Source organism: Rhizobium zaerense (genome assembly GCF_051810725.1).
Classification (GTDB): Bacteria; Pseudomonadota; Alphaproteobacteria; order Rhizobiales; family Rhizobiaceae; genus Rhizobium; species Rhizobium leguminosarum_I.
In genome coordinates this window covers 388,293-444,659 of the sequence record NZ_CM132690.1, presented here as the reverse complement: position 1 = coordinate 444,659, position 56,367 = coordinate 388,293, and the positions used below count along the sequence as shown (strand labels likewise).

The following is a 56,367-nucleotide window of genomic DNA, read 5'->3' as shown; positions in this document are numbered from 1 at the left end:
GCGGTTCGTCGCCTGGAGCAATGACAAGGGGAAGCCGTCCTTCGCCGAAGGCAGATGGGTGGTCGACGATCTCGGCCAGCTCTGCATGCGTGCCACCTGGACGAATGCCGAGGGTGCGGCCCGCGCCAGCACCTGTTTCGGTCACCGCAAGATCGGCAACACGATCTACCAGCGGCGCCAGCCAGACGGCAATTGGTACGTCTTCCGCCATGCATCGGTGCTCCCGGATGACGAGTTCCGCAAGCTCGTTCCCATGGATACGGTGAGCGCGAAGGCGCGTGAACTGAAGCAGGTCCTGCTGAGCCAGGAAATAGCCCGAAAAGGAGGGTGAAGCCATGAAGAAGCTAATGAAAAACAACCTCTCGACCACCGCGATCGCGTTGCTGTTGTTGTGTGTCGCGGAACTGCCGGGCCGAAGCGAAGTGCAATATGCGGGCATTGCGCCAAATCCGGCGGCGGCCGTGCAGACGATCATCGACAAGCGCCCCGTCGTTCATGCCGCCGGCATCAAGTTCGGGGCCTACGATCCGCACGGCGATTTCGGCGCGCAGGTGAATGTCGCGACCGAAGCCCTGTTCCTGCCGTGGGAGGACGTCGACCTGGAAACCTTGCGGGTCGCCGATGCCTATGCGCTGGCGAGAGGCCGCAACCTGCTGATCACTGTGGAGCCGTGGTCCTGGGACGTCGACTGGCGGCTAAGCTCCGCTCAGCTTCGCGCCAAGGTCCTGCGCGGTGATTACGATGTCAACATGCGTTCGATCGCGCATATGATATCCGAGCTGAAAAGCCCGGTGATCGTCCGCTGGGGACAGGAGATGGAGGACAAGTCAGGGCGGTTTTCCTGGTCCGGCTGGAGCCCGCAAGACTATATCGCGGCCTACAAGCGGATGATGGACATCGTTCGCAAGGAGGCGCCCGGCACAGAGCTCATGTGGTCGCCGAAGGGAGAGCCTGGCCTTCAGGCCTACTATCCCGGCGACGATTATGTCGATCTCGTCGGGCTCTCTGTCTTCGGCCTGCAGCGCTACGACGAGCTTGCCTACAAGGAGCACCGGACGTTCTCGGAAGCGCTGAAGCAGGGCTATGATCTCGTCGCCGGCTACGGAAAGCCGATCTGGGTGGCGGAGCTCGGCTATGAAGGCGGCGACGCCTATATCAGGCCGTGGATCGAAACTGCCACGTTGAAGCAGAGCGCCTTCCCGAATCTGCAGGAAGTCGTCTATTTCAACGACCGGGATGTGCAAGCATGGCCGTTCGATCTCGGCCGGCCGGATTGGCGCGTGGTCGAAAACCTGGGCAGCAACTGATAGTCTGGAAAACAGAGGCCTGAAAAACGGAGAGGCCCGCCGGGGTGTTGCGGGCCTCTCCTCATGTCGGGCGACCGATCATCCCTTGATCGTTGCCTTACCCTCTTCGATGAGCCGGGTCGCCGCATCGGCGGGCGAAATCCGTTCGAAGGCGAGTTCGTCGCAAATGGGGCGCAGCACGCGCTGGTCGAATTGGGTTGCTCCCATCGGTACCGGCGGCGGATACTCGCCGACCTGATCCTTGAGCAGGTTCACGTATTTGACCGTTTCCTGCTCCGTCGGGTTGAGTTGCGGCAGGATGGCTTCGCGCACGGTAGGCGACATTGGCACACCGCGTTCAACACCCAGAATCTTGCCGGCTTCGGGATCGTTGACAAAGTAGCTGATGAACTTCGCGGCAGCTTCGCCCTGCTTGGTCGTGGCGCCCACACTCCAGATCAGTGCCGGACGGTAATAATGGCCGGATGGACCGCCCTTCTTTTCACGCGGCAGCATGGTGATGCCGAGCTTGTTCTTGATGATCAGCTGATAGCCGATCATCTGGTTGGAATAGGCCATGCCGATCACCGATTTGCCGAGACCAAGGCAATTGGTGTCGATCGTGTTCTGATCGAGCGTCTGCACGTCGGCAGCAACGGTGCCGCCCGCCTTGCGCAGTTTCTCCCAGTAGTCGAACCATTCCCTGGCATCGTCGGCCGTGAAGCCCAGCCCAACGCTTTCCCTCGCAAAGAGGCTTTTGCCGCGCTGGCGCAGCCAGGCATCGAACACATAGGCGTAGCGCGCCGCATAGGGGCCGCCGCCCTTGCCGGAAGACTTGGCGAGTTCGACGGCGAGCTTGGCGTACTCATCCCAGGTGAGGTCGGGCGTCGGCAACGGGATGCCTGCCTTTTCGAATTCGACGGTGTCGAAGAACATCGAGAAGGAGTTGAGGCCGAGGCCAACACCATAGAGCTTGGCGTCGATGGTGGTCAGCTTCAGCATGTCGGCGCCAAAGGACTGAACGTCCAGTACGGAGGGGACGAATTCATCGAGCGGCAGGCAGGCGCCGCGCTTCGAATAGTCTGAGATCGTTCCCGGCTCGAGTTGGAAGATATCGGCGATCGAGCGGCCAGCCATCTGCGTTGCCAGCTTCGTCCAGTAGCCGTCGCCCGAAAGCGATTCACCGACGATAGTGACGCCAGGCGTTTTCGACTGATAGAGCTTGGCAACCTCGAGCGTGCGCTTGGCGCGATCGTTGGATCCCCACCACATGGCGCGCAGTTGTGCCCCTTCGGCAAAGGCCGGAATGGCGCTTCCGGCGCCGAGAGCGAGGCCGGCGGCCGCACCGGCTGAACCCATCAGAAATGAACGGCGATTGACCTGCATGCTAATCCTCCTTGTCCCAATTGCCCGCTGCCATCCTCCAATGGCGTTATCGGGCACTTCGGCAAGCAGATTACGCAAAAAAAATTTTATTGCAAGAAGCAACCATTTTCTTGCAAATTTGCATTACTTGCATAATGTTTCCCTATGAACGACCAAAAGATCAGACGGCCGCGGCAGGCCGATATCGCTACATTGGCCGGCGTCTCCGTCTCCACGGTGTCGCGCGTGCTCGCCAACGAACCTGGCATCAGCGAAACCGTCCGCCGCCAGATATTGAAGGTGGCAGCCGAGCACGGCTATCCCGTCAAACCGGCTTCCGAAGCCGTTGCCGGCGGGCTGGCTTTGATTGCCAGCGACGGCGTCACCGGCACTCTCAGCGTCTTCTATGAAGCCATCGTCGACGGCCTGCGCGCCGGCGCTGCCGAAGCCGGCATGCCCTTCGACGTCCGGCTGGTCCGCGAGGATCGAACCACCCCGGATGCCGTGCGCGACTATATGCAGACGGCAGGCGCTGAAGGTCTCTTTCTCGTCGGCATCGATCCGAACGAGATGCTGCGTGGCTGGCTGCAAGCCAGCATGACACCGACCGTTCTTGTCAATGGCACTGATCCAACGATGCAGTTTGACGGTGTTTCGCCGGCTAATTTCTTTGGTGCGTACGAGGCCACCCGTCGGCTGACCGAAGCCGGGCATCGTCGCATCCTGCATCTCAGCGGCTCCCACCGCCACACGATCCGCGAGCGCGTGCGCGGTTTCGAGGCGGCGATCGCCGCCGTCCCCGGCGCCGAGGGCCGTCTGGTGTCCTTGACACTTCAAGGCAGCGCCATCCGCGAGGCACATGAACGCACGGCAGAAGCACTTGCCGAGAATGCCGGTTTTACCGCCGCCTTCTGCATGAATGATTTCATCGCCGTCGGCGTGCTCGAGGCTGTCACCGAGGCCGGCCTGCGCGTGCCGGAGGATTTCGCGATCGTCGGTTTCGACGATCTGCCCTGCGCGCTGATGACCAATCCGCGGCTGTCCACCATGCGCGTCGATCGTTCCGCCCTCGGGCGCGAGGCCGTGTCGCTGATGCTCTCCCGTTTCCGCAACAGGACGGCACCGGCGCGCCACATCTGCCAGGCGGTCATTCCCGTTCCGGGCGGAACTGTTCCGAATCCGAATGCCGAAAACCCGTGAGAGATGCGATGACCTATGATCCCGCCAGCGCCAACCCGCTTGCCGGCAATCCGCTGGAAACCCGCGCCGATATGAGCGGCGCCCTGCTTGCTCTCTTCAATCCGCTGCTTGCCTGTTTTTCGAAGGGCAATGCCCGCGTCACCCTCAATGGCGGCGGCGCCCATTTCGACCGGGCAGCGGCCGATCTCGAAGGGTTCGCCCGCCCGCTCTGGGGACTGGCGCCGTTTGGCGCCGGCGGTGGGAACTTTGCCCATTGGCATCGGTTTGCCGAGGGTCTCGCAAACGGCACCGATCCCGCCCATCCCGAATATTGGGGAACGGTCAATAGCCGCGATCAGCGCATGGTCGAGCTTGCCGCTCTCGGTTTTGCCCTGGCGCTGGTGCCGGAAAAAATCTGGGAGCCGCTCGATGCGCGCGCCCGCGGCAATGTCGTCGCCTACCTCAAGCATGTCAGACAGTTCGACTATGCCGACAACAACTGGAAATTCTTCCGGATCTTCGTCGATATCGCACTCGATCGTCTCGGCGCCGATTTCGACCGCAGCCTGACGCGGCAATATCTGCAAGAGCTCGAAGGCTTCTATATCGGTGACGGCTGGTATCGCGACGGAAACGTGCGCCGCATCGATCACTACATTCCCTTTGCCATGCATTTTTATGGCCTGATCTATTCGAAGCTCGTCGACGACGATTATGCAATGCGCTACCGCGAGCGCGCAGGCCTCTTCGCCCGGGATTTCCGCCACTGGTTTGCCGCTGACGGGGCGACGATCCCTTTCGGCCGCAGCCTGACCTATCGCTTTGCCTGCGCCGGCTTCTGGTCGGCGCTCGCCTTTGCCGATGTCGAGGCTCTTCCCTGGGGCGAGGTCAAGCATCTCTGCCTGCAACATCTGCGCTGGTGGAAGGATAAGCCGATCGCCGATCGCGACGGCGTGCTGTCGATCGGCTTCGGCTATCCGAACCTGCTGATGTCGGAGAGCTACAATTCCGCCGGCTCGCCCTACTGGGCCTTCAAGGCCTTTCTGCCGCTGGCGATCCCCGATGATCATCCGTTCTGGACCGCTGCGGAAAAGGAGCCGGAGCAGGCGCCTGTTATCGTCCCCCAGCGTCATCCCGGCATGGTGATCATGCGGGCGGGCGGCGATGTCGTGGCGCTGTCTTCCGGCCAGGAAAACCTGCAGATGCGATGCGGCACGGAAAAATATGCGAAGTTCGCTTATTCCGCTCGCTACGGCTTCAGTGTGGAGGCCGATGAGCGCGCCTTTGCGCTTGCCGCCTTCGATTCAGCACTTGCCTTCAGCGATGACGGCCTGCACTACCGCGTGCGCGAAACGAACGAGGAAGCCAAGCTCGCAGGCGACGCGCTGTATGCGAAATGGTCGCCTTTTGCCGATGTCGACGTCGAAACCTGGCTCGTGCCCGCCGCTCCCTGGCATATCCGCCTCCACCGGATCAGGACAAGCCGGCCGCTGCGGATTGCCGAAGGCGGGTTTGCCATCGGCCGCCGGGATTTCGAGCTGGATACGCTGTCCGCTTCGGATGGGGTTGCCTATGCGATCGGCGAAGCCGATTTCACCGGCATTCTCGATCTCGGCTCTTCGGTCAAGCGTTCGGGGCTCGTCCAGAAGGCAATGCCCAACACCAACGTGATTGTCGCGAAAACCCTCGTGCCGCAACTGCGCGGGCAGATTCCGGCCGGTGAAACAATCCTGGTGACGGCGGTGCTCGCGCTTGACGATCCCGCTGCTGTCTCGTCTGTCTGGACGATCCCGCCGAAAGCGCCTGACATCGCAGCGCTGGAGTCCCTGGTGAGGGAAAAGGGCGTGACGGTCAGCGCCATTGAGGCGCCGGGACACATGCCATGAGCCAGCCGGCCATTGTCCTTGCCATGCAACCGTCGCGCACCGAATATGTCCTGCCGGATGAGGTCCTGCGCCGGCTGAGCGGCATCGGTCGCCTGCTGGATTCCAAGCCGCTGCAGCGCTTCGACGACGAGCGCGCGAGGCGTCTGCTGGCCGAAGCCGAAATCCTGATCACCGGCTGGGGCGCCCCCTATGTCGGGCCTGAAATCCCCGCCGCGGCGCCGCATCTGAAGCTCATCGTCCATGCGGCGGGCACGGTAAAGGGCGTCATCGACGACGCCATCTTCGAAGCCGGTATCCCGGTCAGCCATTCGGCTGAGGCCAATGCAGTGCCAGTGGCCGAGTTCACGCTGGCGGCGATCATTTTCGCAGGAAAGCGCGTCTTCCGTTTTCGCGATCTCTACGTCGCCGATCGCAATCGCAATCGGACCCATCCGATGCAGCGCGAAGCGATCGGAAATTACCGCCGCACCGTCGGCATCGTCGGCGCGTCGCGCATTGGCCGGCGCGTCATCGAGCTCCTGAAACCCTTTGACTATAGACTGCTGCTCGCCGACCCGACGCTTGATGCCGCTGAGGTAGCCGGCCTCGGAACGGAAAAGGTCGATCTCGATGAATTGATGCGGCAGGCGGACATCATTTCCCTGCATGCGCCGTCGCTGCCGTCGACACAGCATATGATCGATGCGCGAAGGCTGTCGCTGATGAAGGACGGCGCCACGCTCATCAACACGGCGCGTGGCATTCTCATCGATGAGGCCGCCCTGCTTTCGGTGCTGAAGACCGGCCGCATCGACGCGGTCCTCGATGTCACCGATCCGGAGATCCCGGAGGCGGGCTCTGCTTTCTACGATCTGCCGAATGTCTTTCTGACACCGCATATCGCCGGCGCCATCGGCCTGGAACGGGCGCGCCTCGGCGAGATGGCGGTGGACGAGATAGAGCGCTTCGTGACCGGCCAGCCACTGCTCTACCAGATCCACCAGGCAAATCTCGAAAACATCGCCTGAGGCGCGTCGAGCGGCTCAGGCGAAGGTATCAGCGCGACGTCCTCAGCGAATTTGGCGAACCGTCATTGGCAAGTTCAGGCATGAGATCGGCAATGTTGACCACCTTGCCGGTGCGCGAGCTCTCCAGCGCGGCAATGCCGCAGAGCACCGACATGGCACCCGCCCGCGTGCCGGCGCGCTGGGCGAGCCTGTCTTCCGAATCGGGCTTGAAGATCATGTTGCGCATCCGATCGTCGCCGCCGTAATGGCCGCCGGTGAAATGCGGAACGACGATGCGCTCCACAGCCTCCTTACCATCAGGGAAATTGCGGATGAGGAGGATCGTGTCCTGCTTCGGCTCTTCCCAGGGCTGGGCCTCGTATTGGCGAAGCTCGATGCGCCCTTTGGTGCCGTTGAAGGCAAGGTGATGGCCTTCGATCGGCTGGAAGGTGTTCAGCGAATAGGAGACATGGACATTGTTGCGGTAACGCAGCGACACCACCATCGTGTCGGGAATGTCGATGTCCTCGCGGAAGACGCAGCCGTCTCGGAAGTAGCCGTCGATCTTCGAGGGATCCTCGTAGAGCGAATCGAGGAAAGGATCGGTCGCGAGATCGAGGTAGTAGTCGCATTCATGCGCGTGCGGACAGAGCTTGCAGCGCGGGCCGCGGAACGGGCCCTTGCGGCCGTAATTCTGCAGGTCGGCGAAGGAGGTGACGGCATCGGGATCGCTGTCGAGGTACCAGTTCAGCAGATCGAAATGATGCGTCGCCTTGTGGACGAACAGGCTGCCGGAATTCTCCGTATAGGCATGCCAGCGGCGAAAATAATCCGCGCCGTGCTTGGTGTTCAGATACCAATGAAAATCGACTGACGTGACTCGGCCGATCTCGCCGGCATTCAGCAATTCCTTGATCTTCGCCGCCGTCGGCGCATAGCGATAGTTGAAGGACACGTCGACCCGGCGACCAGTGCGCTTTTCGGCATCCAGAATCCGGCGAATCTTCTCGACCGAGGTCGTCATTGGCTTTTCGGTAATGACGTCGATACCGGACTCCAGCGCCCGCACGACGATATCGTCATGCGTATGATCGGGCGTACAGACGATGACCAGGTCCGGCTTCTGCTCAGCAAGCATCGAATCGATGTTTTCGTAGAGCGGCGCATTGCTGCCGATCATGTTGCGGGCGCGTTCGCCACGCAGCGAATTCTTCTCGACGATCGCGGTCAGATCGACATGCTCGCGCCAGCCGGCAAGCAGATCCTTGCCCCACATGGTGGTGCCGCGGTTTCCCGTACCGATCAGGGCAAAACGGCGTTTCTCCATCGAATGATCCTCCTGCATGCGTGATGAAACAAATACTGAAATCAGGCCTAAAGCGCGTCGGGATCTTTCAGATTGGCCTGGCCAGCGCTTTAGGTCTTTGGTTTTTCGCATGTCATGGTCGCAAAACCGCTGTACACTTTTGCGCGACATGCTTTAGCAGCAACTCCTGAAGCGCTCGAGGCAGGTGGCGATCACTTCGTCGGCCGGGCGTTTCCACCAGTTCTCGGCCGAAAAGATCTCCACCTCCTGCGCGCCGAAGAACCCGGCGGCCTCCACCATCCGCCTTATGCCTTTGAGGTCGATCACACCATCGCCCATCATGCCGCGGTCGAGCAGCATGTCCTTTGTCGGCACCAGCCAGTCGCAGATGTGATGGGCAAAGATGCGTTTCATGCGCCCGGCGCGGGCAATCTGATTGGCAAGATCGGGATCCCACCAAACATGGTAGACATCGACCGCAACGCCGACATCCTCTCCGAGCTGCTCGCACATGTCGAGCGCCTGACCGAGTGTGTTCACGCAGGCACGGTCGGCGGCATACATCGGATGCAGCGGCTCGATGGCGAGCTTTACGCCCGAGGCCTGTGCATGCGGCAAAACGGCGGCGATGCCGTCGAACACCATCTGGCGGGCTGCGACGATGTCCTTCGACGCGCCCGGCAGGCCGCCGACGACGAGCACGAGGCAATCGGCTGAAAATGCCGCCGCCTCGTCGATGGCACGCCTGTTATCGTCGAGGTTTTTCTGCCAGTCGGCATCGTTTGCCGCCGGGAAGAAGCCGCCGCGGCAAAGACCGGTCAGTTTGATACCGTTCGATTTGACGATACGCACCGCTTCATCGAGACCGGCCTTGGCAACTTGGTCGCGCCAGGGCGCGATCGCGGTGATGCCGTGTTTCAGACAGATATCAACGGCCTGCGCAAAACCGCATTGTTCGCGGATCGTCGCCAGATTGATCGAAAGTCCGTCGACCTGCATGTCATTCTCCTCCCATCACCTCGGCGCCTCAGTTGACGCCGTGGACGGCGAGCACGTGGCGCATGCGGCTTGCGGCAAGTTCGGGATCGGCTAGAACCCGGGCCTTGTCGGCCAGGCGGAAGAGTTCGGCCAGATGCGTCAGCGAGCGCGTGCTCTGCTGGCCGCCGACCATGACGAAATGGTCCTGCAGGCCGTTGAGATAGGCGAGGAAGACAACGCCGGTCTTGTAGAAGCGGGTGGGCGCCTTGAAGATGTGGCGCGACAGCGGCACCGTCGGCTCCAGCAGGTCGAAGAATTCAAGATTGCTCTTGCGGCCGAGCGCCTCGAGGGCTGCCGAGGCAGCCGGCGCGATGGCATCGAAAATGCCGAGCAGCGCGTTGGAATGGCCCTCTTCGTCGCCGGCGATCAGTTCGGCATAGTTGAAATCGTCGCCGGTATACATGCGCACGCCTTTCGGCAGCCGGCGGCGCATCGCCACCTCCTTCTCCTTGGAGAGCAGCGAGATCTTGATGCCATCGACCTTGTCGGCATGCGCCTCGATCACCTCGAGGCAGGTGGACATGGCTTCGATATGATCACCATTGCCCCAATAACCCTGAAGCGCCGGATCGAACATTTCGCCGAGCCAATGGATGATGACAGGTTCCTTGACCTGGCGGAGAATGCGGTCATAGACGCTTACATAGTCGTCCGGCCCTTTGGCGGCGGCGGCAAGCGCCCGGCTCGCCATCAGGATGATCCGGCCGCCGGCCGCCTCCACCGTTTCGATCTGCTCCTCATAGGCCCTGAGGATCGTGTCGATAGTGACATCAGGTCCCGGCGTCAGATGGTCGGTGCCGGCGCCGCAGGCGATCAGCGCGTCCTTGCGACCGGCCGCCTCACCGAGCGCCCGGCGGATGAGGTCGCGCGCTTCCGGCCAGCCGAGGCCCATGCCGCGCTGCGCCGTATCCATCGCTTCGGCAACGCCGAGGCCGAGATCCCAGAGCCGATGGCGAAAGGCAAGTGTCCGCTCCCAGTCGATCGCCGGCGTCAGCCACGGATCGTTGTCGGCGAGCGGATCGGCGACCACATGGGCGGCGGCAAAGGCGATGCGCGGAAAGGCCTTGGCGTCGCGCTTGGCGAGCGCGATCGGCGTGCCGGTCAGCGTGTAGGGAACGATCTTGCCGTCAAGAGGGAGATTGATCGTCGTCACGGCTCAGAACTCCAGTGCGGGAACATCGAGCCAGCGGCGGTCGGCCCAGGATTTCAAGCCGAGTTCGGCAAGCTGCACACCCTTGGCACCGGCCTCCAGGCCATAGGGCCACGGCGCGTCTTCGACGACATGGCGGATGAACATTTCCCACTGCGCCTTGAAGCCGTTGTCGAAGGCCTGTGTGTCGGGAACCTCGTCCCAGGTCTTGTAAAAGTCGATCGTTTGCGGCTGGTCCGGATTCCACACCGGCTTCGGCGTGTTGACGCGGTGCTGGCTCCAGCATTTCGTCAAGCCGGCGACGGCTGAACCATGCGTGCCGTCGACCTGGAATGTGACGAGGTCGTCGCGGCGGACGCGGACGGCCCAGGAGGAATTGATCTGCGCGATCGCGCCGCCTTCGAGCTCGAAGGTCGCATAGGCGGCATCGTCGGTGTCGCAGTCATAAGCCTTGCCCTGCTCGTCGATGCGGCGCGGAATATGCGTGGCACCGAGGCAGGATACGGCTTTGACTTCGCCGAACAGATTGTCGAGCACGTAGCGCCAGTGGCAGAGCATATCGAGGATGATGCCACCGCCGTCGCCCTTGCGATAATTCCAGGAGGGGCGCTGGGCGGGCACGCCCCAATCGCCTTCGAAAACCCAGTAGCCGAATTCGCCGCGCACCGAGAGGATCTTGCCGAAGAAGCCGGAATCCCTGAGCAGGGCCAGCTTGCGCAGGCCGGGCAGGAAGAGCTTGTCCTGCACGACGCCGTGCTTGAGGCCGGAGCGGCGCGCCTTGCGGGCAAGGTCGAGTGCCACCTGGAGATCGTCGGAAATCGGCTTTTCGCAATAGACATGTTTGCCGGCATCGAGCGCCTTGGACAGCAGCTCGGCCCGCATCAGCGTCGTGCCGGCGTCGAAGAAGATCGTGTCGTCGGGATTGGCGAGAGCGGCATCAAGATCGGTCGACCAGCGCTTGATGCCATGCTTCTTCGCCAGCTCTTCCATCTTGGCGCCGTTGCGGCCGATAATGATCGGGTCGATTTCAAGTCTCTCGCCCGATTTCAGCGTGATGCCGCCCTGGTCGCGGAACGCGAGGATAGAACGCACCAGATGTTGATTGTAACCCATGCGGCCGGTGACGCCGTGCAAGATGATCCCCAAGCGTGCCATGTTTTCCTCCCAGCAGATTTTTGCGGCGGGAGCGGGCGTCCTGGCCCGACCCTCCCAAGCCGGTAACTAAACAGTTACTTGATGGCAGAAGAGCGACGTGGCTGTCAATAGTCAAATCCGATTTTAGAAATTCAGCGCTTGATCGAGGCGAGCGTGACGTGGACGATATGTCTTTCCCAGGCGTTGAGATGGGTCGGCTCGATCAGGTCGCGGCCGAAGATCGTCGACAGCGTGTATTGGTTGGAGAGGTAGAAATAACCGAGCGAGGCGATCGTCAGGTAGACATGCAGGGGATCGGCGGTCTCGATGAAGACGCCCTGCTTCTTTCCTTGCTTGAGCACGTCCGAAAGCTCACCGATCAGATGCGAATGCAATTCCTTGAGCCGGACGGACTGGCGTAGCCAGCGGGCCCGATGCAGATTTTCCGTGCCGAGCAGGCTGAGGAATTCCGGATGCTGGAGAAAATAACGCCAGGTGAAGAGTGCCAATTCGCCGATGCCTTCCTCGGGGCTGCGGTCGCCGATATGCAGCGCGCGCTCTGCGGTGCGGATGCTGACATAGGCTTCCTCGAGCACTCTGAGGTAGAGCTGCTCCTTGTCGCCGAAATAATGATAGAGCATGCGCTTATTGGTGCCGGCGCGCTCGGCGATCGCATCGACGCGAGCTCCACCTATGCCGTTTTCGGCAAATTCCCGAGTTGCGGCATCAAGGATAGCAGCGCGTGTCCGTTCCGGATCGCGTTGGGTCGTCCGTTCTGCCGATGGGCGTCGAGACCTTTTCTTTCCCCCATTCTCCCCGCTGTCGTTCATCTCTCCACCTCCGTCTTCACATGTTGCGCTCATAAGCCTTCGGTGCGAAATTGTAAAAACCGAATTTGAAGGGCCTGCGAGCGACACCGCTTGACACGTGCGCCGCTTTGCCCGTAGCTTGTAACCAATTAGTTATTTATGCAAGGGTAACTAGGTTCGGAAGCGTGTGGAGGCGCTTCCCTTTAGAGGAGGAAAAGAAATGACATTCCGTGTAAGCAGACGCAATTTCGTCGCGGGAGGCGCCACGCTTCTCTCACTCTCAGCGCTGGGAACCAGCGCTTTGGCACAGGAAAAGCGCCTGCGTCTCCTGTGGTGGGGTTCGCAGCCGCGCGCCGACCGAACCAACAAGGTATCGCAGCTCTATCAGACGAAAAATCCGGGCACGTCGATCACCGGCGAATTCCTCGGCTGGGGCGACTACTGGCCGCGCCTTGCGACCCAGGTCGCTGGCCGCAACGCGCCCGATGTCATCCAGATGGACTATCGCTATATTGTCCAGTATGCGCGGCGCGGCGCGCTCGCCCCACTCGAATCCTATATGCCGGCCAAGCTGAACCTCGACGATTTCGACAAGGCGCAGATCGAAGGCGGCAGCGTCGACGGCCATCTCTACGGCGTCAGCCTTGGGGCGAATTCGGCCGCCACGGTCCTGAACACCACCGCCTTCAAGGAAGCCGGCGTCGATCTGCCGACCCAGGCGACCACTTGGGAAGAATTCGCTCGCATGGGGACGGAGATCACCAAGGCAGGCAAACGCAAGGGCATGTTCGGCATGGCCGACGGCAGCGGCGGCGAACCGCTGTTCGAAAACTGGCTGCGTCAGCGCGGCAAGGCGCTTTATACCGCCGACGGCAAGATCGCCTTCGACGTGGACGATGCCTCCGAATGGTACGACATGTGGGCCAAGTTCCGTGCGGCGGGCGCCTGCGTTCCTGCCGATGTCCAGGCCCTCGACAAGAACGATATCGACACCAACACGGTTTCGCTCGGCAAGTCGGCCGCCGGTTTTGCCCATTCCAACCAATTCGTCGCCTATCAGGCAATGAACAAGGACAAGCTGGCGCTGACCAACTACATGCGCGTCAAGGCGGATTCGAAGGGCGGCCATTATCGCAAGCCTTCGATGTTCTTCTCGGTCTCCGCCCAGTCGAAATCCGTGGACCTGGCCGTGGACTACGTCAATTTCTTCGTCAAGAACCCCGAGGCAGCGCTGCTTCTGGATGTCGAACGCGGAATTCCGGAATCGAAGGCCATGCGCGAAGTCGTGGCGGCGAAGCTTGATGAGAACGGCAAGGTTGCGCTGGCCTATGTCAGTGGCCTTGGCGATCTCGCCGGCAAATTGCCGCCGCCGCCGCCGGCCGGCGCCGGTGAAGGTGAGCTGATGTTACGCAACATCGCCGAACAGGTCGGCTTTGGACAGCTGTCTCCCTCAGACGGCGGCAAACAGCTTGTCGCTGAAATCACGCAGATTCTCGCACGAGGCTGATCCCGTATGAGCAATGCGATGCGCACGCCCGCAGGGGCCATAAATGTGGAAAGATATCAGGGGGCCGTGGCCGAAGGACGCTTCAGGCGTCTCTGGAATGCCAATGCTCCCGGTTATCTCTTCCTTCTTCCATGGCTCATCGGCTTTTTCGGGCTGACGCTCGGGCCGGCCCTGATTTCGCTCTACCTCTCCTTCACCGACTTCGACATGCTTCAGTCGCCGCGGTGGGTGGGAATGGCGAATTACGTGCGCATCGCCACGGCGGATCCGAAATTCTCGGCTGCCATGCATGTCACCCTGACCTATGTCGTCTTCTCGGTGCCGTTCAAGCTGACCTTCGCCTTGCTGGTCGCCATGGCGCTGAACCGCGGCCTGCGCGGGCTGTCGATCTATCGTGCCATCTTCTATCTGCCGTCACTGCTGGGCGGCAGCGTGGCGATCGCCGTGCTCTGGCGTCAGCTTTTCGCCAGCGATGGCCTGGTCAATGCCGCGCTCTCGCATTTCGGCATCGAAGGTCCGAGCTGGATCTCGCATCCGAACTATTCGATCTACACGCTGGTGGCTCTGTCCGTCTGGCAGTTCGGCTCGCCGATGATTATTTTCCTGGCCGGCCTGCGCCAGATCCCGCAGGATATGTATGAGGCGGCAAGCCTCGACGGCGCCTCGAAATTCCGGCAATTCTATAAGATCACCCTGCCACTTCTGACGCCGGTGATCTTTTTCAACGCCGTCGTCCAGACGATTGATGCTTTCAAAGCCTTCACGCCGGCCTTTATCATCTCAGGCGGCACCGGCGGTCCGATCAATTCGACCCTGTTCTACACGCTTTACCTCTATCAGGAAGCCTTCGGCAATTTCCGCATGGGCTATGCCTCGGCGCTCGCCTGGATCCTGGTGTTGATCATCGCGATCTTCACCGCCTTCTCCTTCCTGACCTCGCGTTATTGGGTGCACTACGATGACTGAGATGACCGCTTCCGTCACTGCGGCCAGGCCGCCATCCGACATCACCAAACGCAGCCTGCAGACGTCGCTCATCATCCACGCCCTGCTGATCGCCGCTTCACTTTTGATGCTCTATCCGCTGTTGTGGATGGTTTCGGCGTCGGTCAGGCCGGAAAACGAGATCTTCTCGTCGACCTCGCTCATCCCCTCGTCGATCGATTTCGCTTCCTATGCGCGCGGTTGGGTCGGCCTTGATGTCAGTTTCGGCCGGTTTTTCTGGAATTCGCTGGTCATCTCGCTGCTGGTGGTGACGGGCAATGTCATCGCCTGTTCGCTGACAGCCTTCGCCTTTGCGCGGCTGCGTTTTGTCGGCCGGAACTTCTGGTTCGCGATCATGCTCGGCACGCTGATGATCCCCTACCATGTGACGCTGATCCCGCAATATGTGCTTTTCCTCAACCTCGGCTGGGTGAACACCATCCTGCCGCTGGTTGTGCCGAAGTTCCTGGCTAGCGATGCCTTCTTCATCTTCCTCATGGTGCAGTTCTTCCGCGGTATCCCGCGCGAACTCGATGAGGCGGCGATGATGGATGGCTGCAGCGCTTGGCGCATCTACTGGAAGATCATGCTGCCGCTGTCGCTCCCGGTGCTGGCAACGGCCGCGATCTTCTCCTTTATCTGGACCTGGGACGATTTCTTCGGCCCGCTGATTTATCTGAACGACATGAACACCTATACGATCCAGCTCGGCCTGCGCACTTTCGTGGATTCCACCAGTGCATCGGATTGGGGCGGTTTGTTCGCCATGTCGACCCTGACGCTCGTGCCGGTGTTCTTCTTCTTCCTGTTCTTCCAGCGCCTGCTGATCGAGGGCATCGCCACGACGGGCATGAAGCGCTGATGGCGATAACGGGAAAGAGCGACATGAGCATCAGGACGGTTGCGATCGTCGGCTGCGGTATCGGCCGCTCCCACATCGTCGAGGGTTACCTGCCGCATTCCGACAAGTTCAAGGTCGTGGCGATCTGCGACCTGAACGAGCAGCGCATGGCGGCGGTTGGCGACGAGTTCGGCATCGAACGGCGCACCACTTCCTTTGCGGAGCTGTTGGCCGACGACACGATCGACATCATCGATATCTGCACCCCTCCCGGCATCCATTTGGAACAAGTGGTCGCAGCCCTTGCCGCCGGTAAACATGTCGTCTGCGAAAAGCCGCTGACCGGCTCGCTTGCCGCTGTCGATACCATCATGGAAGCGGAAAAGACCGCCAAAGGCGTGCTGATGCCGATCTTCCAATATCGTTACGGTGACGGTATCCAGAAGGCCAAACGGATCATCGACGCCGGTATTGCCGGCAAACCCTATACCGCTTCGGTCGAAACCTTCTGGCTGCGCAAGCCGGAATATTACGCCGTGCCCTGGCGCGGCAAATGGGCGACGGAGCTCGGCGGCGTGCTCGTCACCCATGCGCTGCATCTGCACGACATGCTGATGCATCTGATGGGTCCGGCGGCAAGGGTCTTCGGCCGCGTCGCCACCCGCGTCAACGATATCGAGGTAGAGGATTGTGCCTCCGCCAGCCTGCTGATGGAAAGCGGCGCCTTTGTCTCGCTGTCCTGCACGCTTGGTTCGCAGGAACAGATTAGCCGGCTCAGGCTGCACTTCGAGAATGTCACTTTCGAAAGCAGCCACGAGCCCTATACTCCCGGCAAGGACCCCTGGAAGATCATCGCTGCGAATGACGACGTGCAGAAGCAGATCGATAAGGTAGTTGGCGACTGGCAGCCGGTCGCGCCGCGTTTCACCACCCAGATGGGCCAGTTCCACGCTTTCCTCAGCGGCCATGCGTCGCTGCCTGTGTCGACAAAGGACGCCCGCCGCGCGCTGGAACTCGTCACCGCCATCTACCAGTCTTCCGATAGCGGCGCCGACGTGCCGCTGCCGGTCGGTCCCGACAGCCCGAAATACGCCGATTGGCGCGCAAGAACGAAGTAACCGACAAGATAAAAAGAGAGGGTTTTGAGAAGATGGCAACCAGTGTCGTTCTTCAGAAGGTCGAGAAGCGCTACGGCTCGCTGGATGTGATCCATGGCATCGACCTGACCATCGATCCCGGCGAATTCGTCGTTTTCGTCGGCCCCTCGGGCTGCGGAAAATCGACCCTGCTGCGCATGATCGCCGGTCTCGAGGAGATCACCGGCGGCGGGCTGCTGCTCGACAACGAGCGCATGAACGAGGTGGCGCCTGCCAAGCGCGGCATCGCCATGGTCTTCCAGTCCTATGCGCTCTATCCCCATATGTCGGTCTACAAGAACCTCGCCTTCGGCCTGGAGACGGCAGGTTACAAGAAGGCCGATATCCAGCCGAAGGTGAAGCGCGCCGCCGAGATATTGCAGATCGAGAAGCTCTTGGAGCGCAAGCCGAAGGCGCTCTCCGGCGGCCAGCGCCAGCGTGTCGCGATCGGCCGCGCCATCGTGCGCGAGCCGCGGATCTTCCTGTTCGACGAGCCGCTGTCGAACCTCGATGCCGAACTGCGCGTGCAGATGCGCGTCGAGATCTCCCGCCTGCACCGCAGCCTCGGCAATACGATGATCTATGTCACCCATGACCAGGTCGAAGCCATGACGATGGCGGACAAGATCGTGGTGTTGAATTCCGGCCGTATCGAGCAGGTCGGCGCGCCGCTTGATCTCTACAACAACCCGGCCAACCGCTTCGTCGCCGGTTTCATCGGCAGCCCGAAGATGAATTTTTTGAAGGCCCGCATCGAGCAGGTCGGCGAGGCCGAAACCAGCATCCATGTCTGCGGCAATTCCGTCCGCCTGCCGCGCCGCCTGAAAGGCGGGGCGGGAGATGACGTCACCTTCGGCATCCGTCCCGAGCATCTTTCCCTGGCCGAAGGCGCAATCGCGCTCTCGACCATCAACGTCGATCTCGTCGAAAATCTCGGCGGCGCCACCATGCTCTACACCACGACGCCGGATAACCAGCTCCTGACCGTTGCGCTTGACGGCCAGCAGAAGGTGGAGCGCGGCGCCAATGTGAAGGCGTCCTTCGACCCGGCCCGCTGCCACGTCTTCGACGCGGCCGGCAAGACGATCTAAGCGCGCCGCTGCTTGACATCAGATCCTCCTCTGGCCCATCATTTCCGGAGGGGCCGCTAGGACAGGATGATTTTAGGCCGGGTCGGCCTAAAATCTGAATCCTGTTCTACATTATATAGTTAGAGCATGATGTCGTCCGAAAACCGCTCACACTTTTCGGCATCATGCTCTGGGGGATCAAGCATGACGCCTGAAGATAGGATTCATGCGCTTGGCATCTGGCAAGGCCCGATCGAAATCTCGCCGATAGCAGGCGGCATCACCAACAGAAATTATCTGGTCAGCGATGCCGTCGCGCGCTGCGTGGTCAGGCTCGGCACCGATATTCCGATCCATCACATCAGCCGGCAGAACGAGCTTGCCGCAAGCCGTGCCGCCCATGCCGCCGGCATATCGCCCGCCGTCATCCACCATTCGCCGGGCGTGCTGGTGCTCGAATATATCGAGGCGCGGGCGCTTTCGCCGGAGGATATCAGGACGCCTGATATGCTCGCCCGGGTCTTGCCCCTGGTGCGCGCCTGCCATCGCGACATCGCCCGGCATTTCCGCGGCCAGGCGATGATCTTCTGGGTCTTTCACGTTATCCGGGATTACGCTGCCAATCTGAAGGCGTCGCAGAGCAGCTATCTTCCTCTGCTGCCGGGGCTCGTCGGCAGGGCTGAGACGCTGGAAGAAGCGGCAGGGCCTTTCGAGATCGCCTTCGGCCACAACGACCTGCTGGCCGCCAACTTTCTCGATGACGGCAAGCGGCTCTGGCTGATCGACTGGGACTATGCCGGTTTCAACACGCCGCTTTTCGATCTTGGCGGATTGGCCTCCAACAACGAACTCCCGGAAGCGGTCGAGCGCACGATGCTGGAGACCTATTTCGACCGGCCGCTGACCGATGATCTCAGCAGACGCTATGCCGCAATGAAATGCGCCTCGCTGCTGCGCGAGACGCTCTGGAGCATGATTTCGGAAATCCATTCCAGCATCGATTTCGATTACGCCGGCTACACAGCCGAAAATCTCGCGCGCTTCGAGCGCGCCTATCAAGCCTTTGAACAGGACCAATAAATGACGAAGGAATTACCGAAGACGGCGAAAGCCGTGGTCATCGGCGGCGGCATTATCGGCTGCTCGACGGCCTATCATCTCGGCAAACTTGGCTGGACCGATACCGTGCTGCTGGAGCGCAAGAAGCTTACCTCGGGCACCACCTTCCACGCCGCCGGCCTTGTAGGCCAGCTGCGCACCAGCGCCAATATCACCCAGCTTCTTGGCTATTCCGTCGATCTCTACAAGCGGCTGGAGGCGGAAACGGGACTCGGCACCGGCTGGAAGATGAATGGCGGCCTGCGTCTTGCCTGCAACGAAGAACGCTGGACCGAGGTCAGGCGCCAGGCGACCACCGCCCAGTCCTTCGGCCTCGAAATGCAGTTGCTGACACCGCAGGAAGCCTTCGATCTCTGGCCGCTGATGACTGTGGACGATCTCGTCGGCGCCGCCTTCCTTCCGACCGACGGTCAGGCTAATCCCTCCGACATCACCCAGGCGCTGGCAAAGGGCGCCCGCATGTCGGGCGTTTCGATCTTCGAGGATATCGAAGTCCTCGACCTCGAAATCGACAAGGGGAGGATTCGTGCCGTTATCACGGCGCAAGGGCGCATCGAATGCGAGCGCGTCGTCGTTTGTGCCGGCCAATGGACGCGCGCCTTCGCGGCCCGCTTCGGCGTCAACGTGCCGCTGGTCTCCGTCGAGCATCAATACATCATCACCGAATCCTTCGGCGTGCCATCCAACCTGCCGACCCTGCGCGATCCCGATCGCCTGACCTATTACAAGGAGGAGGTAGGCGGCATCGTCATGGGCGGCTACGAGCCGAACCCCATTCCCTGGGCGGCAAACGGCATCCCCGAAGGTTTCCATTACACGCTGCTCGACAGCAATTTCGACCATTTCGAGCAGATCATGGAACAGGCGCTCGGCCGCGTTCCGGCGCTGGAGAATGTCGGCGTCAAGCAGCTGCTGAACGGCCCGGAAAGCTTCACGCCGGATGGCAACTTCATTCTCGGCGAGGCGCCGGAGCTGAAGAATTTCTTCGTCGGCGCCGGTTTCAACGCTTTCGGCATCGCTTCGGCCGGCGGCGCCGGCATGGCGCTTGCCGAATGGGTGACGAAGGGCGAACCGCCCTATGATCTCTGGCCAGTCGATATTCGCCGTTTCGGCCGTCCGCATTTCGATACCGACTGGGTGCGGACACGCACGCTCGAAGCCTACGGCAAACATTACACCATGGCCTGGCCGTTCGAGGAACATTCGAGCGGCCGCCCCTGCCGCAAATCGCCGCTCTATGACCGGCTGAAGGCGCAGGGCGCCTGTTTTGGCGAAAAGCTCGGCTGGGAGCGGCCGAACTGGTTTGCCGATCTCTTCGCCAACGAGGAGCCGAAGGATATCTACAGCTATGCCAGGCAGAACTGGTTCGACGCCGTCGGCCGCGAACACAAGGCGGTGCGCGAAGCGGCCGTCATCTTCGACCAGACCTCCTTTGCCAAATTCGTGCTGAAGGGCAGGGATGCCGAGGCGGCCTTGTCCTGGATCGCCTCCAACGATGTCGCAAGGCCGGTGGGATCGCTTGTCTACACGCAGATGCTGAACGACAAGGGCGGCATCGAGTGCGACGTGACGGTCGCCCGCATCGCCGAGAATGAATATTACATCGTCACCGGTACCGGTTTCGCCACCCATGACTTCGACTGGATCGCACGCAATATCCCGGCGGACATGCATGCCGAGCTGGTCGACGTCACATCCGCCTATTCCGTGCTGTCGCTGATGGGACCGAATTCCCGCGCCGTGCTGGAAAAGGTGACGGGCAGCGACGTCTCGAATGCAGCCTTCCCCTTCGGCAAGGTCAGGACCATCGGTATTGCAGGCTGCCCCGTGCGGGCGCTGCGCATCACCTATGTCGGCGAGCTTGGCTACGAACTCCATATTCCTATTGAATATGCGACCACGGTCTATGACGTGCTGATGGCCGCTGGCGGTGAACTCGGTCTCATCAATGCCGGCTACCGCGCCATTGAGAGCTGCCGCCTGGAAAAGGGTTATCGCGCCTGGGGGTCGGATATCGGTCCCGACCATACGCCTGTCGAGGCCGGTCTCGGCTGGGCAGTGAAGATGCGGAGGAATATTCCCTTCCGCGGCCGTGAGGCGATCCAACGGCAGCTTGCGGGCGGCGTGAAGAAGCGCCTCGCCTGCTTCATTCCGGAGGATGCTAATGCCGTGCTGCTTGGCCGCGAAACGATCTATCGCGACGGCAACCGCGTCGGCTGGCTGTCGAGCGGCGGCTTCGGCTACACGCTGGGCAAACCGATCGGCTACGGCTACGTCCGCAATCCCGACGGCGTCACCGAGGATTTCGTCCTCTCCGGCACCTATGAGCTTGACGTCGCGCGGGAGCGCATCCCCTGCAAGGTATCGCTGTCGCCGCTCTACGATCCGGATATGGAGCGGGTGAAAGCCTGACGAACTCGAATACTTGATTCTTTGCCTTCGACCGAAGCTTTGAGGACAGAGATGACGAGGAGAGGGCACGCCGTGTGAGCCCCCCTCTGCCCTGCCGGGCATCTCCCCCACAGGTGGGGAGATCACAAGTGGCTTGAATCATCCTACCCATCTATCGTTTCGCCGTGCTGGACGCCGATTGTTTGGGGAAGCCGGTGCGCCCAGCCAATCTCCCCACCTGTGGGGGAGATGCCCGGCATGGCAGAGGGGGCGGCCACGGCACGCCCTCGCCTCATCATTCCCAGCCGAAGCGAGTCTATCTCGGAAAGACTCCAAGCCTCAGAACAGCGGCAGCCGGTCGTCCTGGATCAGGATCTCCAGCTTGTCTGACACATCCTGCGTCCACGCCCGATTTCTTGTCAAAGCTGCCGGGAAGAGTCCCGGAAGTGTGAAAAGAGCCGCCGAAATCGCCAGGCCGGTGCGCGGGACATCGGCGATGAGTGCGGCGATTTCGCCAGCACGGGGATCGCGCAGTTCGTAGCGCTCGCCGTTACCATGCTCGCCGATCGCATAACGCATCCATGCGGCAACAGCGATCGCATAGGTCTCCGCCTTGTCGCCATGCGCCAGTGCCTCGGTTGCCGGTTCCAGCAGCCGCTGCGGCAGTTTCTGCGTGCCGTCCATGGCGATCTGATAGGTGCGATGGGCGATCGCCTTGTTTGCAAAGCGCGCTATCAATTCGCTGGCATAGTCATCGAGGTCGATGCCGGGAACTGCATCGAGCGTTCTCGCCGCTGCATGCATGTGGCGGTAGGCAAGTGCTGCCAGGGCTGCATCGTCCATCACGTCGCGGATGAATTCATAGCCGCCGATATAACCGAGATAGGCGAGCAGCGAATGGGCGCCGTTCAGCATCCTCAGCTTCATCTTTTCGTAGGCCGAGACTTCCTCGACCATCAGCGCGCCGCGCACCTTTTCCCAGGCCGGCCGGCCATTGGCGAAATGATCTTCGATGACCCACTGCGTAAAAGGCTCTGTCTCGACCGCCGCCATGTCGGTGCGGCCCGTCAGCCGCTCGGCATCGGCATAGGTCGCGTCGGTGCTTGCCGGCGTGATGCGGTCGACCATCGTCGAAGGGAAGGGCACATTCGCTTCGATCCATCGATGCAGGTCGGGATCGATGCGCGAGGTGAATTCAAGCACGAGGCGTTTCAGAACCGCGCCGTTGCTCGGCAGGTTGTCGCAGCTGAGCGGCGTGAAGGGCGCGATCCCCTTCTGCCGGCGGCGCGCAAGGCCTTCCACGAGGTAGCCGATGACGCCGCGCGGTGCATGCGGGCTGGCGAGATCGGCGACGATATCGGGGTGCTTCAGGTCGAGGCCGCCGGTTGCCGGATCGAAACCATAGGCCTTTTCCGTCACCGTCATGCTGACGATGCGGATAGCGGGATCTTCGAGCCGCGCCAGCAGACCGGCCGGATCGCGCGGCGCCACATGCGCCTTCAGGATCGAACCGATCACCTCAGCCGTCGTGCCCGAGCTGTCGCGGATCAGCGTCGTATAAAGCCCGTTCTGAGCGCTCAGATTGTCGCAGACATCGGGCGTTCGCAGGCTTGCTACCTCAATGCCCCAGTCGCCGCCTGCGGCTGCGAGCGCACCATCCGTAAACGGCGCGAAATGCGCGCGGAAAAAGGCGCCCGGCCCGAGATGCAGGATGCCGCTTTTCAGCTGGTCGCGGTCATAGGCGGGAAGCTTCGCCGTCGGGGCGAGGCCGGAAAGGGTCTGCAGTCGTTCGGTCACAGCTTGTAGGCCTTCTTTGCATTGCCATAGGAGAGCTCGCCCGCGACGATCTCGGCTTCCCGCTTGGAAATCCGGTACTCGGCGGCAAGCTGGGCGAGGAAGCGACAGACTTCGCGGCGCCAGACGTCATGCCGGGCCGGGATCGAAAGCAGCGCACGCGTATCGTCGTTGAAACCTGCCATATTGGCAAAACCTGCCGTTTCCGCAACCTGGTCGAGATAGCGCCGGATGCCGTTCGGGCTGTCGTAGAACCACCAGGGCGGGCCGACCATCAGGCAGGGCCAGTGGCCAGCCATCGGCGCCAGCTCGCGTGCATAGGTCGTCTCGTCGAGCGTGAAGAGCAGCACACGCAAACCCGGTGCGTGGCCATATTTTGATAGCAGCGCATTCAGGCCGCCGACCCAGTCCGTGCGTGTCGGGATATCGGCGCCCATATTGGCGCCGCGCGTCGCAAAGAGCCCGCGGTCGGTATTGCGCCTGGAGCCGGCGTGGATCTGCATCACCATGCCGTCTTCGGCCGAAAGCCCGGCCATCTCGGTCATCATCTGGCCACGGAAGAGTTCGGCCTCCTCGGCCGAAAGCGGACCCTTCAGTGCCTTGTCGAGCAGCGCCTGCTTTTCCACGAGCGGCAGATCTGACGTAAAGGCTGTCGGCACGCCGTGATCGGTGGCGGTGGCGCCGAACTGGCGGAAATAGGCGCGCCGGCGCCGGTGCGCCTCGATCAGGCCCTCCCAGCGCGTTACCTCAGTGCCGGTGATCTCTCCGAACTTGACGAGATTGTCGCGGAAGCCGACGGCGTCGGGATCGGTGACACTGTCAGGCCTGTAGGTGGTGCGCACCTTGCCGATCCAGCCGTCGGCCGCCAACTTCTGGTGATGCGCCAGCGGGTCGAGCGCGCCATCCGTCGTCGCGATCGTTTCGATGCCGAATCGCTGATGCAGCGCCCGCGGGCGGAATTCGGGAAGGGCAAGCTGAGCATTGATATGGTCGTAGAGCGCGTCGGCATTGTCAGCCGTCAGCGGCTCGGTGCAGCCGAGCACGGCCGACATGGCGTGGTCGACCCAGAGGCTCGAAGGCGTTCCGCGGAAAAGGTGGTAGTGCGCGGCAAAGGTCCGCCATATCGCCCGCCCCTCAGCCACCGGTTTGCCGTCGAGCCGCGGCACGCCGAGCTCGTCCAAGGTGACGCCGACGCTGTGCAGCATCCGGAAGAGATAGTGATCGGGAATGACCAGCAGCGAAGCCGCGTCTTCGAAGGGCTTGTCGTCGGCAAACCAGGAGGGTTCGGTATGCCCGTGCGGGCTGACGATCGGAAGATTGCGCACCGTCTCGTAGAGGTCTTGCGCGATGGTCCGTGTTGCCGGATCAGCCGGAAAAAGCCGGTCCGGATGAAGAAAGCCGTTTCCTGCATCCATCAGTATTCCTCCCAGATGGATAACGGCCTACCCCACAACATCAGGCGCGGCAAGGTCTTTTAGTAACCAAACGGTACAGTTTTGCGCATGGCTACGCCGGGCATGGAAAGCATTGACGAGGCGGCCTATTTCCGCTTTGGGAAAACCATCTGTCGCAGGTTTCGGCAAAGGAGTATCGATGTCCGACGAGACGAACCGCATCACCCAACTGGAAGAAATGCTGGCCCACCAGGCAAAGACGATCGAAGAGCTTTCCGATCAGCTCGCCGAGCAATGGAAGATCGTGGAGCAGATGCGCACCAAGCTCGACCGGTTGACGGAACGCTTCCTGTCGCTGGAGGAGCAGTCGCTGGAGGCACCTGGCATCACCCGCCCGCCGCACTATTGACGGCACGCGGCGCAATGCCGCGTACCGTTGGGCTGTCTTGCGCCGTGAGACGGCGGATCAGACGCCGCCGATGCAGAGATATTTCATTTCCAGATAGTCGTCGGCGCCGTGGCGCGAGCCTTCGCGGCCGAGGCCGGATTGCTTGATGCCGCCGAAAGGCGCGGTCTCGGACGACATGATGCCGGTATTGATGCCGATCATCCCGTACTCCAGCGCTTCCGCCACCCGCCAGACCTTCTTCAGGTCGCCGGCGTAGAAATAGGCGGCGAGGCCGAATTCCGTATCATTGGCCTGGGCGATGACATCCTCGATGGTCTCGAAGCGAAAGAGCGGCGCCACCGGCCCGAAGGTCTCCTCGCGCGCCACTTTCATGCCGCGGGCAACGCCGGTCAGCACCGTCGGTGTGAAGAAGGTGCCGGCGCCGTCGATGCGCTTGCCGCCGATCAGTACCTTGGCGCCCTTGGCAAGCGCGTCGCTGACATGGTCCTCGACCTTGGCAAGGCCTTGCTCGTCGATCAGCGGCCCGATCACGACCCCCGGCTTGAAGCCGTCGCCGACCGACATCTCGGCGACCTTGGCGGCAAGCTTGGCGGCGAAGGCGTCGTAGACGTTCGATTGGACGTAGAGGCGGTTGGCACAGACGCAGGTCTGGCCGGCATTGCGGTATTTGGAGGCAATCGCGCCTTCGACGGCAGCGTCCAGATCGGCATCGTCGAAGACGATGAAGGGGGCGTTGCCGCCGAGCTCCAGGCTCACCTTCTTGATCTGGTCGGCGCATTGCCGCATCAGGATGCGGCCGACCTCGGTCGAGCCGGTGAAGCTGATCTTGCGCACCTTTTCGTTGCCGCAGAGCTCGCGGCCGATCGCCGGACCGTCGACCCCGACGATGACGTTGAAGACGCCGGCCGGAATGCCGGCCTTCTCGGCGAGCACGGCAAGCGCGATCGCCGTCAGCGGCGTCTGTTCGGCTGGCTTCGACACCACGGTGCAGCCGACGGCAAGCGCCGGGGCGATCTTGCGGGTGATCATCGCCGCCGGGAAATTCCACGGCGTGATCGTGCCGACGACGCCGACCGGCTGCCGGATGACGATCATCCGCTTGTCTTGGGAAGGCGCAGGGATCGTCTCGCCGTAAATGCGTTTGGCCTCTTCCGCATACCATTCGATATAGGCCGCGGCATAAAGGATCTCGCCGCGCGCTTCCGGGAACGGCTTGCCCATTTCGGCAGTCAGGATCGCGGCGAGTTCGTCGGCATTGGCAACCATCAGGTCGAACCATTTGCGCAGGATCGCGCTGCGCTCCTTGGCCGGACGGGCCGCCCAGGCCGGCTGGGCGGCATGGGCCGCATCGATTGCCGTCCGCGTCTCGGCAGCGCCCATATCGGGCAGCGAGGCGAGCAGCTCGCCGGTTGCCGGGTTCAGCACGTCAAAAGTCCGAGTGGCATCGCCTGATGTCCAGACCCCGTCGATATAGCCGGCATCGCGCAGCAGGGGCGAGGAAAAGGGAACGTGCTTAGTCAGTGCGGTGGTGAAAGCCATGTCATAACCTCCGTGGGAGTGCGGCTGCCGGTTGCCGGCAGCCATTGAAATCCAGTTCCGGTGCGATCACTTGGCCGCGCTCGCTTCCAGCATCGAGGCTTCGAGAATATCGAGCGCTTCACCGAGGATCTCGTCCTGGATGGTGATTGGCGCAAGAAAGCGGATGACGTTACCGTGGACACCGCAGGTGAGCAGGATCAGGCCCTTGTCGAGCGCGATCAGCCGCACCCGGTTGGCGAATTCCGCACTCGGCAGTCCCGTCGTCCGGTCGTTGAATTCGACGGCGTTCATGAAGCCCGGCCCGCGGATATCGACGATCTCGGGCACCGTCTCGCGCAACGATTCTAGCCGCTGCTTCAGCCGTCCGCCAAGCTGGTTGGCGCGGTTGCAGAGATCTTCCTCGACAATGACGTCGAGCACGGCATGGGCGGCCGCGATCCCGAGTGGATTGCCGCCATAGGTGCCGCCGAGCCCGCCCGGTCCTGGCGCATCCATGATTTCGGCGCGGCCGGTGACGGCGGCGAGCGGAAAGCCGCCGGCCAGGCTCTTTGCCATCGTCGTCAGGTCGGGCGCCACTTCGTGGTGGTCCATTGCGAACATCCTGCCGGTGCGGGCGAAACCGGTCTGCACCTCGTCGGCGATCAGCAGGATGCCGTGCTGGTCGCAGAGTTCGCGTAGCGCCTTCATGAAGGCGGCAGGTGCGGCGTAGAAGCCGCCTTCGCCCTGCACCGGCTCGATGATGATGGCGGCGACGCGCTGCGGATCGACATCGGCGGCGAAGAGCTTCTTCAGTGCCGCCAGCGACTGGTCGGCGGTAACGCCGTGCAGCTCGACCGGGAAGGGAACGTGGAACACGTCGCCCGGCATCGCGCCGAAGCCGACCTTATAGGGCACGACCTTGCCGGTCAGCGCCATGCCCATGAAGGTGCGGCCATGGAAGCCGCCGCCAAAGGCGATGACGGCCGAGCGGCCGGTTGCGGCACGGGCGATCTTGACGGCGTTCTCAACCGCTTCGGCGCCCGTGGTGACGAAGATCGTCTTCTTCTCAAAATCTCCAGGCAGCAGCGCGTTCAGCCGCTCGGCAAGGTGTACGTAGCTTTCGTAAGGCACCACCTGATGGCAGGTATGGGTGAAGCGGTCGAGCTGATCCTTGACCGCCGCGATGACCCGGGGATGGCGGTGGCCGGTATTGAGAACGGCGATGCCGGCGGCGAAATCGATGTAACGGCGGCCTTCCTTGTCCCAGATCTCGGCATTCTCTGCACGATCCGCATAGATCTGGGTCGTCATGCCGACGCCGCGTGAAATAGCGGCGTTCTTCCGGTCCGTAAGGCTTGTCGTGTTCATCGATGGCTCCTCCGCTGAAAAGTTTGAGAACTATCTTGCATATCTTCTGCAAGATGCATACAAAACACCTACATTTTTCCTGCAAGAAAACAAGCGGCATTTTTTGCTTCAAACATCACGTTTTTTGATGAAAGCTCTGGGGCGATTGGAATCAGGGATATTGGCGGATGAACGATAACGGGCCTGTGCGCTACAAGGTGGCGGAAGCCGCGCGGCTGGCGGGTGTTTCGGCCTCGACGCTACGCCTCTGGGAAAGCCAGGGTCTGGTGGTTCCCGGCCGTTCGCAAACCGGTCATCGGCAATACAGCGCCGACGATGTGGCGCGGTTGAAGCGCATCTCCTGGTATCGTGTCGAGCGCGGCCTCAATCCCGCGGCAATCCGCGAGGCGCTGGAGAGCGAGGAGCCTTCCGCCGATGGCGCCGAGGCAAGCCAGGATGGCGGCCTCGGCCGCAAGCTGCGCAGCCTGCGCCATGCGAGCGGCAAGACGCTCGATCAGGTGGCTGGCGACATCGGCGTCAGCTCTTCGACGCTCTCGACGCTGGAGCGCACCTCGCAGGGCGTCAGTTTCAAGACGCTGCACGATCTCGCCGAATATTACGGCACCACCGTCTCCCGCCTCTCCGGTGAAGAAAGCGGGGACGTGCCGGCGCTGGTGCGCGCCGGCGAATGGCGCAAGTGGCCCGAAACAACCCCGGGCGTCGCGGTGCAGCTCCTTGCCGAAGGCCGCAGGATGATGGACTGCCACCGTTTCGTGCTGGCGCCGGGGGCTGCCAGCGAAGGCGCCTATCGCCACGAGGGCGAGGAATTCATGCATGTTCTGTCCGGCCGGCTCGAACTGGTGCTCGACAGCGATCAGTTCTTCGATCTCGGGCCTGGCGATTCACTTTATTTCGAAAGCCGCCGCGACCATTCCTGGCGCAACCGCCACGATGGCGAAACCGTGCTTCTCTGGATCAACACCCCGCCGACATTCTGAACGGCTAACACGATGCGGAGACGAAATGAGGTAGAGCGTCCTTTGTGCGTCCAGGAGGACGCACGGCGCTCCAGCGGCTGGAAAGCGGTTTCGCACTCTGCGCCATTGCGCTATAGCGCTGCTGGATAAATTCTTAAATCGGAATCGATTTCAGGATAAAATTAAGCAGCCATTCAAAGTGCTACAGCGTCCTTTGCGCGTCATAAGAGACGCGCGGCGCTGTAGGGGATGCATTCGAACGAAAGACAATCTCATGGCAGCGACCATACGTTATCACGAAGGCGATATTTCCGCGGCCGATGCAGCCCGCTACACCGGCGCGATTGCGATCGACACCGAAACACTCGGCCTTGTGCCGCGCCGCGACCGGCTCTGTGTCGTCCAGCTTTCGCCGGGTGACGGCACCGCCGATATCATCCGCATCGCCGCCGGCCAGAAAGAGGCGCCCAATCTCGTCGCCCTGCTCGAAGACCCTACCCATCAGAAGATCTTTCATTACGGTCGCTTCGATATTGCCGTGCTCTTCCATACCTTCGGTGTCACGACGACCCGGGTTTTCTGCACCAAGATCGCCTCGCGCCTGATCCGGACCTATACGGATCGCCACGGCCTCAAGGACAATCTCAAGGAGATGCTCGACGTCGATGTCTCCAAGGCGCAGCAATCTTCCGATTGGGCGGCCGAGACTCTGTCCCCGGCCCAGCTCGAATATGCCGCCTCCGACGTGCTTTATCTGCATGCATTGCGCGACAAGCTGACGGAACGCCTGATCCGCGATGGCCGCTACGATCATGCGACGGCCTGCTTCGAATTCCTGCCGACCCGCGCCAAGCTCGACCTGCTCGGCTGGGAAGATGCCGATATCTTCGCCCATAGCTGAGCGAATTGCCTTCATTCTGCGTTTGCCAATAGGCGTACGGCAGGCTTGCCGGCGGCCGTTAGCGATTCGTTAACGCCTGTTCATTAATATTCCTGTTAATTTTTATGCATTTCGATGACGCCGGAACTGCGTCATGCGGACAGGAGGATCTGCTGGGATGCAAGGGGACCGGATGAGCGCGGTCCTTTTCTAGAGCCTGCTTTCATCGTCACTTTACGAAAGGAGCATGCCATGTTGACTCCCGTTCGTGCAGCGTCCAATGCAAGCTTTTCGTCCCAGAGTCAGACAGCGGCGATCGTCGCCAGTGGTCTCGGCCAATCGGTGATTGCCCCCGCGCCTGTCAACGCAGTCGAGGCCGCCGACCTCAATTCCGCCATTGCCGGCAAGCTCAATATTCTGCTCCTTGCGGCGCGCGAGCGCATGGTCGAAGCCCTTTTCGATGTCATCGACGCGGCAGGCCGCTCGATCTCGCTGGAGCGTGGCGAGGACGAGAGCAATCTTGCCTTCGCCTCTCGGCTCGCCGATGCCATCCGGCGACTGCCAACCGCCAGGATCGACGAGGTCGAGCGCCAGCTCACCGAGAATGGGCATAGCGTGCCGCTCCGGACGATCGCCGAGGCCCTGAAGAACCCGACAGGTCCTGAAGCCGCCCGCGTCGTCGCCTATCTGGAGATCGTCCGCTATAAGGATCGCGATCTCGCCGCCCGCGCCGTCGTCCGCTCCTATGGCCAGAACGATGCATCGCCGATGCGCACCGAAGCTCGCCCTGAGATCCGGCTGCCCGAGATAAGGCTGCATGAGGACAGCCTGCCTGCCGCCATGCACCAGCCGGCCGACGCGGCGCCCGCGTCAGCCGATTCGCTGATCGAGGCCGCAGCTTTGGCGACCGTCGAAGAAGCGGTCATCGCCGAAGCCGTGGAAGCTGCCGATCCGGAATCGCCGAAGGCTGAGAACCGGGCTCAATCCGCCCCTGTCACGGCAAGGGAGATCGCCCCGGAAAAATCTGCGCCGCGGGAGATCGAAGCCGGGCAACCGTTGCCGACGGAAGCCGCAGCGGCCGACGATACGCCGGCAACGCCGGAGCCGGCTGCCATCCAAACCAGTGCGATGGCGGAAAAGGTCGATCCTGTCATTCCCAGGAACTGGGCAGGAATTGTCGCCTCGATGACCGAAGAAGTCTCCGAGATGATCGTCACCATCATCCGCGAACAAGACGTCCAGACCGTGTTGGAGGATGTTCCCGTCGAGGCGGCGGTGGAGATCGATACGATCCTCGACGACGCCGTCATCAGCGATGCGACCGAAACCCTGACCAGGCAGCCGGCCGAATTCACCGCACCCGATCCTCGCCAATCCGCAGCACTCCGCCCATCGCAGATGGATATCGAGGCCGCGGCTGCTGCCGCCCGTCAGCCGAAAGAAATCTCCGCGCAACCGCAGATGAGGCCGGTTCCCGAGATGGCCGAGGCTTCCTATGTGCCGTTGGCGGCAAGGATGCCGGAGGGATTTGCCTATAGCCAGCTGCCCTACCAGTTCGCCAAGGATACGCCGTCGAACGAGAAGGCAGGCGAAACGCACCACCAGCATCAGCACCACCGTGACGACGCGTCCGAGGATCAGCAGCAGGCGCAGTCCGACGGCGGCGATGCCGAGCCCGACGCTGAAGAAACCGCCGCCGCACCCGAGCGGAGGACGCCAAGGATGATCGATGCCGAACCATCGGTCTATCAGCCAGGAGTGGCCGACGACCCGGTCTATGCGCTCTATCAGCGCATGGTCGGCTGGGAATAGAGCAATTCCAGGAAAAGTGCGAAGCGGTTTTCCGTCCGGGATTGCGTAAAAACAAGAGGATAGAGCGGTTCTGGGCTCCGTTAAAAGCTGAACCGCTCTAGCACTTTTCATCGCCTGAAAATGAAGAACCCGCCGGATCGCTCCGGCGGGTTCTTCAATTCAAAGGCGGATGCGAGGCTTATTCGCCGCCGCGGTTCTTCAGGGCTGCGCCCAAGATGTCGCCGAGCGAAGCGCCGCTGTCGGACGAACCGAACTGGGCAACGGCTTCCTTCTCTTCCGCAATCTCCAGAGCCTTGATGGACAGCATGATCTTGCGGTCCTTCTTGGAGAAGTTGGTGACGCGGGCGTCGAACACCTGGCCGACCGAGAAGCGCTCGGGGCGCTGCTCGTCGCGGTCGCGGGCGAGGTCGGCGCGACGGATGAAGGACGTGATGTCCTCGTGGTTGACGAGCTTCACTTCGACGCCTCCGTCGTTGACCGCGATGACTTCGCAGGAAACGACTGCATTCTTGCGCAGGTCGCCAGAAGCAGCGGCGTCGCCGACTGCATCCTTGCCGAGCTGCTTGATGCCGAGCGAGATGCGTTCCTTCTCGACATCGACGTCGAGAACGACGGCCTTGACGACGTCACCCTTGTTGAACTCCTCGATGACCTGTTCGCCTGGACGGTTCCAGTCGAGGTCGGAGAGGTGCACCATGCCGTCGACATCGCCGTCGAGGCCGATGAACAGGCCGAATTCGGTCTTGTTCTTGACTTCGCCTTCGACTTCAGTGCCAGCCGGATGGCTGCGGGCGAATGCTGCCCACGGATTTTCCAGCGTCTGCTTGAGGCCGAGCGAAATACGGCGCTTGGACGGATCGACTTCGAGAACGACGACTTCGACTTCCTGGCTCGTGGACAGGATCTTGCCGGGGTGAACGTTCTTCTTGGTCCAGGACATTTCCGAGATGTGGATCAGGCCTTCGATGCCCGGCTCCAGCTCGACGAATGCACCGTAGTCGGTGATATTCGTGACGGTACCGGAAATCTTCTTGCCTTCCGGATACTTGGCCTGGATGCCATCCCACGGATCGCTCTCGAGCTGCTTCATGCCGAGCGAGATACGGTGGGTTTCCTGGTTGATGCGGATGATCTGAACCTTGACCTGCTGGCCGATGTTCAGGATTTCCGACGGATGGTTCACACGGCGCCATGCCATGTCGGTGACGTGCAGCAGGCCGTCGATGCCGCCGAGGTCAACGAACGCACCATAATCGGTGATGTTCTTGACGACGCCGTCAACAACCTGGCCTTCTTCGAGGTTCTGAACGATTTCAGAACGCTGCTCGGCACGGGATTCTTCCAGAACCGTACGGCGCGAAACCACGATGTTGCCGCGGCGCTTGTCCATCTTGAGGATTTCGAAGGGCTGCGGATTGTGCATCAGCGGGGTTACGTCGCGGATCGGGCGAATATCGACCTGAGAACGCGGCAGGAAGGCGATCGCACCGTCGAGGTCGACCGTAAAGCCGCCCTTGACCTGGTTGAAGATCACGCCTTCGACGCGCTCGCCAGCTTCGAACTTGGCTTCGAGCTTGACCCAGCTTTCTTCGCGGCGAGCCTTCTCGCGCGACAGAACGGCTTCGCCAAGCGCGTTTTCGATGCGCTCGACATAGACTTCGACTTCGTCGCCGACCTTCAACAGGCCGTCCTTGGCGCGCGCGCCAAATTCCTTGAGCGCGATGCGGCCTTCAACCTTCAGGCCGACGTCGACAACGGCGACGTCCTTCTCGATGCCCGTGACGATGCCCTTGGTGACATAGCCTTCGGCCAGGTCGTTCTTGGCAAAGGACTCTTCGAGAAGAGCCGCGAAATCCTCGCGGGAGGGGGTAGCTACTGACATAAAATCTCCTGCGTGTCCTGAAACGGAAGCGGACACGTATGCGCCGGTTGGTTTGCGTTGAACGGGCCTGAACCCAGTCCGCCCTCTTACGAAGGCAATCCGGCGCTTGGACGGAATTTCAGGCTTGCTGTATGAGAAGCGATCCATGCTCAGAGCACGCAAAATCGCTTGAATTTAGGCATTTCGGCTCAAGACCGCATCGATGATCGATTGAGCAGCTTGAAACGCGGCTTCTATACTCATTTCCGACGTATCAAGCAAGTGCGCATCATCAGCTGGTTTCAAAGGGCTGTCGGCCCGTCCCATGTCACGTTCGTCGCGCCGCTTGACGTCCTCGAAGATCGCATCGAAATCCGCCGTCAGGCCTTTGCCGAGGATCTCGTCATAACGGCGTCTTGCACGGACTTCCGGCGACGCCGTTACATAGAATTTCACCGCCGCATCCGGGCAGACGACCGTGCCGATATCGCGCCCATCGAGCACCGTTCCCGGCGCTTTCGTCGAAAACCGCCGCTGCGCCTCGACCAGCGCCCGGCGCACCGCCGGCATGACGGCAATCTTCGATGCGGCTTCGCCGATCTCATGTGTGGAAAGTATATCACGATCCAACCCAGCGAGTTCAACCTCTCTTGCGATCTTTTCCGCTACCGCCTCGTCGTCGAGCGGCAGGCCGGCATCGATCAGCGCCTTGGCCGTGGCGCGATAGGTCAGGCCGGTATCGAGATGGTGATATCCGTAGCGCTCTGCGATGAGGCGCGAGAGCGTGCCCTTGCCGGCTGCCGCCGGGCCATCGATGGCGATGATGAAAGTCTCGTTTGTCATCAAATCAGTCCCTGCGGCAGTGCGTGGTAACGATTAATGAGTTCGTCTTTGCGGAAATGCGGCAGCCGGCACATCATTCCGCCACCAGCTCGATCTTCGCTCCAAGGCCGGTCATCAGCTGCATGAATTCCGGAAAGCTGGTCGCGATCATCGCCGCGTCGTCGATCGTCACAGCATGCTCCGAGGCAAGCCCCAGGACAAGGAAACTCATGGCAATGCGATGGTCGAGATGCGTCCGGACTTGGCCGCCGGCAGCGTTGCCGATGCCCCTGCCGTCTGGCCGGCCGCGCACGATGAGAAAATCCTTGCCCTCGTCGCAGTCGACGCCATTCAGCTTCAGCCCGTCGGCGACGGCGGAAAGGCGGTCGGACTCCTTGACGCGCAGTTCCTCCAGCCCCTTCATGACCGTCGCGCCCTCGGCGAAACAGGCAGCGATGGCCAGAATAGGATATTCGTCGATCATCGACGGCGCCCGACCTTCGGGAACGCTGACGCCCCTGAGCTCGGAATGGCGCACGCGCAGATCCGCCACGTCCTCGCCGCCGGCAAGACGTGCATTCACCACCTCGATATCGGCCCCCATTTCCTGCAGCGTCAGGATCAGCCCCGTGCGGGTCGGGTTCATCAGCACGTTGACAATGGTGATGTCGGAGCCGGGAACAATCAGCGCCGCAACCAGCGGGAAGGCGGTGGAGGAGGGGTCGCCGGGAATGTCGATCACCTGGCCCTTAAGCTTGCCGCGGCCTTCGAGCCGGATTGTGCGGACGCCATCCCCGTCCGTCTCGACGGAAAGGGCGGCACCAAAGCCCTGCAGCATCTTTTCGGTATGGTCGCGCGTCATCACCGGCTCGATGACCGTGGTGACTCCAGGCGTATTGAGGCCGGCAAGCAGCACGGCCGATTTCACCTGGGCGGAGGCCATCGGCACCCGATAGCGGATCGGGCTCGGCGTTCCCGAGCCCCTGAGCGTCACCGGCAGCCTGTCGCCGTGGGAGGCGCTGACCTGCACGCCCATTTCGCGCAGCGGAGCGAGCACACGGCCCATCGGCCGTTTCGAAAGCGAGGCGTCGCCTGTGAAGGTGGAGTGAAAGTCGTAGGTGCCGACGAGACCCATGGTCAGTCGCACGCCGGTGCCAGCATTGCCAAAATCGAGCGGCGCGTCAGGCGCAAGCAGCGGCCCATTGCCGGTGCCGTCGATCACCCACTGCGCGCCCTCCTTGCGGATCCTGGCGCCCATCGCCTGCATTGCCCGGCCGGTATTGATCACGTCCTCACCCTCGAGCAGGCCGGTGATCCGCGTTTCGCCGGAAGCGAGCCCGCCAAACATGAAGGAACGATGCGAGATCGACTTGTCGCCCGGAATGCGGACGCTGCCCTTGAGACCGGCGGATTTGCGGGCGGTGGCGGGCCTGGGCGCAGAGCCGTTCGGCATGGCTTAATCCTTTGCAAACGCAGTCTATTCTTGCCGCAAGGCAGGCTTGGCCGGTCGCAATTCCGGTCCGCTTCTGCAGCTGTTGCGGCTCGTTAACATAAACGCGCCGGGCGGTCATCCGTCGGCTTGCCAAAATCCCGGCGCTCGGATCGCAAAGTTTGGCTTTGACATGCGAAGCCACAGCGATTAAGGGGACCGGCTTATAAATTCCGATGGAACGCCGGCTTGAACGGCATCTGCCGAATCTCATATTCGGCTATTCACACGAGGCTTATAGTGGCGAAAGCGGAACTTGGAACCAAGCGTACCGATCCGGAAACCGGCAAGAAGTTTTATGATCTGAACCGGGATCCGATCGTTTCTCCTTATACCGGCAAGTCCTACCCTCTGTCCTTCTTCGAAGAAACCTCGGCGATCGCCGAGGTTGCCGAGGAAGACGAGGTCGCGGAAGTCGATACTGAAAACACCGAAGTCGAACTGGTTTCGCTGGAAGACGCCGATGACGCCGCCGCCGGCGACGACATCCCCGATATCGGCGATGACGATGTCGAAATCGAAGGCGATGACGACGACGATACCTTCCTCACCCCCGACGAAGATGACGATGATGACGACATGAGCGATATCATCGGCGTGACCGGCGACGAAGACGAAGTCTGAGACCGCATTTCGGCCCGGCGAGGAAAAAATTCTCCGGGCCGCATTTTTTTAGGCTTGCTATCTCCGGAAACCGGAAGTAATAAGCCGCCACTCCGCAGGGCACGTGCCTTACGAGTATCCCAGGACCGGCCATGAGCCGGACCACCTTGATGGGGCTATAGCTCAGCTGGGAGAGCGCTTGCATGGCATGCAAGAGGTCAGCGGTTCGATCCCGCTTAGCTCCACCAAACTCGTTAGCCAACCAGGTCTTCCATGTAAAGCTCGGCCTGTAGGGCTTCGTTCCATTCATCAGAGTGGACCGGACAATAAAAACCTTGGATCTAACAGTAGGCTGCGGCTGGCTGCCTTTGGCAGGATCGATGCTCCGGCCGATCGCGATCTTCACGCGACCTCGGGGCTAAAGTCTGAGAAGCCGAACATCGACAACTGGAGTCCGTCGGGAAACAATATGCCGTTGAGAAGAGAGACGGCTTTCTCGCTTCGATGGCTGGCGAGCGAATAATAGATTGTCTGAGCTTCGCGGCGCGCCTTGACGACCTGCTGACGTTTCAGCACGTTCAGATGGTGCGATAGCGCCGACTGGCTGAGCCCGACACTTGTGGCGAGTTCCGTGGCTGAGATCTCACCCTTGGCCAGCGTGCGCAGCACGGCTAAACGGCTGACGTTGGCGAGCGCGGAAAAATAGTCCGCCAGCTCACGGTCATTTACGATCATGGCGTGCCTCCTCTGAACACGAAATGTACATTAGCGGCGGGCGAGATTTGCTCATTGACCTAACGCAAATCGCATGGTGAGAAGGCCGCGTCACAAACGCGCTGAAGGTCAGCACGGCCCGTGGTGAAAACGGAACGCTGTTCGATCCGTAATCGTCCGGCGACGAAAGCAGGGCGTTGGCTTCAGCTTGACTATGCCAGTCATTTCGCCTGACGGCATCATGCGGTCGCGCCAGCGGACGGCTGATGCGGCTCAGGACGAGCGGTCTGCCGGCTGACAGGGGACGGGCTCGATGACTTTTGCCTTAGTGCGCAGCATGATCTCCTCGGCGAGCCTTTCGGCGGGCTGCGTGGCGTCGAGGCGCGGCCATGCGATGGCGCCCGTCTCATGCGCGAACTGCTGCGCCAGGATATCGACCGTCGCGTCGGAGGGGCTGCCAACCCGTGCCGCAACGCGCTGCCACAGCAGTGCCGGATCGGCTTCGAGCCAGAAGGCCGAAAAGGGATGGTGGCCTTCTTCCGCCGCTTCCTCGATCATCCGCCGGTGGACCGGCTTGTCGAAAACCGCATCGGCCACCGCCGAACTGCCTTCCGCAAGGATGAGACGGGCGCGCCAGGCCATCTCCTGATAGACCTTTGCCGAGACCTCTGGCCGGTACGCGGCCTTCGGCAGCCTCGTCTCTGCCGGAACGCCGTGCATTGCCTTGCGGATGCGGTCGCTTTCGATGATACGTGCTCCCGGCGCGAGGCCGATCCGCGGCGCCAGCACTTCTGCAAGCGTCGTCTTTCCCGATCCGCTGAGGCCGCCGAGCGCGACGAGTTGTCCCGGCACCTGATGCAGGAGAGACCGGGCGAGCTGGAAATAGGAGCGCGCCTCATCGGTCAACATCGCCGCACGATCACCTGCATCCTCCGCCTGAGTGGCGATCACATGAGCCCGCACGGCAGCGCGTACGGCAATGAAGAACGGCAGTGCTGCAAAACCGTCGTCCTCGTCCGTCTCGTCGAGATAACGGTTCATCACGAGGTTCGCGAACTCGGGATGCCCTCGATGCCAGAGATCCATCAGCAGGAAGGCTAGGTCGTAGAGAATGTCGGTGGTGGCAATCTGATCGTTGAACTCGATGCAATCGAACAGGCATGGTTCGCCATCAAGCAAGAATATATTGCGGAGATGCAAGTCGCCATGGCAACGCCGGACCTTGCCGGCCAGCCCCCGCCGGTCCAGGAGTTGGGCGAGCCGCGCGAGGTGCCTCTCGAAGGCCCCGGTCAGTTCCTCGATCTCCTTGGCGGAAAAGATATGGCTAGTCGCAAAGCCGGCCTTATTGACCTTCAGCACCGCAGCCATGCTCGCCGCCCCGCCGTTGGCACTCATGACCGGCGCGAGACGATGAAAGCCGACGATCGCCCTTGCAAGGGATGTCATCATCGACGACGTCAATCCGCCGGAGGTGGCGATATGATCGAGTAGCAGCGACTGATCGAAACGCCGCATTTCCACCAGAGCATCATGCAGGGTCCCTTGACCATCAAGCGCAAGGCCACCGTCCTTTTCCAGCGTGATCGTCCTGACTCCGAGATAGATGCCGGGCGCCGTGGGCGCGTTCAATTCCACCTCTTTCCGGCATGTCGCCAGCCTTTTCTCCGCCGAGGAGAAATCGGCATAGGGCAGCTTCACGGCGCGCTTCATCTTGTAGGCGCGGTCCCCGGCAAGAAAAATGCGCGAGATATGCGTCTCGAGCACTTCGACCGGCTGCCCATCCTGGGGCAATGCGTCGTTGAGAAAGGAAACGGTTGCCGACTGGTCTTCCGTGATCATCTGCAAACTTTCAGCTGACATGCCGCACTATCGAAAGCATCGCCCTGCCTCCGCGACAATACATTGACCCGTATCAATGCTCGGACCGCCGCCACATCTCAGAACGAAAGCGAGACCCGGGGTCGCGGGGGTGAAAATCAACCTGTCTTCGAGAAGGCAGCTTGTCGAAGCGCTGATCGCGGTGATCCGGAAAGCCGGCGATGCCGCGCTCGCGTTGCAGGACGACGACGTTGCGGTAAGAGCCAAACAGGACGGTTCACCCGTCACCGCCGCCGATCTTGCCAGCAATGACATCCTGCGCGCAGCATGCCTGGCGGTCTTTCCGGCAATGCCTGCCCTCGGCGAAGAAGACAGCCATGTCTTCGAGGCCCGCAAGGACTCAGATTCCGCTCTCGTAATCGATCCGCTCGACGGCACGAAGGAATTCATAAAAGGCCGAGACGAGTTTGCTGTCAATATCGCCCTATGCACCCGCCCGTGACCGGCTTTTCTTCTCCTACGGCGCCGGACTTGCATTCGAGCAAACAGCCGGCAGTCAGCGCCGCAGCCTGCCCCGCCCTTCCGCTCCACGGCGTCATCCGATCGCGCTTGTCAGCCGCTCTCATCTCGATCCCCGGACCGAAGCGCTCCTGGTCGCGCTGCAACGCCCCAGCAATAGGCCCGTGGCTCAAGGCTTCAAGACGGCCGCTCCACTCAATCGGCCGGCACGCAAGTCGTCAAGCGCCCTATTGGCTTCGGTAAGCGGATAGACAATCGTATGGGTTCTGATGCCTGCCTGGCGGGCGATGGGGAAGAATTCCTCCGCATCCTTGCGCGTGAGATTTGCGACCGAAACAACGCTTCTCTCCCCCCAAATCAGCGCATAGGGCATAGCCGGAAGGTCACTCATGTGGATGCCTCCGCAGACGACCCTGCCGCCCTTGCGCACCGCCTTCAGCGCTGCCGGCACGAGTTCGCCGACCGGAGCGAAGATGATTGCCGCGTCGAGCATGACGGGCGAAGGTTCATCCGAGCTTCCCGCCCACGAAGCGCCAAGGCTGAGCGCGAAGCGTTGCGCTGCCTGATCGCCGGTGCGTGAGAAAGCATAGACCTGACGGCCCTGCCAGCGGCATATTTGCGCGATGATATGGGCGGCTGCACCGAATCCGTAAAGCCCGATCCGGGCACCGTCACCAGCCTTTTTCAGCGAACGCCAGCCAATGAGACCCGCGCATAGCAGCGGCGCAAGAGCGACCGGATCGGCCTCGCCGTCAAGTGCAAATGCATAATCTGCGTCGGCAACCACATGGGTGGCAAAACCTCCGTCGCGCGTATATCCGGTAAATTGCGGCTGGTCGCAGAGATTTTCATCTCCGGTGCGGCAGAACGAGCAGCAGCCGCATGTGTGGCCGAGCCAGGGCACACCAACCCTTTGCCCTATGCGTGATGGCGCGACACCTTCCCCAACGGCCTCGACGATGCCGACGATCTCATGGCCGGGAACGAGTGGAAGCTTCGGGTTCGGAAGGTCGCCGTCACAGACGTGAAGATCCGTCCTGCAGACGGCGCAAGCTTCGATCCTCAACGTCAACTGGCCCGTTCCAGGCACGGGATTAGCGCGCTCTACCAGACGCAAGGGGGTCGCGATCCTTTCCAAAATCATTGCTTGCATCAGCTTCTCCTCACCTCGCAAACCGGCACCCTTTTGAAAACGCGTCAATCGGCATGAACGCGCGTCAAGGATACGTCCTGCCCATTCTCGTTTGCCGTTTTCGTTACGTGACGACGGCCCAGATTGATCCTTCTCAATGCATCGGCATTCCATGTCACATCGTGGTATAGTTCAAATGAAATAACGTGCGCGGAGGCCACTTCATGAATGACGCTGTGAACGAGGCATGGAGGCCGAGCATTTCGCCGGAGACCGTCCGCTTTCTCATCCTCAAGGGCAAGCAGTTCGACGTCAAGGATGTTGTCACTGAACCCGATCCGGGCTCGAATCCGAGTGACGACGGGATGATCGAAGTGCTGGAGGACCATGACGACGATCCCGTCGAGACGGAGCTCAGGAGTGCAATCTGGGCTCTCAACGAAGACGAACAGATCGACCTGGTCGCCTTGGCATGGCTCGGCCGAGGCGATGGGAATGTCGATGATTGGGATGAACTGCGCAGCCTGGCTGCCGATGCGCACAATACGCGCACGGCGGCTTATCTTCTCGGTCTGCCCCTTCTGCCGGATTATCTCGAAGAGGCGCTCGACCAGTTCGGAGAGGCGTCCACGGACGACGCGCTGGGCCGGCTCTGATATCGCCGGTGTCCAAAGCGGCAGCCAGGGAATTTCCTCAGCTGCAAGGAATGTCGATCCGACGCCATGAACTGAGCTGCATGACTGTGAATGGCTCTTGGAGAGCAAGGAGATCAGCAATGAACCGTCGCCGTTGGCAAGACCACATCGCCTTTATCGTGGGAATATGGCTCATCAGTTCTCCTTGGGTATTCGGAAGATTTAGTCCGGACTCCATGCCTATGGGGTCGGCCGCCTGGAATTTCCTTGTCTGCGGAACCGCTATCGCTATCCTAGGCTTGGCTGCTCTGGCATCGTACCGTTTTTGGGAAGAATGGGTCAATCTTCTGATCGGTGTCTGGCTTGTCGCCTCGCCATGGATCCTCCAGTACGTTCAAGAGCCGCTCCTCGTTTGGAATGCTTTCATCTCAGGCATTCTCCTCGTTGTTCTCGGCGTATGGGCACTTCGCGGAGCAAACCTATCTGAACGCCGCTGAACGACGGCTTGCGGATGACGAAATGACATATACGGCGCAGGTGCCTTCACGATTGGATGGGCCGGCAACGTCTGGACCCATCGGATGATCACGTCATTGGTAACGACCGAAGAAGCCTTCCAGCGCCTCAGTCTCGCGCTTGCGATTGGTATTCTGGTCGGCATCGAGCGCGGCTGGCAGGATCGTGAGGCCGCGTCGGGCAAAAGGGTAGCGGGGATCCGCACCTATGGCCTGTCCAGTTTCCTGGGCGGCTTCTGCGGCTTCCTGCAGCCCGTGACGGGGCCAATTCTGCCGACGGCCATCTTTGCTTCCTTTTGCGTCACAATTCTCCTTTTCAGCCGCATGCAGGCAACACATGACAAAGACTACAGCGCAACCGGTGCCATTGCGGCAATAACGGTCTTCGCGCTGGGCTTCGGCGCAGTCGTTACGGATATGACGGCAACGGCGGCAAGCGCTGTTGCAATAACAGCGCTCCTCGCCGCGCGCGAACCATTGCATGGATTTCTTCGTCAATTGACTTGGCTCGAGCTCAGGGCCGCCCTGATCCTCCTGACGATGACGGTGGTCATCCTCCCGATCCTTCCCAATCAGCCGGTTGACCCCTGGCAGGCGATCAACCCCTTCGAGCTTTGGATGCTGACGATCCTGGTGGGAACTGTTTCCTTTGCCGGTTATATCCTGATCAGGCTCAGCGGCGCCCGCGCCGGCATCCTGCTGACCGGGGCAAGCGGCGGCATTGTCTCGTCGACGGCCTTGACGCTTTCCTTTGCCCGCCAGTCGACACAGATGCCTGCCCTCTCACCATTGCTTTCAGCGGGAGCGATGCTGGCGGGCGCCGTTTCCCTCGCCCGGGTGCTTTTGATTTGCGGCGTCGTTGCACCGGCTGTTTTCAAGGAACTGGTTCCATCGCTCGCTCCAGCTGCTGTGATCTTCGCCATGGCAGGCGGCCTCGCCGCATTGTGGCGGCGCCCGGATGACAGCACTGATTTCTTGCCGCGAAACCCGCTTGAGGTGATGGTTGTGCTGCGTTTCGCGCTTGTTCTCGCCATCGTGATAGTCCTGACGCGCGTGACCCTGAACGTCTTCGGAAACCAGTCGCTGCTCGCCCTTGCGTTCATCACGGGACTGGGCGATCTCGATGCGATTACACTTGCCGTGGCTAAATTGTCATCCGTCCAGGTGCCGGCGGATGCGGCCGCTCGCGCCATAGCGGTCGCCGCGTTCGCCAATCTGCTTGCGAAAGCTGTTCTTGCAGCAAGCATGGGGAGCATCGCCTATGCAGTTCGTTTCGCGATCGCCGGCATTGTCGCGACTTTTGCCGGAATTGCCGGCTTGGTTCTGGCGTGACCACTGGCAGAACCAACAGCAGCACGGGAAAGCCGATCGCCCAGGAGAGCGCCCATGTGGAGGGCCACATGGCAAGTGCAGGCGCGGTCAGGCCCTGTGCCCTCACGATGCGGATCGCCGAGACGACGGATGTCATCAGCAGCGAGAGGATGAGTGACATGACGATCGTATTGTAACGTTTGGGGAGTTTGCCTTTGGGCCTTTTGATCTCCCTAAGGTGCCGATCAGACAATTGCGCAGCGCGTTGATTGACGTAAACGCTTACGGAGCTTCGATCTGAAGCAACGCTGCCTCTATGGCCGAAAATGTCTCTTGCCGTTCAAATCGCCCACCCCCTTCCGATCGCCTTTGCCAATTCCTCAATGCGAGGATGTATGCTTGTTGCTGGAATCTCAGCGATTCGGCTCCGGGACCTTCAGCCAATGACCAGATCAAGACGACGCCGCATCATCCGTACCCGCCGAACCCTGACCGGGCTCGCCCTCGTCGGCTCGATTTCGTTTCTGGCCGGCATGACCGATGCGACCGGTCTTCTGCTCACCGGCGATTTCGTTTCCTTCATGACAGGCAATACGACGCGTGCCGCACTCGCCTTGAGCGAGGGCAATCTTTATCACGCGGCTGTCCTGATCTCTGCCATCATCGTCTTCGTGCTTGGCAATGCGGCAGGTATCGTCATCTCCCATGTTTCGCAGCGCCGCATTTTTGTGGTGCTTGGCTGCGTCGCCCTGGTTCTGGCGCTCGCCTCGGTGATGACAGTGCAGAACATGCTGTTCGTGCGGTTCTACATGATCGTTTTTTCCATGGGCATGGTGAACGCCGCAATCGAGCACATCGAAGGCCTGCCGATCGGCCTGACCTATGTGACCGGCGCTCTGTCGCGCTTCGGCCGCGGCATCGGCCGCTGGATCATCGGCGATCGTCGTGTCGAATGGACGATCCAGATCGTGCCCTGGGGCGGCATGGTGCTTGGCGCGATCGTCGGCGCCGTCCTGACGCGACTGACCGGAGCGCATGCGCTGTGGCTGGTCTCCCTCTTCGCCATGATGCTTTCACTGGTCGCAATGCTCATCCCGCGGCCGCTTCAGCGGCGCTTCAATCAGAAGATCGCGCCGAGCGGATCGGCCATCACGCACGCGAAATAAAACCGTCGCATTCCTGTTACCGTCGAATCGGATAGGAAGGACCGCCGTTTATCCTCAAAGGAGTAGGTCTTGTTCCTGTTTTCGAAGCTTGTCTGGATTTTCGCTCAGCCGCTGTCGCTGGCATTCTTCCTCATCTTGCTTGCCCTGATTGCCGGCCTCCTGCGCTGGCGTACCCTAAGTATTCTCGGCGCAGCTGGTTCGGCCCTCATCCTTTTCGTGACGCTTTACACCACCACCGGAAACCTCTTGATGCAGGGCCTCGAGGAGCGCTTCGCCAAGCCCGCTGCCGATCCTGATAGCGTGCAATGCATGATCGTGCTCGGCGGCGGCTTCGAAAACGAGGTGAACACGGCGCGCCACGGCATAGAATTCAACGACGGAGCCGATCGCTTTGTCGAAGCCTTGCGGCTCGCGCAGAAATTTCCGCAGTCACGTATCCTGGTATCGGGCGGCGATGGCTCCATCTCAGGCATCTATGAAGGCGATGCGGCCGCCTCCGAGCGTTTCTTCCCGCTCTTCGGCGTTGGCAGGGATCGCCTGATCGAAGAGAGGCAATCGCGAACGACCTTCGAAAACGCCGTCAATACCAAGAAATTCCTGGCAAGCCAGGGCCTTTCCACTTGCCTGCTGATCACCTCGGGTTTTCACATGCCGCGATCCGTCGGCATCTTCCGCAAGCTCGGCATCGATATCGTGCCCTGGCCGACCGATTATCGCACCGACGGCCAGGTGAGGCCTGGGTTTGATTTCACCCAGCCGAGCCTCAATGCGCAGAACATGGCGACGGCGATCCGCGAATGGTACGGCCTGGTGGGATATTACCTCGCCGGCCGGACGTCCGAACTCTATCCGAGCTGAGAGCTATTTCTTCGAGATGGTGACGAATTTCGTGCCGCGGACGCGTGCCGTCACGGTGCAGGGATCACCTTCGGTGCGGTCGCAGAAGCGCGGATGCATCTTCATCGCCAGCACCATGTTGCCGAAGCGCTGGACGAAATCGTAGCCATAGATCTGTGCCGTTGCGATCATGAAATAACCGCCTTCGGCAACCTGCAGGTAGAAATTATAGGTACAGCCGTCGTCATTGCATTGCGGCCCCTTCTGCCCGTCGCAGGTCAACTGGCCCTCGTTGACCACCGCATCAATCAGGCCGTCATTGTTGATGTCCTGCCGGATGATGAAGCCGTCGGCAAATTCGGCCGTCTTGCACTGCTGCTGGAAATGTTTCTTCTCGTAGATCTCAGGGTCGGATATCAGCGATTGCTGACTGAGGGCGACGGCCGGCATGGCAAGCAGCAGGACGATATTCAGAACGGCGAGCACCAGCGTTTTCACGGCTTTCCTCTTTGGATAAAGGCTCCCAATGCATGTCGCCCAAAACTGTGCAGCGGTTTTGGGACAACGACATGCATTAAATCAAAGACATCAGCTTTATGGCCGCGCCGCCTTGCGCCGCCCTTGCCGCCGTGATTGATTCCCGAGAACAGGATGATTTTAGGCCTAGTTGGCCTAAAATCTGAATCCTGTTCTCAATTCAAGAGTAAGAGCATGATGTCGTCCGAAAACCGCTCACACTTTTCGGCATCATGCTCTGACTTTCCGCCGGTCCCGGGGCTCGCATGTCTCTGCTCGTCTATCTCGATTATGCCGGCATCGCGCTGTTTGCCGCGACAGGCGCGCTCGCCGCCTCGCGCAAGCAACTGGACCTGATCGGCTTTTTGTTTTTCGCCATGGTGACGGGAACGGGCGGCGGTACCGTGCGCGACATCGTGCTCGGCCGCGTGCCGGTCTTCTGGGTGCTGAACCCCGCCTATATCCTCGTCTGCTGTATCATGGGGATCATCGTTTTCTTCACCGCCCACCTGCTGGAATCGCGCTATCGACTGCTGATCTGGCTCGATGCGATCGGCCTGGCCGCCTATTGCGTGCTCGGCGCTGCCAAGGGCCTCGCCGCCACCGGTTCGCCCACAATTGCGATCGTCACCGGCACGCTGACGGCGACTTTCGGCGGCATCCTGCGCGATCTGATGGCAAACGAGCCCTCCGTGCTGTTGAGGCCGGAAATCTATGTCACCGCCGCACTCATTGGCGCCGGCGTGTTTACCGCCGCGAATGCGCTGGGAATGCAGCTCTATCTGGCGTCGGCCTGCGGCGTTGTCGCAGCCTTTGCCGTGCGCGGCGGAGCCCTGTGGTTCGGCTGGACCTTCCCGACCTACAAGCATCAGCCTGGCCGGCACCCCGACGATGTCATGTGAAGCGGGATCGTCAGCCCTGCTTTGCCCGCAGGCGGATCACCACGTCGACATGGGCGATCTCCATGCCTTCGGGTGGTTCCGGCAGATTGGCGATCGTCAGGTTGCTGACGGGAATGTCGAGAACCTCGTTCTCGCCTTCGACGAAGAAATGGTGATGGTCTGAAATATTGGTGTCGAAATAGGTCTTGGCGCTCTCGACGGCGAGAACGCGGATGAGACCGGCTTCCGTGAACTGGTGCAGCGTGTTGTAGACCGTTGCCAAGGACACCGGCACGCCGGCGGCAACCGCCTCTTCATGCAGTTCCTCGACGGTCAAATGCCGGTCGCCCTTGGCAAACAGGAGGTCGCCGAGGGCGACGCGCTGGCGGGTGGGGCGCAGGCCCGCACCGCGCAGCCTTACCTCTATTGCGATCGGGAGCGCACCCGTCATCAAAACCAACTCCGGTTATTCTGGCATAAAGCAATCATGTTTCTTTAAGCGGTATAACTTTTGCATCGGAGCCTTTCAATAGTTCAATGGCGACGGGAGCCTGATAAACGCGGCAAAAACGGGCTTTTGACGCAAATAGGTCTGGTCCCGGCTCTAGCCTTCCTGTATGCGACCACCAAATAATGGTGCAAGCCTGGTCCGGGGCGATGAATGAAGCTGCCTTGCTTGTGCTTCATTTTCTGAAGAACCTGGACTACACGTTCACATCCATCGGCTTGACGCGGGGGGAAAAAGAAACTTCATGACGACCAGACAGTCCAGCTTCTCGTATGACGAACTCATCGCTTGCGCGCACGGCGAGCTGTTCGGCCCCGGCAATGCGCAGCTGCCCCTGCCGCCCATGCTGATGGTTCACCGCATAACGGAGATTTCCGAAACGGGTGGCACCTTCGATAAGGGCTACCTCCGGGCGGAATATGACGTGCGCCCCGACGACTGGTATTTTCCCTGTCATTTCGAAGGCAATCCGATCATGCCGGGCTGCCTCGGTCTCGACGGCATGTGGCAGCTGACCGGTTTTTATCTGGGTTGGCTCGGCGAGCAAGGCCGCGGCATGGCGCTTTCAACAGGCGAAGTGAAATTCAAGGGCATGGTCCGGCCGCAGACGAAGCTGATCGAATATGGCATCGACTTCAAGCGTGTCATGCGCGGCCGTCTGGTCCTCGGCACGGCCGACGGCTGGCTAAAGGCGGACGGCGAGACCATATACCAGGCGGCCGACCTTCGCGTCGGTCTATCGAAAGACAAGACGGCCTGAAACCGCATTTCGAGCGGCTGACGAAAACAACAAAGGTTTGATCAGATGAGACGGGTAGTTGTCACGGGTCTGGGTGTCGTGTCCTCGATCGGAAACGACGCGGCCGAAGTCACCGAATCCTTGCGGCTGGCAAAGTCGGGTATCTCCTTTTCGAGCGATTTCGCCGAACACGGGTTCAAGTGCCAGGTCTGGGGCAGTCCGAAGCTCGGTTCGGCGGAACTTGCCGAACTGGTCGACCGCCGCGCCATGCGTTTCCTGTCGCAGGGCGGCGCCTGGAACCATGTGGCCATGAAACAGGCACTTGCCGATTCCGGCCTGGAAGAGAAAGACTACGCTCAGAACGAGCGTACCGGCATCATCATGGGCTCCGGCGGTCCGTCCACCCGCACCCTGATCGAAGCTGCCGAGATCACCGTGAAGAACAACAGCCCGAAGCGCATCGGCCCCTTCGCCGTGCCGAAGGCGATGTCCTCGACCGCATCGGCCACGCTCGCCACCTGGTTCAAGATCCACGGCGTCAATTATTCGATCTCGTCGGCCTGCTCGACCTCGGCGCATTGCATCGGCAACGCCGCCGAGATGATCCAGTGGGGCAAGCAGGACGTGATGTTCGCCGGCGGCCACGAGGATCTCGACTGGACGATGTCCAACCTCTTCGACGCCATGGGCGCCATGTCCTCCAAATATAACGACACACCGGACAGCGCCTCGCGCGCCTATGACGTCAACCGCGACGGTTTCGTCATCGCCGGCGGCGCCGGCGTGCTGGTGCTCGAGGAACTGGAGCGCGCCAAGGCCCGCGGTGCCAAGATCTATGCCGAGATCGTCGGCTACGGCGCAACCTCGGACGGCTACGACATGGTCGCTCCGTCGGGCGAAGGCGCTATCCGCTGCATGCGCCAGGCGCTCGCCACCGTCAAAGGCGATGTCGATTATGTCAACACCCACGGCACATCGACGCCGGTCGGCGACAGCAAGGAAATCGGTGCGATCCGTGAGGTATTCGGCTCGAAGATCCCGCATATCCAGTCGACTAAGTCGCTGACCGGCCATTCGCTTGGCGCTGCCGGCGTGCAGGAATCGATCTATTCCCTGCTGATGATGCAGCAAGGCTTCATCGGCGAAAGCGCCCATATCACCGAGCTCGATCCCGAATTCGAAGGTGTCCCGATTGTGCGCAAGCGCATCGACGACGCGAAGATCGACATTGCCCTCTCCAATTCCTTTGGCTTCGGCGGAACCAACGCCACGCTGGTCTTCCAGCGCTATAACGGATAATAATATGACGGGAATCATGCAGGGTAAGCGCGGGCTCGTCATGGGCGTCGCCAACAACCACTCGATCGCCTGGGGGATTTCAAAAGCTCTCGCCGCACAGGGTGCGGAACTCGCCTTCACCTATCAGGGCGATGCGCTCGGCAAGCGCGTCAGGCCGCTTGCTGCCGAGGTCGGCTCGGATTTCGTCCTGCCCTGCGACGTCGAGGACGTCGCCTCGGTCGATGCCGTGGTCGACGCGATAAGCGAGCGCTGGGGCAAGCTCGATTTCATCGTTCATGCCATCGGCTTTTCCGACAAGAACGAGCTGAAGGGTCTCTACGCCGATACGACGCGTGAGAATTTCAGCCGGACCATGGTCATTTCCTGTTTCTCCTTCACCGAGATCGCCAAGCGCTGCGCTCCGTTGATGGAAGATGGTGGTTCGATGCTGACGCTGACCTACAATGGCTCGACGCGCGTCATCCCGAACTACAACGTCATGGGGGTTGCCAAGGCAGCGCTCGAGGCTTCGGTGCGCTATCTCGCCGCCGACTACGGCCCGCGCGGCATCCGCGTCAATGCCATTTCCGCCGGCCCGATCCGCACGCTTGCCGGCGCCGGCATCTCCGATGCACGCGCGATCCTCTCCTGGAACCAGCGCAATGCGCCGCTGCGCAAGGCCGTCACCATCGATCAGGTCGGCAGCTCGGCTCTCTACCTGCTCTCCGACCTTTCCTCCGGCGTCACCGGCGAAATCCACTTCGTCGACGCCGGCTTCAACGTCACCTCGATGCCGACACTGGAAACGCTGCGCAGGGCTGACATCGAGTAAACGCTATTCGATTGAAACTCAAAGGCCGTGCGCAGATGATGCGCACGGCCTTTTTGTTGTTCGATGATAGGATCGGCGTCGAAGCCGCGTAAGCCTATTTCTTCGCCCAGAGAACCTTGAAGCGTGCGTTACGGCAGGTTTCGCCGCTTTCCCTGAAATTCGCCGCCAGAACCGGCTCGTAGGGCAGGCCGCGATTGGCGACGAGCATCAGGCGGCCGCCGCCGCGAAGGGCGGATGCGGCAGTCTTGATCATTGCCTGGCCGAGCGCCGGCTCGGCTGCGTGGCCCTCATGGAAGGGCGGGTTCATGATGACGAGGTCGTATTTGTCCTTGACCGGCTCGCCCGCCAGATCGTGCCAGAAGAAGCGTGCAGGCGCGTTCGGGCAGTTCTTGGCCAGATTACCCTTGGCAGCCTCCAGAGCCGCGTGATCGGCCTCGTAGAGGTCGAGGCGGGTCAGTCCACGCGACTTCTGCGCCACCTCGACGGAAAGATAGCCCCAGCCGGCGCCGAAATCCGCCACGTCGCCGGTGAAATCCCCAGGCAGGCGCGAGGCGAGCAGCTCCGATCCGGCATCGATGCGGTCATGCGAGAACATGCCGGCGGTTGCATTGAAGCGGCCGTCGACGCGTACCGGCGCCTTTGCCAGCTTGGAAATGATCTCGTCTGCATCCGCCGTCCGGCCGAACCAGAAGGCAACGCCGTGATATTTCGGCATATGGTCGACTGCGAGATTGAAACCTTCCATCCGCTTGCGCAACGGCTGGATGCCGTCTTCCTTGGCGCCGGCAACGACGATCAGGCCGCCGAGCCGCGTGCGGGCGATAGCGGCGGCGAGATTGGCCTCGTTCTCGCCCTTGTGCTTGGTGCAGAGCACTAGAGCCGCATCGTAGTCCTCGCCGTCGATCTCCGGCTTCGCTTCGATCCGCTGCGCCAGCAGCTGCCGGTAGAGCGGCCGGAAGCCCTGGACGGCGCTGAGCGAGGCGGCAAAGCCTTCCGGCAGCGCAAAGCCTGCCTCGGCGCCGAGGAAGAGCACGCGCTCGCCTTCGCCGGGCGCCGCGACTGTGCCGCTGGCAAAGGGATGGAACAGGGTCTTCAGCGTCTCGCTGCTCATGGTCTCGTCTCGTCTTCAAAGCATGTCGCGCAAAAGTGTTCAGCGGTTTTGCGAGCACGACATGCGCAAAACCAAAGGCCTGAAGTGCGGCTAGAGCGCCACGCGTCTTTTCAGACGCGCTAAGGACGCTCTATCACTTTGAATCTGCGATCTGAAAGATCGCGCCGCGCTTTAGGATACAAAAAGGGCGCGGAAGCATTCCCGCGCCCGGTCTTGAATCTGGAAGGCGGCTTATTCGGCCGCTTCTTCCTTCTTCTTCTCGTTCGCAATTTCCTGGCCGGTGGCCTGGTCTACGACCTTCATCGACAGGCGAACCTTGCCGCGTTCGTCGAAGCCGAGCAGCTTGACCCAGACCTTGTCGCCTTCCTTGACGACGTCCTGGGTCTTGGCAACACGCTCGGAAGCGAGCTGCGAGATGTGGACAAGACCGTCGCGGGCGCCGAAGAAGTTGACGAAGGCGCCGAAGTCGGCGGTCTTGACGACCGTGCCTTCGTAGATCTGGCCGATCTCAGGTTCGGCGACGATCGAGTGGATCCACTTGCGGGCCGCTTCGATCTCTTTGCCGGAGGACGAGGCGATCTTGACGGTGCCGTCGTCTTCGATGTTGATCTTCGCGCCGGTCTTTTCGACGATTTCGCGAATGACCTTGCCGCCGGAGCCGATGACTTCACGGATCTTGTCGACCGGGATGTTCATGACTTCGATGCGCGGAGCGAATTCGCCGAGCTGGCCGCGGCTTTCGGTGATGGCCTTGGACATTTCACCGAGGATGTGGACGCGACCGCCCTGGGCCTGGCCAAGGGCGACCTTCATGATCTCTTCGGTGATACCGGTGATCTTGATGTCCATCTGCAGCGAGGTGATGCCGTCGGCGGTACCGGCGACCTTGAAGTCCATGTCGCCGAGGTGGTCTTCGTCACCGAGAATGTCGGAAAGGACAGCGAAGCGATCGCCTTCCAGGATCAGACCCATGGCGATACCGGCAACCGGCTTTGCCAGCGGAACGCCGGCGTCCATCAGAGCGAGTGAGGTACCGCAGACGGTCGCCATCGAGGACGAGCCATTCGACTCGGTGATCTCGGAGACGACGCGCAGCGTGTAGGGGAACTGCTCAACGGTCGGCAGCATCGGACGGATCGCGCGCCATGCGAGCTTGCCGTGGCCGATTTCGCGGCGACCCGGGGAGCCCATGCGGCCGGTTTCACCAACCGAGTAGGGAGGGAAGTTGTAATGGAGCAGAAAGCGCTCCTTGTACATGCCCGTCAGGCTGTCGACATACTGCTCGTCTTCGCCGGTGCCGAGGGTCGCAACGACGATCGCCTGGGTTTCGCCGCGGGTGAACAGCGCCGAACCGTGGGTGCGCGGCAGAAGACCGACTTCTGAAACGATCGGACGGACGGTTTCGAGGTTGCGGCCGTCGATACGGCTCTTGGTGTCGAGGATGTTCCAGCGGACGATCTTCGCCTGCAGATGCTTGAAGATCGCGCCGACTTCTTCGGCCGTGTACCGGGCTTCGCCTTCCTCGGGGAGGAAGTGTGCCTTCACCTTCGCCTTGACGGCGTCGACGGCGGCGTAGCGGTCGGCCTTCTGGGTGATCTTGTAGGCTTCGCGAAGTTCACCTTCGGCAAGGCCGAGCATCTCGGTTTCGAGAGCGGAGTAGTCTGCCGGCTGGAAGTCGCGCGGCTCCTTGGCGGCCACTTCGGCGAGCTTGATGATCGCATCGAGAACCGGCTGGAAGCCCCTGTGGCCGAACATGACGGCGCCAAGCATGACGTCTTCGTTGAGTTCCTTGGCTTCGGATTCCACCATCAGCACGGCGTCGTAGGTGCCGGCGACGACGAGGTCGAGGCTCGATTCGTCCATCTCGTCGAGATGCGGGTTAAGAACGTATTCGCCGTTGATGTAACCGACGCGTGCACCGCCGACCGGGCCCATGAAGGGAACGCCGGAGAGCGTCAGCGCAGCCGAGGTCGCGACCATCGACAAGATGTCCGGGTCGTTTTCGAGGTCATGCTGGATAACGGTAACGACGACCTGCGTGTCGTTCTTGTAGCCTTCCGGGAAGAGCGGGCGGATCGGGCGGTCGATCAGGCGGGAAACCAGGGTTTCCTTTTCGCTCGGACGGCCTTCGCGCTTGAAATAGCCGCCGGGAATCTTGCCGGCCGCATAGGTCTTTTCCTGGTAGTTGACGGTGAGCGGAAAGAAGTCCTGGCCGGCCTTCGGCGCCTTGGCCGAGACGACGGTGGCGAGGACGACGGTTTCGCCGTAGGTGGCGAGAACCGCGCCGTCGGCCTGACGGGCGATCTTGCCGGTTTCGAGCTTCAGCGGGCGGCCGGCCCACTCGATTTCGACTGTGTGTGTATCAAACATGTCTTGTCCTTCAATGCGGGAGCACGCGCCATCGCCGATATCAAGGCGCAGCGCACAGTCGACCGCAATCAATGTGACGTATCACGGGCAAGACAACGGGAGGCTTTTCATCCTCGGTTTCCTCAGGCATTCCTGAGAAACCGGGCCAAAGCTCGTTGACAAGCCTTGGCCGAAAGCATCCGGCAATCCTGCCCCATGACAGGTCAACGGTTGGTTTGGCAGATCCGGCCCATCCGGGTCTGCCGGTCTTTCCACCGCTTAGAAGATAGGGCGCGGCTGGAACATTTCATCGGGAACGTCGTCCCGAAACACATCCGGCGGGCGCTTGGAAAGCGCCCGCCGGACAATCTTAGCGGCGGATACCCAGGCTGGTGATCAGCTTGGAATAGCGGCCTTCATCCTTCTTCTTGAGATAATCAAGAAGCGAGCGGCGGCTCGAAACCATCGTCAGCAGGCCACGGCGGGAATGGTTATCCTTCTTGTGGTCCTTGAAGTGTTCGGTCAGGTTGTTGATGCGTTCGGTCAGGATCGCGACCTGGACTTCCGGAGAACCGGTATCGCCTTCAACGGTCGCATATTCCTTGATCAGCGCAGACTTGCGCTCAGCAGTGATCGACATCGGGTGATCCTTTCTAAGAGGAGGAGATAAAGTCGCCAAAAGCCGGGATGTCGTCCAGCTTTGGCCGTGAATGCGAGCAGGCAAACCTGACGCTGGCGCTGCCTATAAACCAAATGAGCCGCGATGGAAAGAGGGGAGCTCCTGCAGCGGTTTTCAGCGGCCCGCCATGGCGTCCCGGATCATCGCATCGTAACCCATGGGATCCTGCAACATGGCGAAATGGCTGGCGTCTTTCAGGATCACCAGCTTGGCGCCCGGAATGACTTTCGCCATCATCTCCGTATGGTCGAGCTTTACCGCCTCATCATGGTCGCCGATGGCAAGCGTGACCGGCACCGAGATCTTTCCAAGATCCGCCGCCGTCCAGGCCGGCTGGGTCGCCCACATCTCGGAGATCTGGGTGACGAAGGCGTCGTATTCGTTCGGCGTCGGCGACAGCTTCCTGTAATATTCGCCAGCGACGTTGATGTAGTCGTTGAAGGTCTTGTTGTTCAAGACGTCAGCCTTGACGCCGTCGGTCGTGACGTTGGCCGCCTGGGCAATGACGCGCGTCAGCTTCTCCGGATGTTTCATCGCCATGTCGATGCCGATGATGCCGCCGTCCGACCATCCCACAAGCGTCACCTTGTCGATCTTCAGATAATCGAGAAGCGCGACGTAGTCAGACGTCATCAGGTCGTAACCGAAGGGCTGCTGGCTGCGCGTCGAGCGCCCATGTCCGCGGCTGTCGGCAACGATGACCCGATGATCCCTCGCAAAATCGGCGACCTGGTGACCCCAGACGTCTGCATTTCCAAGACCGCCATGGATGAAGAGAATCGGTTCGCCTTCGCCATATTCGGCGTAATACATATTGATGTCGTTCACATCGGCCATGCCGCTCGTCTTTGCCACCGGCATCGAAGGAAAGGCCGGAAGCTCGGCCCAGCGCTCGGCGGATTGAGCGTCGGCGGCGGCAAGCAACATCGAAAAGAACGTCAGGATTGCGATAACATTTCCGCGCATAGTGTTCCCCCTGTCGGGCCGCCATGGCCCGACAGGGAAAATATCTCATTGCTGGCGGCTGACAATCTCTGTCGTTGTCACAAACCCAAACAGGTTCAGGCGAAAACCCGCTTCGGGCGAAACTCGCCCTGGCCGATCTCGCCGATCGCGATCAGCCTGCCGCGGGCCGTCGCATAGGCTTCGCTTTCGGCAATCGGCGCATCGCGGCCACGCACCAGGATCGGGTTGCCCATCTTCAGCCGGTGCGCCTGGTCGTCGTTGATGACGAGATGGGGCAGGGACGAAAGCGCCTCGCAGGTGTCGATCAGCAGCGCGTCGAGGGCCGCCAGCCGCTCGTCCATGTCCTCGATCGCCTCCAGTGCCACGAGATCTGCGAGCGGCACCATGGCCTCTTCCGCGAAAGGGGCGACGAAGGTGCGCCGCAGCCCGGACACATGGCCGTAGCAGCCGAGCTCTCGGCCGAAATCGCGCGCCAGCGCCCTGACATAGGTGCCCTTGCCGCATTCCACTTCGAAATGCGCGCTATTGGCGTCCGGACAGGCAAGCAAAGTCAGCCGGAAGATATCGACCTCACGCGAGGGGATTTCGACGGTCTCGCCTTCGCGCGCCAGATCATAGGCACGTTCACCCGCTATCTTGATCGCGGAAAACTGCGGCGGCACCTGGCTGATGGTGCCGATATATCCAGGCAGAATATCGCGGATCTGCTGTTCGCTCGGGCGCTTGTCCGAGCTCTCAGTCACTTCACCCTCGAGATCGTCGGTCGCCCGCTGCTCGCCCCAGCTCACCGTGAACTCATAGATCTTGCGGCCGTCCATCACGTAGGGAACGGTCTTCGTCGCGTCGCCGAGCGCGATCGGCAGCATGCCGGAGGCGAGCGGATCGAGCGTGCCGGCGTGACCGACCTTCTCAGCCTTATAGAGCCACTTGATCTTGGAAACGGCTTCCGTCGAGCCGAAATCCACCGGCTTGTCGAGGATCAGCCAGCCGGAAATCGGCCGGCCCTTGGGTTTGCGTGGTTTGGACATGCGTCTCTTCTGTTTATTGTTCGTCATTGTCGCCGTCGAGGTCGCGGCTCACCTCGGGCGAACGCAGCAGCTCGTCGATCTTCTTGTAATTGTCGAAGCTCGTATCGTCGCGGAAGCGCACCTCCGGCATGTATTTCATCTGCCGAAGCTGCTGCCCGAGCCGGCCGCGGATAAACCTCGCATTGCGGTTCAATGCTTCGATGACGATGCTGTGATCTGAAACGCCGAGCGGCGTCACATAGGCGGTGGCGATCTTGAGGTCCGGCGACATGCGCACTTCCGAGATCGAGATCACGGTCGCCTCGATGACGTCGTCGCGCACCTCGCCGCGCTGCAGCACCTGGGTGATAGCGGCGCGAACCTGTTCGCCAACGCGCAGCATGCGCTGCGAAGGCGCGGAAGAAGTTGCTCTGGTCATTGTTGTCTCTATTTGCCGATGCGGCTGGGAATCGAACCCGTCAAAGAAGAGCGTCCATGACTCTTTTGGTCGAAAAGGTCAAGTCGCCAGTTGCTCGAACGCCATCCGCCGGCTGGCGGATGGCGTTCGAAAAAGTTCAGGCGCAGCAGTTTAGAGCGTGCGCGTGATATGCTCGACGCGGAAGCACTCGATGACGTCGCCGGCGCGCATGTCTTCGTAGTTTTCGAAGGCCATGCCGCATTCCTGACCCATCGGCACTTCGGACACTTCGTCCTTGAAGCGCTTGAGCGTCTTGAGCTTGCCTTCGTGAACGACAACGTCG

Annotated in this window: 51 protein-coding genes, 1 tRNA gene and 2 pseudogenes (2 of these 54 running past the window's edge); 28 read left to right on the top strand and 26 right to left on the bottom strand. The window is 61.2% G+C overall.

The window, feature by feature from the left end; all coding sequences use genetic code 11:
• Positions 1–331: the 3' portion of a DUF995 domain-containing protein gene (locus ACS4RR_RS02245; protein WP_222385693.1), read on the top strand. Its footprint begins 191 nt before the window's first position; 331 of the gene's 522 nt are visible here — the last part of the coding sequence; its start codon lies beyond the left edge, outside the window; the stop codon is at positions 329–331.
• Positions 332–335: 4 nt separating this feature from the next.
• Positions 336–1,307 carry a glycoside hydrolase family 26 protein gene (locus tag ACS4RR_RS02240; protein WP_456189661.1) on the top strand — a complete coding sequence of 324 codons (972 nt, stop codon included), beginning with the start codon at positions 336–338 and terminating at the stop codon, positions 1,305–1,307.
• 78 nt (positions 1,308–1,385) lie between these two features.
• On the opposite strand, the gene ACS4RR_RS02235 is transcribed toward ACS4RR_RS02240, so the two are convergent.
• On the bottom strand, positions 1,386–2,672 hold the full coding sequence (locus tag ACS4RR_RS02235) for an ABC transporter substrate-binding protein (protein WP_407766684.1): 1,287 nt from the start codon (positions 2,670–2,672) through the stop codon (positions 1,386–1,388).
• 144 nt (positions 2,673–2,816) lie between these two features.
• Here ACS4RR_RS02235 and ACS4RR_RS02230 point away from each other — a divergent pair, with 144 nt between their 5' ends.
• The 3 genes from ACS4RR_RS02230 to ACS4RR_RS02220 are packed head-to-tail and all read left to right on the top strand — an operon-like array spanning position 2,817 to position 6,723.
• A complete protein-coding gene (locus tag ACS4RR_RS02230; protein ID WP_456189660.1) occupies positions 2,817–3,851 on the top strand; it encodes a LacI family DNA-binding transcriptional regulator in 1,035 nt (344 codons plus the stop codon).
• Between the two features lie 8 nt (positions 3,852–3,859).
• Positions 3,860–5,716 (top strand): DUF2264 domain-containing protein, encoded by a 1,857-nt coding sequence (locus ACS4RR_RS02225; protein ID WP_456189659.1) that lies wholly within the window; start codon positions 3,860–3,862, stop codon positions 5,714–5,716.
• Positions 5,713–6,723 (top strand): hydroxyacid dehydrogenase, encoded by a 1,011-nt coding sequence (locus ACS4RR_RS02220; protein ID WP_260297457.1) that lies wholly within the window; start codon positions 5,713–5,715, stop codon positions 6,721–6,723. Before ACS4RR_RS02225 ends, ACS4RR_RS02220 begins: the two co-directional genes overlap by 4 nt.
• 28 nt (positions 6,724–6,751) lie before the next feature.
• Here the strand turns inward: ACS4RR_RS02220 and ACS4RR_RS02215 are convergent, their stop codons facing one another.
• The 5 genes from ACS4RR_RS02215 to ACS4RR_RS02195 all read right to left on the bottom strand — a co-directional run bounded on the left by ACS4RR_RS02215 (position 6,752) and on the right by ACS4RR_RS02195 (position 12,160).
• Positions 6,752–8,029, bottom strand: a complete 1,278-nt coding sequence (locus ACS4RR_RS02215) for a Gfo/Idh/MocA family protein (protein ID WP_456189658.1) — start codon at positions 8,027–8,029, stop codon at positions 6,752–6,754.
• A gap of 153 nt (positions 8,030–8,182) precedes the next feature.
• Positions 8,183–9,007 carry a sugar phosphate isomerase/epimerase family protein gene (locus ACS4RR_RS02210; RefSeq protein ID WP_456189657.1) on the bottom strand — a complete coding sequence of 275 codons (825 nt, stop codon included), beginning with the start codon at positions 9,005–9,007 and terminating at the stop codon, positions 8,183–8,185.
• A 28-nt stretch (positions 9,008–9,035) separates the two neighbouring features.
• A complete protein-coding gene (locus ACS4RR_RS02205; protein WP_222280153.1) occupies positions 9,036–10,199 on the bottom strand; it encodes a dihydrodipicolinate synthase family protein in 1,164 nt (387 codons plus the stop codon).
• Between the two features lie 3 nt (positions 10,200–10,202).
• Positions 10,203–11,351 carry a Gfo/Idh/MocA family protein gene (locus ACS4RR_RS02200; protein WP_222280152.1) on the bottom strand — a complete coding sequence of 383 codons (1,149 nt, stop codon included), beginning with the start codon at positions 11,349–11,351 and terminating at the stop codon, positions 10,203–10,205.
• A gap of 131 nt (positions 11,352–11,482) precedes the next feature.
• Positions 11,483–12,160, bottom strand: a complete 678-nt coding sequence (locus tag ACS4RR_RS02195) for a TetR/AcrR family transcriptional regulator (protein ID WP_017966416.1) — start codon at positions 12,158–12,160, stop codon at positions 11,483–11,485.
• Positions 12,161–12,359: 199 nt separating this feature from the next.
• On the opposite strand from ACS4RR_RS02195, the gene ACS4RR_RS02190 reads away from it, so the two are divergent.
• From ACS4RR_RS02190 to ACS4RR_RS02160, 7 genes are all read left to right on the top strand, one after another.
• A complete protein-coding gene (locus ACS4RR_RS02190) occupies positions 12,360–13,646 on the top strand; it encodes an ABC transporter substrate-binding protein (protein ID WP_017966417.1) in 1,287 nt (428 codons plus the stop codon).
• Positions 13,647–13,652: 6 nt separating this feature from the next.
• Positions 13,653–14,612: a carbohydrate ABC transporter permease gene (locus ACS4RR_RS02185; RefSeq protein WP_017966418.1), complete on the top strand. Its 960-nt coding sequence runs from the start codon at positions 13,653–13,655 to the stop codon at positions 14,610–14,612.
• Positions 14,605–15,492: a carbohydrate ABC transporter permease gene (locus tag ACS4RR_RS02180; RefSeq protein ID WP_456189656.1), complete on the top strand. Its 888-nt coding sequence runs from the start codon at positions 14,605–14,607 to the stop codon at positions 15,490–15,492. Before ACS4RR_RS02185 ends, ACS4RR_RS02180 begins: the two co-directional genes overlap by 8 nt.
• Complete coding sequence (locus ACS4RR_RS02175; protein WP_456189655.1) at positions 15,492–16,589, top strand: Gfo/Idh/MocA family protein; 1,098 nt, start codon at positions 15,492–15,494, stop codon at positions 16,587–16,589. The genes ACS4RR_RS02180 and ACS4RR_RS02175 overlap by 1 nt, the downstream gene beginning before the upstream one ends.
• A gap of 32 nt (positions 16,590–16,621) precedes the next feature.
• The gene (locus ACS4RR_RS02170) at positions 16,622–17,698 is read left to right on the top strand and encodes an ABC transporter ATP-binding protein (protein ID WP_456189654.1); all 1,077 of its coding nucleotides are present in this window, start codon (positions 16,622–16,624) and stop codon (positions 17,696–17,698) included.
• A gap of 183 nt (positions 17,699–17,881) precedes the next feature.
• Positions 17,882–18,757 (top strand): phosphotransferase, encoded by an 876-nt coding sequence (locus ACS4RR_RS02165; RefSeq protein ID WP_456189653.1) that lies wholly within the window; start codon positions 17,882–17,884, stop codon positions 18,755–18,757.
• Complete coding sequence (locus tag ACS4RR_RS02160; RefSeq protein ID WP_456189652.1) at positions 18,758–21,208, top strand: GcvT family protein; 2,451 nt, start codon at positions 18,758–18,760, stop codon at positions 21,206–21,208. It abuts the gene before it with no gap.
• Positions 21,209–21,526: 318 nt separating this feature from the next.
• Here ACS4RR_RS02160 and ACS4RR_RS02155 read toward each other — a convergent pair whose 3' ends face one another.
• Together ACS4RR_RS02155 and uxaC are read right to left on the bottom strand one after the other, a co-directional pair.
• On the bottom strand, positions 21,527–22,984 hold the full coding sequence (locus ACS4RR_RS02155) for a mannitol dehydrogenase family protein (protein ID WP_456189651.1): 1,458 nt from the start codon (positions 22,982–22,984) through the stop codon (positions 21,527–21,529).
• Entirely contained in the window at positions 22,981–24,396 is a 1,416-nt protein-coding gene (uxaC, locus tag ACS4RR_RS02150; RefSeq protein WP_456189650.1) for a glucuronate isomerase, read from the bottom strand. The genes ACS4RR_RS02155 and uxaC overlap by 4 nt, the downstream gene beginning before the upstream one ends.
• Before the next feature lie 178 nt (positions 24,397–24,574).
• Here uxaC and ACS4RR_RS02145 point away from each other — a divergent pair, with 178 nt between their 5' ends.
• Entirely contained in the window at positions 24,575–24,784 is a 210-nt protein-coding gene (locus ACS4RR_RS02145) for a SlyX family protein (RefSeq protein WP_456189649.1), read from the top strand.
• Between the two features lie 57 nt (positions 24,785–24,841).
• On the opposite strand, the gene ACS4RR_RS02140 is transcribed toward ACS4RR_RS02145, so the two are convergent.
• Positions 24,842–26,323, bottom strand: coding sequence for an NAD-dependent succinate-semialdehyde dehydrogenase (locus ACS4RR_RS02140; protein WP_456189648.1), 1,482 nt, complete (start codon positions 26,321–26,323; stop codon positions 24,842–24,844).
• Positions 26,324–26,389: 66 nt separating this feature from the next.
• Positions 26,390–27,670, bottom strand: a complete 1,281-nt coding sequence (locus ACS4RR_RS02135) for a 4-aminobutyrate--2-oxoglutarate transaminase (protein WP_170257462.1) — start codon at positions 27,668–27,670, stop codon at positions 26,390–26,392.
• Positions 27,671–27,837: 167 nt separating this feature from the next.
• On the opposite strand from ACS4RR_RS02135, the gene ACS4RR_RS02130 reads away from it, so the two are divergent.
• The 3 genes from ACS4RR_RS02130 (at position 27,838) to ACS4RR_RS02120 (ending at position 31,318) form a co-directional block, all read left to right on the top strand.
• Entirely contained in the window at positions 27,838–28,647 is an 810-nt protein-coding gene (locus ACS4RR_RS02130; RefSeq protein WP_018068682.1) for a MerR family transcriptional regulator, read from the top strand.
• 253 nt (positions 28,648–28,900) lie between these two features.
• Entirely contained in the window at positions 28,901–29,527 is a 627-nt protein-coding gene (locus ACS4RR_RS02125) for a ribonuclease D (protein WP_017966430.1), read from the top strand.
• Positions 29,528–29,758: 231 nt separating this feature from the next.
• Positions 29,759–31,318 carry a hypothetical protein gene (locus ACS4RR_RS02120; RefSeq protein ID WP_456189647.1) on the top strand — a complete coding sequence of 520 codons (1,560 nt, stop codon included), beginning with the start codon at positions 29,759–29,761 and terminating at the stop codon, positions 31,316–31,318.
• A gap of 178 nt (positions 31,319–31,496) precedes the next feature.
• On the opposite strand, the gene rpsA is transcribed toward ACS4RR_RS02120, so the two are convergent.
• From rpsA to aroA, 3 genes are all read right to left on the bottom strand, one after another.
• Positions 31,497–33,200 (bottom strand): 30S ribosomal protein S1, encoded by a 1,704-nt coding sequence (gene rpsA / locus ACS4RR_RS02115; RefSeq protein ID WP_003544285.1) that lies wholly within the window; start codon positions 33,198–33,200, stop codon positions 31,497–31,499.
• Positions 33,201–33,374: 174 nt separating this feature from the next.
• Positions 33,375–34,022, bottom strand: a complete 648-nt coding sequence (gene cmk, locus ACS4RR_RS02110) for a (d)CMP kinase (RefSeq protein WP_456189646.1) — start codon at positions 34,020–34,022, stop codon at positions 33,375–33,377.
• A gap of 73 nt (positions 34,023–34,095) precedes the next feature.
• Positions 34,096–35,454, bottom strand: a complete 1,359-nt coding sequence (gene aroA / locus ACS4RR_RS02105) for a 3-phosphoshikimate 1-carboxyvinyltransferase (RefSeq protein WP_456189645.1) — start codon at positions 35,452–35,454, stop codon at positions 34,096–34,098.
• 276 nt (positions 35,455–35,730) lie between these two features.
• On the opposite strand from aroA, the gene ACS4RR_RS02100 reads away from it, so the two are divergent.
• A complete protein-coding gene (locus ACS4RR_RS02100; RefSeq protein WP_129422251.1) occupies positions 35,731–36,114 on the top strand; it encodes a TIGR02300 family protein in 384 nt (127 codons plus the stop codon).
• 151 nt (positions 36,115–36,265) lie between these two features.
• Positions 36,266–36,341, top strand: a tRNA-Ala gene (locus tag ACS4RR_RS02095).
• Positions 36,342–36,495: 154 nt separating this feature from the next.
• On the opposite strand, the gene ACS4RR_RS02090 is transcribed toward ACS4RR_RS02095, so the two are convergent.
• Together ACS4RR_RS02090 and ACS4RR_RS02085 are read right to left on the bottom strand one after the other, a co-directional pair.
• Complete coding sequence (locus ACS4RR_RS02090; protein WP_456189644.1) at positions 36,496–36,828, bottom strand: ArsR/SmtB family transcription factor; 333 nt, start codon at positions 36,826–36,828, stop codon at positions 36,496–36,498.
• Positions 36,829–37,080: 252 nt separating this feature from the next.
• Positions 37,081–38,667 (bottom strand): bifunctional aminoglycoside phosphotransferase/ATP-binding protein, encoded by a 1,587-nt coding sequence (locus ACS4RR_RS02085; protein ID WP_456189643.1) that lies wholly within the window; start codon positions 38,665–38,667, stop codon positions 37,081–37,083.
• Positions 38,668–38,776: 109 nt separating this feature from the next.
• Here ACS4RR_RS02085 and ACS4RR_RS02080 point away from each other — a divergent pair, with 109 nt between their 5' ends.
• On the top strand, positions 38,777–39,127 hold the full coding sequence (locus ACS4RR_RS02080; RefSeq protein WP_456189642.1) for a 3'(2'),5'-bisphosphate nucleotidase CysQ family protein: 351 nt from the start codon (positions 38,777–38,779) through the stop codon (positions 39,125–39,127).
• Between the two features lie 186 nt (positions 39,128–39,313).
• On the opposite strand, the gene ACS4RR_RS02075 is transcribed toward ACS4RR_RS02080, so the two are convergent.
• The gene (locus ACS4RR_RS02075; RefSeq protein ID WP_170262718.1) at positions 39,314–40,297 is read right to left on the bottom strand and encodes a zinc-dependent alcohol dehydrogenase family protein; all 984 of its coding nucleotides are present in this window, start codon (positions 40,295–40,297) and stop codon (positions 39,314–39,316) included.
• Positions 40,298–40,500: 203 nt separating this feature from the next.
• On the opposite strand from ACS4RR_RS02075, the gene ACS4RR_RS02070 reads away from it, so the two are divergent.
• The 3 genes from ACS4RR_RS02070 (at position 40,501) to ACS4RR_RS02060 (ending at position 42,758) form a co-directional block, all read left to right on the top strand.
• On the top strand, positions 40,501–40,932 hold the full coding sequence (locus ACS4RR_RS02070) for a DUF3775 domain-containing protein (RefSeq protein ID WP_017966441.1): 432 nt from the start codon (positions 40,501–40,503) through the stop codon (positions 40,930–40,932).
• 119 nt (positions 40,933–41,051) lie between these two features.
• On the top strand, positions 41,052–41,408 hold the full coding sequence (locus ACS4RR_RS02065; protein ID WP_017966442.1) for an SPW repeat protein: 357 nt from the start codon (positions 41,052–41,054) through the stop codon (positions 41,406–41,408).
• An 84-nt stretch (positions 41,409–41,492) separates the two neighbouring features.
• On the top strand, positions 41,493–42,758 hold the full coding sequence (locus ACS4RR_RS02060) for an MgtC/SapB family protein (protein ID WP_456189641.1): 1,266 nt from the start codon (positions 41,493–41,495) through the stop codon (positions 42,756–42,758).
• Here ACS4RR_RS02060 and ACS4RR_RS02055 read toward each other — a convergent pair.
• Positions 42,757–42,918, bottom strand: a pseudogene (locus ACS4RR_RS02055) (DUF2798 domain-containing protein); the annotation flags it as partial. The gene ACS4RR_RS02060 and the pseudogene ACS4RR_RS02055 overlap by 2 nt on opposite strands.
• Before the next feature lie 262 nt (positions 42,919–43,180).
• Here ACS4RR_RS02055 and ACS4RR_RS02050 point away from each other — a divergent pair.
• Together ACS4RR_RS02050 and ACS4RR_RS02045 are read left to right on the top strand one after the other, a co-directional pair.
• The gene (locus tag ACS4RR_RS02050) at positions 43,181–43,903 is read left to right on the top strand and encodes a YoaK family protein (protein WP_170262720.1); all 723 of its coding nucleotides are present in this window, start codon (positions 43,181–43,183) and stop codon (positions 43,901–43,903) included.
• Between the two features lie 69 nt (positions 43,904–43,972).
• Positions 43,973–44,761: a YdcF family protein gene (locus ACS4RR_RS02045; RefSeq protein WP_456189640.1), complete on the top strand. Its 789-nt coding sequence runs from the start codon at positions 43,973–43,975 to the stop codon at positions 44,759–44,761.
• 3 nt (positions 44,762–44,764) lie between these two features.
• Here the strand turns inward: ACS4RR_RS02045 and ACS4RR_RS02040 are convergent, their stop codons facing one another.
• The gene (locus ACS4RR_RS02040) at positions 44,765–45,238 is read right to left on the bottom strand and encodes a hypothetical protein (RefSeq protein ID WP_017966447.1); all 474 of its coding nucleotides are present in this window, start codon (positions 45,236–45,238) and stop codon (positions 44,765–44,767) included.
• 284 nt (positions 45,239–45,522) lie between these two features.
• On the opposite strand from ACS4RR_RS02040, the gene ACS4RR_RS02035 reads away from it, so the two are divergent.
• Positions 45,523–46,158, top strand: coding sequence for a trimeric intracellular cation channel family protein (locus tag ACS4RR_RS02035; RefSeq protein WP_017966448.1), 636 nt, complete (start codon positions 45,523–45,525; stop codon positions 46,156–46,158).
• Positions 46,159–46,168: 10 nt separating this feature from the next.
• Here ACS4RR_RS02035 and irrA read toward each other — a convergent pair whose 3' ends face one another.
• Positions 46,169–46,588 (bottom strand): iron response transcriptional regulator IrrA, encoded by a 420-nt coding sequence (gene irrA, locus ACS4RR_RS02030; protein WP_012759643.1) that lies wholly within the window; start codon positions 46,586–46,588, stop codon positions 46,169–46,171.
• A 301-nt stretch (positions 46,589–46,889) separates the two neighbouring features.
• On the opposite strand from irrA, the gene fabA reads away from it, so the two are divergent.
• From fabA to fabI, 3 genes are read left to right on the top strand one after another with little or no spacing between them, the layout of a single operon-like run.
• Complete coding sequence (gene fabA, locus ACS4RR_RS02025) at positions 46,890–47,405, top strand: 3-hydroxyacyl-[acyl-carrier-protein] dehydratase FabA (RefSeq protein ID WP_170262722.1); 516 nt, start codon at positions 46,890–46,892, stop codon at positions 47,403–47,405.
• A 45-nt stretch (positions 47,406–47,450) separates the two neighbouring features.
• On the top strand, positions 47,451–48,683 hold the full coding sequence (gene fabB, locus ACS4RR_RS02020; protein ID WP_170262723.1) for a beta-ketoacyl-ACP synthase I: 1,233 nt from the start codon (positions 47,451–47,453) through the stop codon (positions 48,681–48,683).
• 4 nt (positions 48,684–48,687) lie between these two features.
• Positions 48,688–49,494 carry an enoyl-ACP reductase FabI gene (gene fabI / locus ACS4RR_RS02015; RefSeq protein ID WP_162115592.1) on the top strand — a complete coding sequence of 269 codons (807 nt, stop codon included), beginning with the start codon at positions 48,688–48,690 and terminating at the stop codon, positions 49,492–49,494.
• Positions 49,495–49,588: 94 nt separating this feature from the next.
• Here the strand turns inward: fabI and ACS4RR_RS02010 are convergent, their stop codons facing one another.
• The 7 genes and pseudogenes from ACS4RR_RS02010 to infB form a co-directional block, all read right to left on the bottom strand.
• Positions 49,589–50,605 carry a class I SAM-dependent methyltransferase gene (locus ACS4RR_RS02010; protein ID WP_456189639.1) on the bottom strand — a complete coding sequence of 339 codons (1,017 nt, stop codon included), beginning with the start codon at positions 50,603–50,605 and terminating at the stop codon, positions 49,589–49,591.
• Between the two features lie 231 nt (positions 50,606–50,836).
• A complete protein-coding gene (pnp, locus tag ACS4RR_RS02005) occupies positions 50,837–52,975 on the bottom strand; it encodes a polyribonucleotide nucleotidyltransferase (protein WP_026154380.1) in 2,139 nt (712 codons plus the stop codon).
• 349 nt (positions 52,976–53,324) lie between these two features.
• A complete protein-coding gene (gene rpsO / locus ACS4RR_RS02000) occupies positions 53,325–53,594 on the bottom strand; it encodes a 30S ribosomal protein S15 (RefSeq protein WP_003544317.1) in 270 nt (89 codons plus the stop codon).
• Positions 53,595–53,747: 153 nt separating this feature from the next.
• The gene (locus ACS4RR_RS01995; RefSeq protein WP_170262725.1) at positions 53,748–54,599 is read right to left on the bottom strand and encodes an alpha/beta fold hydrolase; all 852 of its coding nucleotides are present in this window, start codon (positions 54,597–54,599) and stop codon (positions 53,748–53,750) included.
• Between the two features lie 95 nt (positions 54,600–54,694).
• Complete coding sequence (truB, locus tag ACS4RR_RS01990; RefSeq protein WP_456189638.1) at positions 54,695–55,627, bottom strand: tRNA pseudouridine(55) synthase TruB; 933 nt, start codon at positions 55,625–55,627, stop codon at positions 54,695–54,697.
• Positions 55,628–55,640: 13 nt separating this feature from the next.
• The gene (rbfA, locus tag ACS4RR_RS01985; RefSeq protein ID WP_017966457.1) at positions 55,641–56,045 is read right to left on the bottom strand and encodes a 30S ribosome-binding factor RbfA; all 405 of its coding nucleotides are present in this window, start codon (positions 56,043–56,045) and stop codon (positions 55,641–55,643) included.
• 150 nt (positions 56,046–56,195) lie between these two features.
• A pseudogene (gene infB, locus ACS4RR_RS01980) lies at positions 56,196–56,367 on the bottom strand (translation initiation factor IF-2) (it continues 2,565 nt past the right edge of the window).

Bases quoted from the DNA above. Each gene is read 5' to 3' on its own strand.
- ACS4RR_RS02240 (WP_456189661.1), top strand. From the start codon at position 336: ATGAAGAAGCTAATGAAAAACAACCTCTCGACCACCGCGATCGCGTTG.
- ACS4RR_RS02235 (WP_407766684.1), bottom strand. From the start codon at position 2,672: ATGCAGGTCAATCGCCGTTCATTTCTGATGGGTTCAGCCGGTGCGGCC.
- ACS4RR_RS02230 (WP_456189660.1), top strand. From the start codon at position 2,817: ATGAACGACCAAAAGATCAGACGGCCGCGGCAGGCCGATATCGCTACA.
- ACS4RR_RS02225 (WP_456189659.1), top strand. From the start codon at position 3,860: ATGACCTATGATCCCGCCAGCGCCAACCCGCTTGCCGGCAATCCGCTG.
- ACS4RR_RS02220 (WP_260297457.1), top strand. From the start codon at position 5,713: ATGAGCCAGCCGGCCATTGTCCTTGCCATGCAACCGTCGCGCACCGAA.
- ACS4RR_RS02215 (WP_456189658.1), bottom strand. From the start codon at position 8,029: ATGGAGAAACGCCGTTTTGCCCTGATCGGTACGGGAAACCGCGGCACC.
- ACS4RR_RS02210 (WP_456189657.1), bottom strand. From the start codon at position 9,007: ATGCAGGTCGACGGACTTTCGATCAATCTGGCGACGATCCGCGAACAA.
- ACS4RR_RS02200 (WP_222280152.1), bottom strand. From the start codon at position 11,351: ATGGCACGCTTGGGGATCATCTTGCACGGCGTCACCGGCCGCATGGGT.
- ACS4RR_RS02195 (WP_017966416.1), bottom strand. From the start codon at position 12,160: ATGAACGACAGCGGGGAGAATGGGGGAAAGAAAAGGTCTCGACGCCCA.
- ACS4RR_RS02190 (WP_017966417.1), top strand. From the start codon at position 12,360: ATGACATTCCGTGTAAGCAGACGCAATTTCGTCGCGGGAGGCGCCACG.
- ACS4RR_RS02185 (WP_017966418.1), top strand. From the start codon at position 13,653: ATGAGCAATGCGATGCGCACGCCCGCAGGGGCCATAAATGTGGAAAGA.
- ACS4RR_RS02180 (WP_456189656.1), top strand. From the start codon at position 14,605: ATGACTGAGATGACCGCTTCCGTCACTGCGGCCAGGCCGCCATCCGAC.
- ACS4RR_RS02175 (WP_456189655.1), top strand. From the start codon at position 15,492: ATGGCGATAACGGGAAAGAGCGACATGAGCATCAGGACGGTTGCGATC.
- ACS4RR_RS02170 (WP_456189654.1), top strand. From the start codon at position 16,622: ATGGCAACCAGTGTCGTTCTTCAGAAGGTCGAGAAGCGCTACGGCTCG.
- ACS4RR_RS02165 (WP_456189653.1), top strand. From the start codon at position 17,882: ATGACGCCTGAAGATAGGATTCATGCGCTTGGCATCTGGCAAGGCCCG.
- ACS4RR_RS02160 (WP_456189652.1), top strand. From the start codon at position 18,758: ATGACGAAGGAATTACCGAAGACGGCGAAAGCCGTGGTCATCGGCGGC.
- uxaC (WP_456189650.1), bottom strand. From the start codon at position 24,396: ATGGATGCAGGAAACGGCTTTCTTCATCCGGACCGGCTTTTTCCGGCT.
- ACS4RR_RS02145 (WP_456189649.1), top strand. From the start codon at position 24,575: ATGTCCGACGAGACGAACCGCATCACCCAACTGGAAGAAATGCTGGCC.
- ACS4RR_RS02140 (WP_456189648.1), bottom strand. From the start codon at position 26,323: ATGGCTTTCACCACCGCACTGACTAAGCACGTTCCCTTTTCCTCGCCC.
- ACS4RR_RS02135 (WP_170257462.1), bottom strand. From the start codon at position 27,670: ATGAACACGACAAGCCTTACGGACCGGAAGAACGCCGCTATTTCACGC.
- ACS4RR_RS02130 (WP_018068682.1), top strand. From the start codon at position 27,838: ATGAACGATAACGGGCCTGTGCGCTACAAGGTGGCGGAAGCCGCGCGG.
- ACS4RR_RS02125 (WP_017966430.1), top strand. From the start codon at position 28,901: ATGGCAGCGACCATACGTTATCACGAAGGCGATATTTCCGCGGCCGAT.
- ACS4RR_RS02120 (WP_456189647.1), top strand. From the start codon at position 29,759: ATGTTGACTCCCGTTCGTGCAGCGTCCAATGCAAGCTTTTCGTCCCAG.
- rpsA (WP_003544285.1), bottom strand. From the start codon at position 33,200: ATGTCAGTAGCTACCCCCTCCCGCGAGGATTTCGCGGCTCTTCTCGAA.
- cmk (WP_456189646.1), bottom strand. From the start codon at position 34,022: ATGACAAACGAGACTTTCATCATCGCCATCGATGGCCCGGCGGCAGCC.
- aroA (WP_456189645.1), bottom strand. From the start codon at position 35,454: ATGCCGAACGGCTCTGCGCCCAGGCCCGCCACCGCCCGCAAATCCGCC.
- ACS4RR_RS02090 (WP_456189644.1), bottom strand. From the start codon at position 36,828: ATGATCGTAAATGACCGTGAGCTGGCGGACTATTTTTCCGCGCTCGCC.
- ACS4RR_RS02085 (WP_456189643.1), bottom strand. From the start codon at position 38,667: ATGTCAGCTGAAAGTTTGCAGATGATCACGGAAGACCAGTCGGCAACC.
- ACS4RR_RS02075 (WP_170262718.1), bottom strand. From the start codon at position 40,297: ATGCAAGCAATGATTTTGGAAAGGATCGCGACCCCCTTGCGTCTGGTA.
- ACS4RR_RS02070 (WP_017966441.1), top strand. From the start codon at position 40,501: ATGAATGACGCTGTGAACGAGGCATGGAGGCCGAGCATTTCGCCGGAG.
- ACS4RR_RS02065 (WP_017966442.1), top strand. From the start codon at position 41,052: ATGAACCGTCGCCGTTGGCAAGACCACATCGCCTTTATCGTGGGAATA.
- ACS4RR_RS02060 (WP_456189641.1), top strand. From the start codon at position 41,493: ATGATCACGTCATTGGTAACGACCGAAGAAGCCTTCCAGCGCCTCAGT.
- ACS4RR_RS02050 (WP_170262720.1), top strand. From the start codon at position 43,181: ATGACCAGATCAAGACGACGCCGCATCATCCGTACCCGCCGAACCCTG.
- ACS4RR_RS02035 (WP_017966448.1), top strand. From the start codon at position 45,523: ATGTCTCTGCTCGTCTATCTCGATTATGCCGGCATCGCGCTGTTTGCC.
- irrA (WP_012759643.1), bottom strand. From the start codon at position 46,588: ATGACGGGTGCGCTCCCGATCGCAATAGAGGTAAGGCTGCGCGGTGCG.
- fabA (WP_170262722.1), top strand. From the start codon at position 46,890: ATGACGACCAGACAGTCCAGCTTCTCGTATGACGAACTCATCGCTTGC.
- fabB (WP_170262723.1), top strand. From the start codon at position 47,451: ATGAGACGGGTAGTTGTCACGGGTCTGGGTGTCGTGTCCTCGATCGGA.
- fabI (WP_162115592.1), top strand. From the start codon at position 48,688: ATGACGGGAATCATGCAGGGTAAGCGCGGGCTCGTCATGGGCGTCGCC.
- ACS4RR_RS02010 (WP_456189639.1), bottom strand. From the start codon at position 50,605: ATGAGCAGCGAGACGCTGAAGACCCTGTTCCATCCCTTTGCCAGCGGC.
- pnp (WP_026154380.1), bottom strand. From the start codon at position 52,975: ATGTTTGATACACACACAGTCGAAATCGAGTGGGCCGGCCGCCCGCTG.
- rpsO (WP_003544317.1), bottom strand. From the start codon at position 53,594: ATGTCGATCACTGCTGAGCGCAAGTCTGCGCTGATCAAGGAATATGCG.
- ACS4RR_RS01995 (WP_170262725.1), bottom strand. From the start codon at position 54,599: ATGCGCGGAAATGTTATCGCAATCCTGACGTTCTTTTCGATGTTGCTT.
- truB (WP_456189638.1), bottom strand. From the start codon at position 55,627: ATGTCCAAACCACGCAAACCCAAGGGCCGGCCGATTTCCGGCTGGCTG.
- rbfA (WP_017966457.1), bottom strand. From the start codon at position 56,045: ATGACCAGAGCAACTTCTTCCGCGCCTTCGCAGCGCATGCTGCGCGTT.